This window comes from Ensifer sp. SL37, assembly GCF_026672675.1.
Taxonomy (GTDB): domain Bacteria; phylum Pseudomonadota; class Alphaproteobacteria; order Rhizobiales; family Rhizobiaceae; genus Ensifer; species Ensifer adhaerens.
In genome coordinates, this window is the sequence record NZ_JAPPRN010000006.1 from 2,287,501 (window position 1) to 2,343,974 (window position 56,474).

Genomic DNA, 56,474 nt, shown 5'->3' on the forward strand with positions numbered 1-56,474 from the left:
AAGCATTGTTTAAAGGTATCTTATCCTGAATACATAGGGGTAAGAAGCGAACGCAGGGAACTGAAACATCTAAGTACCTGCAGGAAAGGACATCAACCGAGACTCCGCAAGTAGTGGCGAGCGAACGCGGACCAGGCCAGTGGCAATGAGGAATAAAGTGGAACGACATGGAAAGGTCGGCCGTAGAGGGTGATAGCCCCTTACACGTAGAACACTCATTGTCCTTGAGTAAGGCGGGACACGTGAAATCCTGTCTGAACATGGGGAGACCACTCTCCAAGCCTAAGTACTCGTGCATGACCGATAGCGAACAAGTACCGTGAGGGAAAGGTGAAAAGCACCCCGACAAGGGGAGTGAAATAGAACCTGAAACCGGATGCCTACAAACAGTTGGAGCCCGCAAGGGTGACAGCGTACCTTTTGTATAATGGGTCAACGACTTAGTGTGACGAGCAAGCTTAAGCCGATAGGTGAAGGCGCAGCGAAAGCGAGTCTGAACAGGGCGTTCAGTTCGTCGCATTAGACCCGAAACCGAGTGATCTAGCCATGAGCAGGTTGAAGGTTGGGTAACACCAACTGGAGGACCGAACCCGCATCTGTTGCAATAGATTGGGATGACTTGTGGTTAGGGGTGAAAGGCCAATCAAACTCGGAAATAGCTGGTTCTCCGCGAAAACTATTTAGGTAGTGCGTCGACCGAATACCCTCGGGGGTAGAGCACTGGATGGGCTATGGGGACTCACCGTCTTACTGATCCTAACCAAACTCCGAATACCGAGGAGTACTAGTCGGCAGACACACGGCGGGTGCTAACGTCCGTCGTGAAAAGGGCAACAACCCTGACCTCCAGCTAAGGTCCCCAAGTCATGGCTAAGTGGGAAAGGATGTGAGGATCCCAAAACAACCAGGATGTTGGCTTAGAAGCAGCCATCATTTAAAGAAAGCGTAACAGCTCACTGGTCTAAATAAGGGTCTTTGCGCCGAAAATGTAACGGGGCTAAAGCCATGCACCGAAGCTGAGGATACGTCGCAAGACGTGTGGTAGCGGAGCGTTCCGTAAGCCTGTGAAGGGATACCCGTGAGGGGTCCTGGAGGTATCGGAAGTGCGAATGTTGACATGAGTAACGATAAAGAGGGTGAGAGACCCTCTCGCCGAAAGACCAAGGGTTCCTGCTTAAAGTTAATCTGAGCAGGGTTAGCCGGCCCCTAAGACGAGGCGGACACGCGTAGTCGATGGGAACCACGTTAATATTCGTGGGCCTGGTGGTAGTGACGGATCGCTTAACTTGTTCACACTTATTGGATTGTGTGGGCGGGGACGCGGTTCCAGGAAATAGCTCCACCGTATAGACCGTACCCGAAACCGACACAGGTGGTCAGGTAGAGTATACCAAGGCGCTTGAGAGAACTATGCTGAAGGAACTCGGCAAATTGCACGCGTAACTTCGGAAGAAGCGTGACCCCAAGGGACGCAAGTCTGTTGGGGTGGCACAGACCAGGGGGTAGCGACTGTTTATCAAAAACACAGGGCTCTGCGAAGTCGCAAGACGACGTATAGGGTCTGACGCCTGCCCGGTGCTGGAAGGTTAAGAGGAGGGGTGCAAGCTCTGAATCGAAGCCCCAGTAAACGGCGGCCGTAACTATAACGGTCCTAAGGTAGCGAAATTCCTTGTCGGGTAAGTTCCGACCTGCACGAATGGCGTAACGACTTCCCCGCTGTCTCCAGCATAGACTCAGTGAAATTGAATTCCCCGTGAAGATGCGGGGTTCCTGCGGTCAGACGGAAAGACCCCGTGCACCTTTACTATAGCTTTACACTGGCATTCGTGTCGGCATGTGTAGGATAGGTGGTAGGCTTTGAAGCAGGGACGCCAGTTCTTGTGGAGCCATCCTTGAAATACCACCCTTATCGTCATGGATGTCTAACCGCGGTCCGTTATCCGGATCCGGGACAGTGTATGGTGGGTAGTTTGACTGGGGCGGTCGCCTCCGAAAGAGTAACGGAGGCGCGCGATGGTGGGCTCAGACCGGTCGGAAATCGGTCGTCGAGTGCAATGGCATAAGCCCGCCTGACTGCGAGACTGACAAGTCGAGCAGAGACGAAAGTCGGTCATAGTGATCCGGTGGTCCCGCGTGGAAGGGCCATCGCTCAACGGATAAAAGGTACGCCGGGGATAACAGGCTGATGACCCCCAAGAGTCCATATCGACGGGGTTGTTTGGCACCTCGATGTCGGCTCATCGCATCCTGGGGCTGGAGCAGGTCCCAAGGGTTTGGCTGTTCGCCAATTAAAGCGGTACGTGAGCTGGGTTCAGAACGTCGTGAGACAGTTCGGTCCCTATCTGCCGTGGGTGTAGGAATATTGACAGGATCTGTCCCTAGTACGAGAGGACCGGGATGGACATATCTCTGGTGGACCTGTTGTCCTGCCAAGGGCATAGCAGGGTAGCTATATATGGAATGGATAACCGCTGAAGGCATCTAAGCGGGAAACCAACCTGAAAACGAGTATTCCCTTGAGAACCGTGGAAGACGACCACGTTGATAGGCTGGGTGTGGAAGTGCGGCAACGCATGAAGCTTACCAGTACTAATCGTTCGATTGGCTTGATCGTTCCCATTGCTCATGCTCATCTTCAGATGAGCGACGTGTTCAAAACAAAACGAGTGAAGGCGATAAACCGCAAGCGGTTTACGCCGACCTCACCAGCTTCTCATCCGGTTTGCGTCCGCTAGACGCAAATCTTGCGCTTTGCCGACCTGGTGGTTCTGGCGGGGTGGCTGCACCCGTTCCCATTCCGAACACGGCCGTGAAACGCCCCAGCGCCGATGGTACTTCGTCTTAAGACGCGGGAGAGTAGGTCGCTGCCAGGTCTGCAAAGCGCAAGAAAATCCGGAAAACAAAGATCACCTTCTCTTCATGCCTCGGCCCAGCCGAAACACGGGCCGCCCTCAAGCGGCCCTTTTGTTTTGCTAGACCGAAGTCATCAGTGCGTCCCTTACACGAGACAAATCGCTTCGCAATTTGCTCGGCACAGACCATAAATCCCTTCGGGATTTACGTTACCGCGATAAATCCCATCGGGATTTACGCTTGGCGCGGGGTGGAGCAGCCCGGTAGCTCGTCAGGCTCATAACCTGAAGGCCGCAGGTTCAAATCCTGCCCCCGCAACCAAATCAAAAAAAGCCCGCATGGAGAAATCCAGCGGGCTTTTTGGCGTTTAAACCGCAGGGAAAAGACCCAGACGGGCGCAGGCGGGCAGATGTAAGGGGCGGGCGCCGCAACGCGGTGAGCGAGCGTCCTTCAATCCTCATCGGGTGGAGAGGGGCGGGGGAGGTGGCGGCGTCGTCTGCTTCTATGACCGGCGTTACCCGTTTATTAAGACATACAATCGATAGTTGCTTTCATTCTTGATTCTCGCGATGGCATGAGGCTGTGCGCGCCCATTCGGCAGGCAGGTGCAGGAGCGCCGCCTTTGCCGCGGAGACCCACGCGTGACCACCATATCGCCGACGAGCAACGTTGCCTTGGAAATCCTCAGGCGGACAACGGCCGAGGCCGAGGAGAAAGCCGGTTCTGCCGACAGCGCGAACAGCATCCTCACGGCTGCGAACGGCGTTTCAGCGGAGCCTGGCAGAGCAGCGACGCAGGCGCAGCGTGCAATCAACAACAGCATGCTGGAGCTGAAGGCAAGAGCCGACGCTTTCGTCGGCACAGCGCTGGAATTGCTGAACTCCGACCGTTTCAGATCCAGCGACCCCAATGTGAAGGCAGTGCTGAAGGAAATCCTCAACGAGCAGGGTGAGATTTTCGCCGGCCGGGTCGAGGCTGAACTGCTCAACAATCCCGGTCTCAGACACGAAGAGGCCATCGCCAATGCGCTGACCGCGACGGTGCGCGGCAATCGCAGCCGTTTTGCCGAAACCGAGATCGTGCTCGGTTATAAGCTGAAAGCCGCCGGCGACCAGTTGCATTATGTTGCCGATGCCGAGGGCCATAGCTCCGGTCAGTTCCTGGCGGATGCCCAGAACGAAGCGCGTATCGGTCTCGACATCGCACAAAAGGCGCGCGCCAATGCGAAGGACGATGCGGCGCTCGCGGCGGCTCTGAAGGCGGAGGAGGAAGCCGAGCGGATCTACCGGCGAACGCAGCAGTCGGTGAGTGACTGGAACGGCTATTGGACGAAGAAATTCGGCTGGCCGGAGGCCCGGTGACGGTGCGATAAGGGATCGCCGCCCGGTGACGGGATAAGACGCGATGGGCGGATCGTTGGACAGGTTGCTCCGAGCTCGACCCGAGACACGCTTTAACGATTTGTCTTTGGGCGCTTCACGCCCCACATCAACGATTCCCGTGTTTCGCCTTGGTATCGTTCCGGCGCAGTGATCTGCGAACGAATGCGGTGCATTAGAGGATATGCCAAGCACGTGGCCGCCGTTCCGCTCTGCCGCTTGCGCTCCAATATCTTGAATTGCCGTGCGCCGTGATCGCAAACCGCTGCGCATTTTTCCGCGACATGGTTCAGCTTCCGGCGTCGCTCTTGCCGTCGGAAGGACCTTGGCTTCTCAGCTTTCCGTGATCGCGGTCGGAAAGCCACACCCGCGTCTCATCGAGGATTTCCGTCGACAGGTCGGGATCGTCAGTCATCCGCGCCAGGATAAGCGCGCCGATCATGGCCGCAGAACTGCCGATTGCCGCGCGACGCTTCTCATGCTCATCCGGGCCCGGCGCGACCTTGCCGAACCGGGCGAACTGGCGCTTGAGGACGTCCGTCATCTCCGACCGTGCGGAACCGGGCTGGCGGCTTACCTCCGACGCAAGGGCTGCAAGCGGGCAGCCGTGGCCGAAATCGTCCCGATGCTCCGGCGAAAGATAACGTCGGGCGACGGATGCAAGATCCACCGTTAGCGGCTCGGTTTCTCCCTGCAGACCGGCCAATGTCTGCGCGATCAGATCCTCCTTCGACTTGAAGTAGCCGTAGAAGCCGCCATGGGTGAGGCCTGCCGCCTTCATGACATCAGTAACGGTGACGGATTCGAAGCCGCGCTCCCGGAACAGCTGTCCCGCCGCCTCCAGAATTGTCTTCTTGTTCTCTTCGACCTGCTTCCGGCTCACGCGCATCATCGTCTCCTGAAATTTCGATTGACAATATACATGATAGTCATCATATATCCAAATACATGATGGTTATCATGAATAAACTGAAGGAGCCCAATCGATGAGCAGGAAGCCAGTAGTCCTTGTAACCGGTGCCTCGACCGGCATTGGCGCCGTCTATGCGGAGCGATTTGCCCGTCGCGGTCATGATCTCGTTCTGGTCGCGCGCAATGCGGCGCGGCTCGACGCGCTCGCTGAGCGCCTCAAGAACGAAACCGGCGTGGCGGTGGATGTGGTCCCGGCGGACCTGACCGACGCACAGGACCTCGCCAAGGTCGAGCAGCGGCTGCGCGAAGACCGGAGCATCGGCGTGCTGGTCAACAATGCCGGGACGTCTATCCCCCGAGGCTTTCTTCAGCAGCAGAGCGAGGACATCTCGAAGCTGATCGCGCTCAACGTAACGGCAGTCACCAGGCTCGCGCATGCGGCAGCTCCGGGGTTTGCGGAGAGAGGCGAGGGGGCGATCATCAACATCGCGTCGGTCGTCGGGCTTGCACCGGAGATGGGCGCAACCGTCTACGGCGCGACCAAGGCCTTCGTGCTGTTCCTTTCTCAAGGCTTGAATGTCGAACTCGCCACCAAGGGCGTCTACGTTCAGGCGGTTCTGCCCGCAGCGACACGCACCGAGATCTGGGATCATGCCGGCGTCGATGTCGAGACGCTCTCCGGTGTGATGGAGGTCGGCGATCTCGTCGATGCGGCGCTGATCGGCTACGATCGACGCGAGTTGGTAACCATCCCGCCGCTTCCGGATGCCGGCCAGTGGAACACTCTCGATACGGCACGGCAGGCAATGCTGCCGAATTTTGCACAGTCGTTGCCGGCCGAGCGCTATCGGTCCGCTGCCTGACCGGTCCACGCACGGAGCGGGCGTTTGGCGTCCGCTCCGAACGCCTGCACCTCCTGAGACGGTCGATGCTCGGGCCTTTCCGCTTGGGCACAGCAAGCCACATCGTTTCCACGGTTTGCCTCAAAGGCGTTTGCCAAGCGCCCTCAGGCTGCTTAGAAATTGAGGATCAAAGATTTCGCAAGGCCGATGACTCCGTCCGTGCGCGAAAATCCTCCCTCGAAACGATGTTGATGGTGCGAGCCGATGAAAAGATTCAATCTGGGACCAACCGACCTTTCCGTTTCCTCTGCCGTTCTCGGCCTGATGCGGATTGCCGATCTCAGCGACGACGCCATAAGTCGGCTCTATGGGAAGGCACGGGACGTCGGCATCAACGTCTTCGACCATGCCGATATCTATGGCGGCGAACTGCATGCCTGCGAGCGCCGTTTCGGCGATGCGTTGCGGTTAAAGCCGACTGAGCGCGAACAGATCGTCATCCAGAGCAAGTGCGGAATCCGTCGCGGCTATTTCGATTTCTCCAAGGATCATATTCTGCAGTCGGTCGATCGATCGCTGACGGCGCTGAAGACCGACTATCTCGATCTTCTCTTGCTGCATCGCCCGGATGCGCTGGTGGAACCGGAGGAAGTGGCGGACGCCTTCGAGAAATTGCAGGCGGCTGGCAAGGTCCGGCATTTCGGCGTCTCGAACCACACCCCGCGGCAGGTCGATCTTCTGAAGACCGCCGTCCGCCAACCGCTCGTCGGCAACCAGATCCAGCTCAGCATTGCGCATGCGCCTTCGGTCGCCTTCGGAATCGCAGCCAATATGGCGGGTCTCGAGCAATCGATCGATCGCGACGGGGAAGTGGTCGTCTATTCGCGCATCAACCGCATGACGTTGCAGGCCTGGTCACCGTTCCAGCAGGGTTTCTTCGGCGGCGTCTTCGTCGGCGACGAGAAGAACTTTCCGGAACTCAACCGGGTGCTGGACGAACTCGCGGGCAAGTACGGGGTATCGGCTTCCGCGATCGCCTATGCCTGGATCGCCCGCCATCCGGCCAACATTCAGGTGGTGCTTGGAACGACAAGTCCCGAGCGTTTGGCCGATATCGCGCCCGGCGCCGACATCACGCTGTCGCGCGAGGACTGGTATCGTCTCTTCACGGCAGCAGGACACGTGCTGCCGTGACCTCGTTAGGTCTGCAGACCATTGAAAAGGCCCGCTCGGATCCGAGCGGGCCTTTTATGTTTTGGGGGCGGATGCCGATGGCTTAGCTGCGCGGCTTCAGGTTTTCCGGATCGTAGAGCGGCTTGTAGCCAACGCCGACAACCTCGACCGGATAGGTCTCGGCGAAGTATTCGACGTTGAGTTTGCGGCCGACCTGGCAATGGGACCAGGGCAGATAGGCAAGCGCGATGTTCTTGCCGATCGTCGGGCCGAAGGCGATCGAGGTGGTGGTAGGAACGGCGGCCCAGTTCATCGACCAGCACCTTGCCGGTTTCCGGATCCATCACCGGCAGGGTTCCGACCGGATAGCGCTTCACGCCGTTCTTGTCGGTATTCTCCGTCATGACGAGCGTGCAGAGCATGGCCGGCTGATGTTCGCGCGCCTTGTATTCGAGATGCTTGGCCTTGCCGCGGAAGTCCACGTCCTTGACCTTCGGGCGGGCAAGGTCGGCTTCGATGAGGTTGTACTGGGTAAGCAGGTCGGCGTTCTGCAGGCGCAGGCTCTTTTCCATGCGGCGCGAGTTCGCATAGGTTTCGACGCCGAAGGCCATGATGCCGGTCGAGCGCAGCGCGTCCCAGACGGCGAGGCCGTCCTCGTACTTCATGTGCAGTTCCCAGCCCTGCTCGCCGACATAGGAGATGCGGAAGGCGGTGACCTTTTTGCCGGCGATCTCGATCGGCTTGATCGCGGCGAAGGCGAAGTTCTCGATGTCGAGGCCCGAGGGATCGGCAACCACCTTCTTCAGCGTCTCACGGGCATTGGGGCCCCAGATGCCGATGGTGATGAACTTCTCCGAGACGTCGGTGATGGTGACGTCAAGGCCGCGATCTTCGGCGACGCGGCGCATGTACTGGAAGTCGCGCGGGCCGGCGTCGGCGCCGTTCACCAGGCGGCAGCGGTCGGCCATGCGGAAGACGGTGAAGTCGGCCCGTACCATGCCCTCGTCGTCGAGGAAGTGGGTGTAGATGCCCTTGCCGATATTGCCGTCGCCACCGACCTTGGCGGCGCACAGCCATTCGAGCAGCTCGACATGATCAGGGCCTTCGATGTCGACCATATGGAAGTGCGAGAGATTGACGATGCCGCAGTCCTCGCTCATCGCCAGATGCTCGGCGTTGGAGACGCGCCAGAAATGGCGGCTGTCCCACTCGTTTTCACGTACCGGCACGCGGTCGCCATACTTCTCCAAAAGGTGCTCGTTGGCAGCGTAGCCGTGGGCGCGCTCCCAGCCGCCGAGTTCCATGAAATAGCCGCCGAGTTCCTTTTCGCGCTCGTAGAAGGGCGAGCGCTTGACGTTGCGGCCGGTGGCATAGGGTTCGCGGGTGTGCACGGCGGGGTAATAGATCTTCTGCGCCGCCTCGAAGCAGCGGCCCTCGATGAACTTTTCTTCCAGCTGGTGCGGATAGAAGCGGGAATAGTCGATCGAGGCGTGGTCGATCTCGGTGCGGCCGTCTGTCATCCAGTCGGCGATCAGCTTGCCATAACCGGGGCCGTCCTTCACCCAGATGGCGACGCAGTACCACAAGCCCCGCACCTTTTGGCTCTCGCCGCAGGAGGGGCCGCCGGCGGCCGAGACCTGCAGCAGGCCGTTGAAGGAATGGCTCTCGTTGTAGCCGAGTTCGCCGAGGATCGGCGTCAGTTCCATGGCGCGCTCGAGCGGCTCGATGATCTGTTCCATCTCCAGGTCGCGCTGCGAAGGCGACAGGCGCGCCTCGTGCTTTTCAAGAATGTTGCGTGGATGGCAGAGGCGCGGATTGGTGGTCTCGTAATAGCCCCACTCGATCTGGCCGCCCTCGGTGGTCTTCGGGTCGCCGGTGTCGCGCATGTAGGCCGAGTTGCCCTGGTCACGCAAAAGCGGGAAGCCGATCTCCTTGCCGGTGCCTTCGAATTCGTTGTACGGGCCGAAGAAGGTGAGCGGATGGTCGACCGGCATGACCGGCAGGTCTTCGCCGACCATTTCAGCGATCAGGCGACCCCAGATGCCGGCGCAGACGATGACGTGGTCGGCCATGATCGTGCCGCGATGGGTGACGACGCCCTTGATGCGGCCGTTTTCGACGATCAGCGACTTTGCCGGCGTGTTGCCGAAGACCTGCAGCTTGCCGGACTTTTCCGCGGCGTCGACGAGCTTGCCGGCAACCGTTTGCGAGCGCGGGATGACGAGGCCGGCATCCGGGTCGAACATGCCGCCCATGACCTGATCTTCTTCGATCAGCGGGAACATCGTCTTGATTTCAGCCGGCGAGACATAGTGGGCGCGGGTGCCGAAGGCCTTGGCGGAGGACAGCTTGCGCTTGATCTCTTCCATCCAGACATCGTCGCCGGTGCGCGCCACTTCCAGGCCGCCGATGCGGGCGTAGTGGCCCATTTTCTCGAAGAAATCGATCGAATACTGCGTCGTCCAGACCGAGAGATAGTCGTGGCTGGTGGTGTAGCAGAAGTCCGAGGCGTGTGCGGTCGAGCCGATATCGGTCGGTACGCCCGACTTGTCGATGCCGACGATATCGTCCCAGCCGCGCTCGATCAGGTGGTGCGCGATCGAAGCACCGACGATGCCACCCAGCCCGATGATTACGACTTTCGCCTTTTGCGGAAACTCTGCCATTGATTGCGACCCTAGTTGGATTGGATGCCGGATTTTAGGGCCTGATCCGCCCCGACCAGAGCCTGTCTACGACATTCTCATCAAACTGCACGACCAGAGCCGAGCATTTTGCGGTTCGCGGAACGAGAGCTGTCGAGACGGTCATGCCACTGATTTCGTGAGAAAAAGCGCCTCTCAGCGCCAATCTGATTTCATCTAGCATATCGCAAATGGCGACGCATCCGAATGCGTCATTGCGATCTACCTGCTTTCCAGTGATCGCAGCGTTGGCCACGAAAGATAATCCCATCGGGTAAGATTGACAGCGATGCGTGATATTAATAAGTTCGGTAACAGAACGAATTAAAAGAGGTCCCCGTGAACGACAGCTTGCGCATCTCCCGGAAGTTCTCCCAGCGCTCCGTCATGGAGGCGATCGTCCAGGGCGGTCCGATTTCGCGTGCGTCGATCTCGAAGCAGACCGGCCTTTCCAAGCAGACCATTTCGGAGATCGTCCGCGGCCTCGAAGAAGAGGGTTGGGTGCAGGAGACGGGGCGCACCAGCGGCCATGTCGGGCGCACTGCCGTCACCTACGAACTGGTGTGCGATGCCGCCTTCATCATCGCCGTCGACCTCGGTGGCACGAAGGTGCGCGTGGCGATCACCGATCTCGCCTGCCAGATCTTTGCCGAAGACACGGCGCCGACCGATCCGCGGGGCGGCCGCTTCGTCGTCGAGCAGATCGCTGCCATGGCCTTTGATGCGGCAGACCGACAGAAGATCGCTCGCGAGAAGATCCGGCTTGCGGTGGTCGGCGTTCCCGGCGCGCCCTGCAGCGAGACCGGCCGTGTGTTGCTTGCGCCGAACATTGCCGGTTTCGACACGATGGATGTCGTCGGCGCCTTCGAAGAGGTGCTCGGTTTTGGAGCCATGCTCGAAAACGACGTCAATCTTGCCGTCCTTGGCGAAAACTGGCTGGGCCAGGGGCAGGGGATCGACAACCTCGCCTATGTGGCGCTGGGCACCGGCGTCGGCAGCGGCCTGATGGTCGGCGGCCATCTGGTGCGCGGCGTCAGCAATGCGGCCGGCGAAATGGGTTTCCTGCCGCTCGGCGCCGACCCGTTCGAGGCGGAATCGCTGCGCACCGGCGCCTTCGAGCGCGCGGTTGCCTCGCATGGCATGGCGGAACGTTACGCGGCGCTTTCGGGCAAGACCGTTGCCGTGCCCACCATCTTTGCCAAGGCAGAAGCGGGCGATGCGGCAGCGCTGACGGTGCTGGATGACACTGCGCGGTATCTGGCAGCCGGCGTTGCCGCGATTGCCGCGATCGCCAACCCGCAGAAGGTCATCCTGGGCGGATCCATCGGGCTCCGGCCGGAAATGCTTGAGCGGGTAAAAGCGTTCCTGCCGCAGTGCTTCCCCTATCCGGTCAATGTGGAGACCGGTGAACTCGGCGCGCGCGCCGCGATCATCGGGGCGGCGGCGATCGGGCTCGGTCAGTTGCACAACACCCTGTTCGGGGTCGATGCGCCCGATGGCCGGATTTCGCTGCCGCGGGCAAACGTCAACGCGCTTCGGGAGGCGATGTGATGACGATGAATGACGGCTTGGTCGAGCGCTTGCGAGCGGTGCTTGATCGCGAGACGGCGATTGATCTTTTTCGTGGCGCGATCGGGCGTGAGAGCATTACCGGCAACGAGGCGAATTTCGTCGCCTTTCTGGCCGAAACGATGCAGCGCCTTGGCCTGGAAGGCTTGAAAACGGCGGAGTTCCTGCCGGGTCGGCCGAACGTCTGGGCGGAGCGCAAGGGGCGCGGCAAGGGGCCACGCCTGCTGTTCATTGGCCATACGGATACGGTGCATGTCGACGGCTGGCGCGAGCATTGGGCCGGTACCGAGCGCGAGGATCCCTTCGCTGCACCGATCATCGACGGCGCGGTCTGGGGGCGCGGCTCGGGCGATCTGAAGGCAGGCATCTGCGCGTCGCTGGCGGCGCTGTCGCTGCTCGACAAGTCCGGCGTTGCGTTGGCCGGGGACGTGGCGTTTGCCTTCGTCGGCGACGAGGAAAGCGGTCAGCCGGGGACCGGTGTCTCCGCCGGTATCAAGGATCTGGTCGAACGCATCGAGACCGGTGACATCGTCCGTCCGGACTTCGTCGTCTATGTCGAGCCGACACGGCTTTCGGTTTATCCGGCGCAGATCGGATTTTTCATCGCCGACATCACGATTACAGGCAAGTCCGCCTATTTCGGCGTACCCGAACTCGGCAAGGATGCATTGCGCGCCAGCCACGCGGCGATGTCGGCTCTCTGGAAACACTCCGACGAGATCGCCGCGCGGGCCGAGCACAAGCTGATCGGTCGCAGTTTCCTGCTGATCACCGGCCTTGCCGGCGGCGGCTACATCGCCGTGCCCGAGCGTTGCACACTGTCGCTGATCCGCAAACTGTTGCCAGGGGAATCGCTGGACACGGCGGCGGCCGAGATCGAGGCTGCGGTGCGCTCGGCGATCACCGATCCGGAAATCACGGTCGAGTTTTCCTATCCGGCCGGCCGCGACCATGCGCTTGGCGGCACGGCGGCTGAAATCGACGAAACGGCGGGCGAAGTCGGTGCGCTATCAGCCGCCATGGCCGAAGCCATGGGTGGGCGCGGCGTCATCGAAGGCGCGCCCTTCTGGTCGGAATCGCCATTCTTCGTCAACCGCTTGGGTGTGCCTGCCGTCTATTGCGCGCCCGGCGACATCCGCAATTGCCATACCTACGAGGAACGGGTCGAGGTGGAGGAATACCTCGCCGGGATCGTCGGATTTGCCGCCTTCATGGCGCGCTACTGCGGCGTCATGGACTGAACTGCCAAACAAGAGGGAGAACGACAATGCTTCTGAAGAAATTGATGGCTGCCGCACTCGTCAGCGGTTTCGTGCTTGCCGCAAACGCCGCCTCTGCCCAGACGGTCGGTCCGTCCGGCGAGAGCGCGACGCCGAGCGCCGATGTCGCCCTGACCGATGCCGATATCGGCGCGCTCAAGGGCAAGGGCTACAAGGCGGCGCTGCTGTGGCATACCTCGTCCGACTTCACCAACGCCGTTTCGGCCGGTGCCAAGGATGAGTTTGCCCGCGCCGGCGTCGAGATCGCGGTGACGACGGATGCCGGCTTCGACGCTGCCCGCCAGCGCAGCGATATCGAAACCGCGCTTGCCGCCAAGCCGAACGTCATCCTGGCGCTGCCGCTCGATCCGGTGACCTCGGCCGAAGCATTCCGCCAGGCAGTGACCGATGGCAGCAAGCTCGTGTTCCTCTCCAACCTGCCGAGCGGCTATAAGCAGGGCACGGACTATGCCTCGATCGTTACCGACGATCTCTTCCAGATGGGCAAGCAGGCGGCGGATGCGCTGGCCAAGGCGATCGGCGGCAAGGGCAAGGTTGGCTACATCTTCCACGATGCCAGCTACTATGTGACGAACCAGCGCGACCAGGCCTTCAAGTCGACGATCGAGAAGGACTATCCGGATATCAAGATCGTTGCCGAGCAGGGCATCTCAGACCCGGCACGTGCCGAGGAGCTGGCAAGCGCCATGCTGCTGCAGAACCCTGATCTCGACGGTATCTACGTGACCTGGGCCGAGCCTGCCGACGGCGTGCTCTCTGCCCTGCGCTCGAGCGGCAATACGAAGACCAAGATCGTCACGCTCGATCTTGCCGAACCGGTCGCGCTCGACATGGTCAAGGGCGGCAACGTCACCGCGCTTGTTGCCGACAAGGCCTATGAGCTTGGACGCGCCATGGCTGCGACCGGCCTGAAGTCGCTTCTCGGACAGCAGACGCCGGCCTTTGTCGTTGCCCCGGCTTTGACCGTCACCAAGGAAAACGTCGCGGACGGCTGGAAGCAGTCGCTCAACCGCGATGCGCCGCAGTCGGTGCTCGACGCGGCCAAGTAGTCAGGTTGCCGCCGGGAGAGAGGACGCTTCCGGCGGCGTCATTCCTAAAAGGGAGGCAGATATGCACAGGGCAGTGAAACACTTCGCGTTGCTGGCAACGGTCTTTGCCGCGACATCCGGCTTTGCCGCTGACGGCAAGACCACGGGTCCGCATGGCGAGACGCCGACGCCGGCGGGCAGCCTGACGCTGACGGCGGAGCAGGAACAGCAGATCAAGGACGGCAAGTTTACCGCAGCGCTCGTCTGGCACGAGATGAGCGAATACACCAACGCGGTCAACAGCGGTGCCCAGGACGAGTTCAAGCGCCTCGGCGTAGAGGTGGTCGCACAGACCGATGCCGGCTTTGATGCAGCCCGCCAGAAGGCGGATGTCGAGACGGTGCTTGCCAAGAAGCCCTCGATCATCCTGTCGCTGCCGGTCGACCCGGCAAGCGCCGCCGTGGTTTACGATCCGGCACGCACCGCCGGTGTGAAGCTCGCCTTCGTCGACAATTCGCCGGCCGGTTACGAACACGGCAAGGACTATGTGACGATCGTCTCGGACGACCTTTTCCAGATGGGCAACAAGGCGGCCGTTGCCATGGCGGATGCGCTCGGTGGCAAGGGCAAGCTCGGCTATATCTATCATGACGCCGACTTCTACGTGACCAACCAGCGCGATGGCGCCTTCAAGTCGACGATCGAGCAGGACTATCCCGACATGAAGATCGTTGCCGAGGCCGGCATGGCCGATCCGGCCCGCAGCGAGGAAATCGCGCAAGGGATGATCACCCAGAACCCGGATCTCGACGGGATCTATGTGACCTGGGCGGAGCCGGCACTGAGCGTGCTTTCGACGCTGCGCGGCGCCGGCAACAGCCACACCAAGATCGTGACGCTCGACCTCAACGAACCGGCAGCACTCGACATGGTCAAGGGCGGCAACATCGCAGCTCTGGTCGCCGACGAAGCCTACAATATCGGTGTCACCGCAGCGCGCGCCGCGGCAGGGTCGCTGGTCGGCAAGAAGGCCGAGCCTTTCCTGGTGGTCGACTCGCTTGCCGTGACCAAGGCGTCGGTCGCCGACGGCTGGAAGAAGTCTCTGAACAAGGATGTGCCCGCGACGATCGCGGATGCGATGAAGTGATGAAATGATGCCCGCTGCATGAGTAAAACATGCAGCTTTTCTAGTGCTGCGGCGACCTTTGCGCGTCTGACCAGACCCGCGGCGCCGTAGTGCAGGGGGAGCTTTCCCCCTGCCTTCGGAGGAAGAATAATGTCCAGTGCCCATTCCAGCGCGAGCGGCCAGCCGGCGAGCCTCGTCAGTCGCCTCAACCTGCAGCAATACGTCGTCTATCTCGGCTTCCTGGCGATCTTTCTGTTCTTCGCCATCGTGCTTCGCGACAGCGGGTTTCTGACGGTTCGCAACCTGTCGAACATCATGCTGCAGACAGCACCGGTGACGATCATGGCGATCGGCCTCGTCTTCGTCATGTCGGCCGGTGAGATCGATCTGTCGATCGGCTCGACAGTTGCCGTCTCGGCACTGGCGGCGGCGGTGACGATCAACGAATACGGCCTGGTGGCTGGCGTCGTCGCCGGTATCGGCGCCGGCGTGCTGATCGGGCTCCTGAACGGCGCACTGGTCGCCTATGTCAAACTGCCGTCCTTCCTGGTGACGCTGGCGACGCTCGGGCTTTTCGCCGGCGTCTCCCGCTCGATGACGAACCTGCGCTCGATCCCGGTGACCGACAGCACCTTTACCGGCTTCTTCGGCTCCGGCTCGTTCCTCGGCGTGCCCTCGCTGATCTGGTGGACCCTCGTTGCCGTCGTCTGCGGTCATGTCATCTACCGCGAAACCCGCTTCGGCGCCCATGTGCTGGCGACCGGCGACAACAGCCGGGCAGCGAGCGTCTCCGGCATCAGCGTGCCGCGCATTCGGCTGGCCGTTCTGATGATCAGCGGCGGTCTCGCCGGCCTTGCGGGCCTGCTTTACGCCGGTCGCCTGCAGGCGGCGAAGTATACGCTTGGCGAGACCGACCTGATGACGGTGATCGCCGCCGTCATCGTCGGCGGCACGCTGCTCAACGGCGGCAAGGGCACGATCATCGGCGCGCTCGTCGGCTCGCTGATGATGGGCATGCTCAACAATGGCCTGATCCTGATGGGCCTTTCCGTATCCGACCAGATGATCGTTCGCGGTCTCATCATCCTCGCTGCGGTCGCCGTGTCGCTGCGCGAAAAGTCCCGCTGAAGGAGGATTTCATGTTTCTCGACGTTCTGCGCCGCCGCAACCCGGCATTCATCGAAGCGGCCATGAGCCTGCACCAGCAGGGCAAGCTCCCGGCCAACGCCTATGTGCTCGATCTCGACACGGTCGAGGCCAATGCGGCGATTATGAGCAACGAGGCCCGTCGCCTCGGCCTGAAGACCTTTGCGATGACCAAGCAGGTGGGCCGCTCCAGTTCCTTCTGCGAAGCGGTCAAGCGTGGTGGCATTGACCGTTCGGTTGCCGTCGACATGGCCTGTGCCCGCGCCACCCACAAGGCGGGCCTGAAGGTCGGCCATCTCGGCCACCTGCAGCAGGTCGCGCGCCACGAGGCGGCTGCCGCAGCGAAAACCTTCCGGCCGGACTATTGGACGGTCTTCAACGGCGAAAAGGCTGCAGAAGCGGCGGCTGGCGCACATGCAGCCGGCTATCGGCAGGATCTGCTCGCCCGTATCCGGGCGGAAGGTGATACCTTCTACCGCGGCCATGAAGGCGGGTTCGATGCCAGCGACGTTGCCGCGGTGGCGGACCGTCTCGATGCGCTCGACGGTGGCCGCTTTGCCGGCATCACCACCTTTCCGGCGCTGCTCTTCGACCATGAAAGCCGCAAGGTGAAGCCGACACACAATCTCGCGACACTCTCGAAAGCTGCCGAGGCGCTGGCCAAGGCCGGCCGCAACGGGATCGAGGTGAATGCGCCGGGTACGACCTCCAGCGTCATGCTCCCGGCTCTTGCCGAAGCGGGCGCGACGCAGTGCGAGCCGGGCAACGGTCTGCACGGCACCACCGCACTGCACGTGATGGAAGATCTGCCGGAACTGCCGGCGGTACTCTACCTCACCGAAGTTTCCCATCTCTCGGGCGGCAAGGCCTATTGCTTCGGCGGCGGCTTCTACATCGACCCGATCTTCCCGGATTACGACGTCAAGGCGATCGTATCGAGTGAGCCGACGACGGCTTCATCGGCGCTTCGAAGCGTCGAGGTGCCGCCGCCCTCGGCGATCGACTATTACGCGATGATCGACGCCAGCGGTGCGGCGGCCCCGAAGCCTGGCGATACGGCGGTGTTCGGCTTCCGCGGGCAGGCCTTCGTCACGCGGGCCTATGTCGTCGGCGTGTCGGGCATCTCCAAGGGCGCGCCGAAGGTGGAAACGATCGAAAACGGTTTCGGCGAAACCGCGGCCTGGCCGGTTTGAGGGGTGACGTCATGAACGTGAACACGAATTCTGCACGCGAGCCGGTCCTCAAGCTGAAGGACATCCGCAAGACCTTTGGCGGCGTCACCGCGATCGAGAACTTCTCGCTGGACGTCCGTCCGGGCGAGATCGTGGCGCTCGTCGGCGACAACGGCGCCGGCAAGTCGACGCTGATCAAGATCATTTCCGGCGTTTACACGCCGACCTCGGGAACGATCACCATCGAAAACCAGACGGTGGCGATGTCGAACGCCACGATGGCGCGCGCCCATGGCATCGAGGTCGTCTATCAAGACCTGGCACTTGCCGACCAGCAGACGGTCTATATGAACATGTTTCTCGGCCGCGAGCCGGTAAACCGTTTCGGCCTGCTCGACCGTCGCCGGATGATTTCCGAGACGGAAACGCTAGTGAGGGAACTGGATGTCCGCATCCCCTCGGCCCATGCGACGATCCGCGACCTCTCGGGCGGCCAGCGCCAGGGCGTCGCGATTGCCCGCGCCACCCATTGGGCGAGCAAGCTGATCCTGCTCGATGAGCCGACGGCAGCACTCGGCGTTGCCGAAACCGCCAAGGTCGAGGAGATCGTCGAATCGCTGAAAAGCCGCAACATCGGCGTACTGATCATCAGCCATAGCCTCGATCAGGTGTTCAAGCTCGCAGACCGCATCTGCGTTCTGCGCCGCGGCAAGCAGATCGGCATCCGTGAGACGGCCAAGACCGACAAAAACGAGATCATCGCGATGATCACCGGGCTTCAGCAACACTGAGGCGGATGTGTCCAGCGGTGCCGCCATTGGGGCGGCGCCGGTTGGCAATCATGGTGCGGCGCCGAAGAAGGTGAGGCGGGTGAAGAGCACGTAGTGCGATTCCGAGACCATCAGCGCCACGAAGACCAGCACCAGCAGCGGCGGCAGCAGGATCGCGTAGATCAGCGCCAGCCGTTCCCAGGCCATGTGCATGAAGATCGCGACGATCAGCCCTGCCTTCAGTACCATGAAGATCAGGATCAGCGACCACCGGAGATAACCCTGCAGCCCGACATAGTCGACGAGGTAGGAGAAGGTGCTGAGCACGAAGAGCAGCAGCCAGACGACCAGATAAAGACCGATCGGGTGTTGCTGGTGCGTTTGTGCGTGGCCTTCTACTTTTGCTGCCGGTACCGCGTGGGTGTGAACAGTCGTTTCCGTCATGGCCATGCCTCACCACAGATAGAAGAATGCGAAAATGAAGACCCAGACGAGGTCGACGAAGTGCCAGTAGAGGCCGGTGATCTCGACGATCTCGTATTGTCCTCTTCGGCTCGTGAAAAAGCCACGCCGTTCAGTGTCGAAATCGCCGCGCCAGACTTTTCGCGCGATGATCAGCAGGAAGATGACGCCGATCGTGACGTGGGTGCCGTGGAAGCCGGTGATCATGAAGAAGGTCGAGCCGAATTGGGCAGCACCCCAAGGGTTGCCCCAGGGACGCACGCCCTCGGTGATCAGCTTCGTCCATTCGAACGCTTGCATGCCGACAAAGGTGGCGCCGAAAAGGGCGGTCAGCAGCATCAGCAGAGCGGTCTTCTTGCGATCGCGCCGGTAACCGAAATTGACGGCCATGGCCATGGTGCCGCTCGAGGTGATCAGCACGAAGGTCATGATGGCGATCAGGATCAGCGGCACGTCCGAGCCGCCGATGTGCAGGGCGAAGACCTCGCTCGGATTGGGCCAGGGAACGGCGGTCGACATGCGCGCCGACATGTAGGCGATGAGGAAACAGCCGAAGACGAAGGTGTCGCTCAAGAGGAAGATCCACATCATCGCCTTGCCCCAGGAGACGTTCTTGAACGTCCGCTGGTCGGAGGCCCAGTCGGCGGCAAAGCCGGCAAGTCCCGCGGGGCGATGGAGCGGTTCTCGGACAGGCGAATGTGTCTCGGCGGACATGCCTTGCCTCCTTCAAGTCAAGAGGGACCGGCAGAGCTCGACGAAGTCGTTGGCCCAGCCGGAAAAGAGCGCGTAAAGCACCAGCCATACGGCCAGCATGAAATGCCAGTAGGTGGCGCAGAGCGTGATCGACAGCACGGCCCTTTCGCCCATCGGGCCGGTGCGCGTCTTGACGATGACCCGGGTAAGCGCGAACAGGCCGCCGAGGATGTGCAGGCCATGCATGCCCGAGATCATGTAGAAGAAGCTGTTGGCCGGATTGTCGGCGAGCAGGAAGCCAGCGTCGGTCAACTCCCGCCAGGCAAAGACCTGGCCGGCGAGGAAGGCGAGACCGGCGGCAAGGGCTGCGATCATCGCCGTGCGGCTCGCCTCGTCACGATGCTGTTCGGCAGTGACGCGGGCCGCATGCAGAAGCAGGCTGCCAAGCGCAAGGATGGCGGTGTTCAGCCAGAGGATCTTCGGCATCGGCGTCGACCACCAGTCGGTGGAGGCCATGCGCATGAAGTAGGCGCTGATGAAGAGAGAGAAGAGCGCGGCGACGACAGCAAGGAAGACGCCAAGGCCGATTTTTGCAGGCGGGATCGAAGGCCTACCGCGCGGACGGGGGTCGTGGGCGTGGCCGACCTCCAGCCAGGGTTTCGAGAACAGCCGCTGCCGGCTGAGCCACCAGGCGGCGATCGCGAAGATCACCGCCAGGAAGACGAGGGTGACGTTCATGAGGCCCCCTCCGGCGCGTGGCCTACGGAACCCGGCTCAGTCTGCGGAATGAAATCTTCCGCTGCACCCGGCACGCTGTAGTCATAGGGCCAGCGGTAGACGACCGGCAGGTCCTTGCCCCAATTGCCATGCCGCGGTGGCGTTTCCGGCGTCTGCCATTCGAGCGTCGTTGCCCGCCAGGGGTTGCCGCCGGCCTCGCGGCCGTGGCGGATGCTCCAGATGAGATTGAAGAGGAAGACGATCTGGGCGGCGCCGACGATCAGCGCCATGATGGTGATGAACTCGTTGAGCGTATGGGCGGATGCCGGCACGAAGGCGGTCTCGCCCATCTCATAGTAGCGGCGCGGCATGCCGATCAGCCCGAGATAGTGCATCGGGAAGAAGATCAGATAGGCGCCGACGAAGGTGACCCAGAAGTGGATCTGCCCCATCGCCTGGTTGAGCATGCGGCCGGTGATCTTCGGATACCAGTGATAGATCGCCCCGAAAATCACCATGATTGGCGCAACGCCCATGACCATGTGGAAATGGGCCACGACGAACATCGTGTCGGAGAGCGGCACATCGACGACGACATTGCCGAGGAACAGACCGGTCAGCCCGCCATTGACGAAGGTGACGATGAAGGCGAGCGCGAACAGCATCGGCAGCGTCAGGTGGATGTCGCCGCGCCAGAGCGTCAGCACCCAGTTGTAGACCTTGATCGCCGTCGGCACGGCAATGATCAGGGTGGTGGTGGCGAAGAAGAAGCCGAAATAGGGGTTCATGCCGCTGACATACATGTGGTGCGCCCAGACGATGAAGGAGAGCGCGCCGATGATGACGATCGCCCAGACCATCATGCGGTAGCCGAAGATGTTCTTGCGGGCGTGGGTGCTGATGAGATCGGAGACGATGCCGAAGGCGGGCAGGGCGACGATGTAGACCTCCGGATGGCCGAAGAACCAGAAGAGGTGCTGGAACATGATCGGGCTGCCGCCGCTATGCTGCAGCTGCTCGCCCATCTCGACGATCGCCGGCATGAAGAAGCTGGTGCCGAGCACCCGGTCGAACAGCATCATGACGCAGGCGACGAAGAGGGCGGGGAAGGCGAGAAGCGCCATCACCGTCGCCGTGAAGATGCCCCAGACGGTGAGCGGCATGCGCATCAAGGTCATGCCGCGCGTGCGCCCCTGCAACACGGTGACGACATAGTTGAGGCCACCCATGGTAAAGCCGATGACGAAGAGGATGAGGGAGGAGAGCATCAAGATGATGCCCCAGTCCTTGCCGCCGGGCGTGCCGGAAAGTACTGCCTGTGGCGGATAGAGCGTCCAGCCGGCGCCGGTCGGCCCGCCCGGTGCAAAGAAGCTCGCGACGAGCACGAGGACGGCCAGCAGATACAGCCAGTAGCTCAGCATGTTGGCATAGGGGAAGACCATGTCGCGCGCGCCGAGCATCAGCGGGATCAGGTAGTTGCCGAAGCCGCCGAGGAAGAGCGCAGTCAACAGATAGATCACCATGATCATGCCGTGCATGGTGATGAACTGGTAGTAGCGTTCCGCATCGATGAAGGCGAAGGCGCCGGGAAAGCCGAGCTGCAGACGCATCAGCCAGGAGAGCACGAGGGCGACCATGCCGATGGCGATCGCGGTCGAGGCATATTGCACGGCGATGATCTTCGCATCCTGGCTGAAGACATAACGCGTCCACCAGCTATGGGGATGATAGAGCTCCACGTCCTCCACTTCCGCGGGGCCAATCTGTTCGCCCGTGCCTGACCGGATATCGACCATCTGCGAGAACCTCCCAACACCGGATCATCTCGATCCAACGCCTTGAACCTGCAATTCCGCACGTCCAACAATGGAATTGCGTCTCCTCACGAGCGGGATGCGGGCGGATATCGCGAGCACTTTTCCTCATCCCGCTTTGGCCGTCGGGGCGCCTGTTATTGCGCCGGGGCGGCATTCACTGCCTGCGCCGTTTCTTTCGTTCCTGCCTTTGCCTGCAATTGCGAGAATGTCGTCTGTTGCGAGAGCCAGGCTTGATAATCGGCGGCACTGTCGACGACGACGGTGCCGCGCATCTGTGGGTGACCGGTGCCGCAGAGTTCGGCGCACAGCACCTCGAACGTGCCGGTGCGCGTCGGCGTCAGCCAGAAATAGGTGACCATGCCCGGCACCATGTCCATCTTGGCGCGGAACTCCGGCACGTAGAAATCATGCAGCACGTCAACCGATCGCAGCAGGATCTTGACCGGCTTGCCGACCTCCAAATGCAGCTCGCCGCCTTCGATGACGACGTCGTCGAGGGCGGCCGCATCGTTGCGGTTGAGGCCGAGCGAATTTTCCGGGGTGATGTCGCGGGTCTCCGACGTACCGAGCTTGCCGTCGGCGCCGGGCAGCCGGAAGCTCCACAACCATTGCTGGCCGACGACTTCTACCTCCGCCGCACCGTCCGGCACGGTCACGAACTGGTGCCAGACGAAAAGACCGGGGGTGAGCATGGCGGCGACGCCGAGCGTGGTGCCGCCGGCAAGCCACCCTTCGAGCTTCCTGTTTTCCGGTTCATAGGCGGCCCGGTTTCCCGGGCGATGCCGAAAACGCAGGACGCAATAGGCCATGAAAAGCACGACGGCGACGAAGACGACGCCGGTAATCCAGAAGGTGATGATGAGCGTATTGTCTATGTAATTCCAGTTGGACGCGATCGGCGTCCACCACCATGGGCTCAACAGATGGAACAACACCGAACCGACGGCCACCAAAACCAGAACAACTACCACGGCCATTTCTGTCCCTCCTCGCCGCTGCCGGCTGTGGGCATGAATACGCAATCCGTAGAGCCTTCTGCATGTTTCCGTTAATCGTCGCCGATCAAACGGCAAAACATGCAGGAATTCAAAGTTCTACAGCGACCTTTGCGCGTCTGGTCAGACACGCGGTGCTGTAGCTGCAATTATTACACGAACCTCGAACAGTCGCAATTCGCCGCCTCCGTGCGAGCAGCGGTTGCGTTTAGTCTCCGCAGGTTACTGCGAATACTGCTTGAGATAGGCGATGAGGTTGGAGATATCCGTATCATCTTTCAAACCGGCAAAGGCCATTTTCGTGCCTTTCACCTTGGTCCTTGGATTGTGCAGATAGTCGCGCAGATGCGCCTCATCCCAGACGAGTCCACCCTTGCCGGCGTCGATCATCGCCGGTGAGTAGCTGAAGTCGGCATGAGTGCCTGCCGTTCGTCCGAACAGATGGTTGAGCGATGGCCCAACCTTGTTGGTGTCGCTGTCGGCCACATGACAGACGGCGCATTTCTTGAAGACGGTGGCTCCGGCGGCCGCATCGCCCTCTTGCGAAAGGGCAGCGAACGGACAGAGCATCGTTGTCGAAAAGGCAAGGGCAACAACAAGAATTCGCATGACACTTCCTCAATATCGCCGGGCGCAGGCAAGGAAGGCTATCGTCAATCTGTCGTTTTGGCGGTGCTTTCTTCTCTTAAGTTGGCGCCACGGCGGTTGATACTTGCGACACGACGACGGTACGCCTCGCTTTGTGGAAGTCAACCGGCGCAGCCGGCCGGCTTGCCGGATGCGCCTAAATTTTCGCCATGTCGCTGCCGTCGCTCAGACGCGATTGCCGTCGGCGTTGAAGAAGTGCAGCCGCTCGACCGGCAGGCGTACGGGCAGCGAGCCGGAAACGTTGAGGAACCGGCGGTCGTTGGTAAACGCCTTGAAGCCGGCACGGCCGAAGGAGAGGTGCAGGATGATGCCGAAGCCCGTCGGTTCGACCAGGTCGACATTGGCTTTCAGCGCATCCGGGCCTTCGACGCCGATCTCGACATGCTCCGGCCGGATGCCGAGCGTCGCCCTGGCGCCGTCCGTCAAGGCAGGATGCGGCTGGGCCGGAACGATGATGCCGCCTTCGGTTTCGAAGCGCGGGGCGGTACCGTTGCGATAGGTTCCCTCGAAGAAGTTCATCCCTGGCGACCCAATGAAGCCGGCCACGAAGAGATTGGCCGGGCGGTCATAGAGATCAAGAGGGCTTCCGACCTGCTGGACGAAGCCGCCGTTCATGGCGACGATGCGATCGGCGAGCGTCATAGCCTCGATCTGGTCGTGGGTGACGTAGATCGAGGTGGCGCCCAAGTCCTTGTGCAGCTTCTTGATCTCGGCGCGCATCTGCTCGCGGAGGCGCGCGTCGAGGTTGGAGAGCGGCTTATCGAAGAGAAACGCCTTGGGTTCGCGCACGATGGCCCGGCCCATGGCGACGCGCTGGCGCTGTCCGCCCGAAAGTGCACGGGGGCGGCGTTCGAGCAGCGGGTCGAGACCGAGCTTTGCGGCAGCGCCCGAGACGACGCTTGCGATCTTTTCCTTGGCGACCTTCCTCAGCCTCAGGCTGTAGCTCATGTTCTTGGCGACCGACATGTGCGGATAGAGCGCGTAGGACTGAAACACCATGGCGATGTCGCGGTCCTTCGGGGCCAGTTCGTTGACGCGTTTTCCGGCGATGCGGATTTCGCCCGAGGTCACGCTTTCGAGCCCGGCGATCATGCGCAGTAGCGTGGACTTGCCGCAGCCTGACGGGCCGACGAGCACGACGAATTCGCCGTCGCCGATCTTCAGGTCGACATCGTGCAGGACCGGGTGGATGCCGTAGGATTTCTGGATATTGGCGATATCGATGGAAGCCATGAGAACAATCCTCAGCCTTTGACCGCGCCGGCCGTGAGGCCCTGGACGAGATAGCGTTGAATGAGCAGGAAGAAGAGGCAGGCGGGGATGAGCGCGAGCACGCCGGCGGCCATCATCTGCCCGAAGTCGACGGAGAACTTCGACACGAAGGACAGAAGCCCGACGGGGAACGTCGCCTGATCGTTGCCGGAGATCAGCATCAGCGAGAACAGTAGCTCGCTCCAAGCTGCGGTGAAGACGAAGCCGAGCGTTGCGGCAATGCCGGGCAGCGTCAGCGGCAGGATGATCTGGCGGAAGGCGACGAATTGGGTGGCGCCGTCGATCATCGCGGCCTCCTCCAGATCCTTCGGGATGCCGTCGAAGAACGACTGCATCAGGAAGGTGGCAAACGGTACGTTGAAGGCGGTGTAGACGATGACAAGGCCGGTGAGGCTGTTGGTCAGCCCGAGCGGCGAGAGGATCTTGAAGATGGGCGCCACCAGCATGACCAGCGGGAACATCTGCGTCAGGAGCATCAGCGCCACCAGCCAGTATTTGCCGCGGAAATTGAAGCGCGACAGGGCGTAGCCCGAGAGCGAGGCGAGGATGGTGACGATGACGGCGGTGGAACCCGAGACGATCAGGCTGTTCTTGAAGAACACCGGAAAGGCGCTGTGGCGGAGCACGAAATCGAAGTGCTCAAGGCTGGCGCGCGACGGCCACATTCGAATGCCTTCGGAGTAGAGCAGATCGTTGGGCGTGACGGCGACCTTCAGCAGCCAGTAGAGCGGGAAGAGCGCAAACGCGATGTAGGCAAGGATTGCCAGCCGGTGCGCGATCATGAGGAAAAGAGGTTTGGCGCGCATCGGTTCAATCCTTGCTCAGGAGCCATTGCCGCAGGATGACGATCAGCATCGAATAGGCGAGCAGCAGCGCCAGGAGCACGAGCGCGATCGCCGAGGCGTAACCGAAATCCAGCCGCTTGAAGGCCTGGGTGAAGATGTAGCTGGCGACGATCTGGGTGCGGTCGGCCGGTCCGCCATTGGTCATGACGATGATGAGATCGGCGAAGTTGGAGATCCAGACGGTGCGCAAGAGGATGGTGATGGCGATCGTCGGCGCAAGGAAGGGGAGGGTGATCGACAGGAAACGTTGCACTGGGCCGGCGCCGTCAATGCTGGCGGCCTCGTAGAGGTCGCGGGGGATCGCCTGAAGGGCTGCTAGCAGCGTGATGGCGAAGAAGGGTATGCCCCACCAGACATTGGCGATGATCGGTCCCCACATGGCAAGCTGCGGGTCGGACAGGATGTTGTTCGGTTCGCTCATGATGCCGAGGCCGAAGAGCCAGTGCGGCAGGGGGCCGACGACCGGATTGAACAGCCAGGCCCAGTTAAGGCCGGCGAGGAAACTCGGCACCGCCCACGGGAGGAAGACGAGCGCCTGGGCGAGGCCGCGGCCGTAGAAGGGCTTGTCGAGCAGCAATGCGAGGATCAGACCGAAAACGAACTGGAAGAAGACCGAGGCACCGGTCCACCAGAGCGTATTGCGCAACGCCCGATAGAAGGCCTGGTCCTCGGACAGCGCCCGGAAATGATCAAGACCGATATAGGCGCCGGAGAACGGGTTCAGGAGCTGGATATCGCGGAAGGCGTAGGAGACGCCGAGCACCAGCGGCACCAGCATCACGGTGACGATCAGGATCAGCGCCGGCGCGCTATAGAGATAGGGTGCGGCGCCATCGGCGATGCGCTTCTTCAGCGGCGTCCTGCTTGCCGGCAGGCCGCTTTGGCGGGCGACATAGGCCATCGATCGAAATTTCCCCTGTGCGGCCGCCGGTTTTTCGGGCGTGCCTCGATTCTAGGTCGGAGCGGGAAGGGCGGAGACCGCGCGCACTTCATTCCGCTCAAAGAGTTATGAGGGCCGGCGGCGGCGAACCGCCGCCGGCCAAAAGCTTACTTCTTGCTGGCGAGGAACTTCTGCTGTGCCTTGGTGAGGTAGTCGGCCCACTGGTCGGCGAGTTGCTGCGGCGTGATATCGCCGAGCAAGGCTTCCTGGGTCGTCTTGATGGCGAGCGAATCCTTGAAGAAGGCGAATTCCTCGAGGTAGGTCGGCATCACAGTCAGGACGACGTCCTTGTCGGCAAGTTCGTCGAACCAGCCCTTGAACTGCGCGCTGGCATAGAAGGGATCCTTCTCGGCCGACTTGTGTACCGGAAGCGCCCCGGTGCGCTTGTTCCACTCGATGTTGCCTTCCGGCCCTTCGAGCGTCTCGATCAGCTTCCAGGAGAGGTCCTTGTTCTGGCTTGCCGACAGCATCGACCAGCCGGCAAAGCCGATGGTTGTGAAAGCCTTGCCGCTCGGGCCCTTCGGCATGGTGGTGACGCCGAAGTCTTCCGATTTCATGCGCTCGGCAATTGCGATCAGAGCATCCGGGTCCTGGTCGAGGAAGGCGCAGGTGCCACTGTAGAAACCGGCGACGATTTCGTTGAAGCCCCAGTTGACGCTGTCCTTCGGCGCCAGCCCCTTCTTGTAGAGATCGATCACCCAGGTGAGGCCCTTGACCCAGCCTTCGCTGTTCATGGTCGAGGTGCCGTCCTCATTGAAGAAGGTGTTGCTGCCGGCCATGGTGGCGCCGAACATCACCCAGCCGTTGAGGCCGCCCGGACCGCCGCGCAGGCAGTAGCCGGACTTGCCCGGAAGCTTCGAGACGGCTTCCGACGCCTTGACGAAATCGTCCATGGTCTTCGGCGGCTCGTTGACGCCGGCTTCCGACAAGAGCTTCTTGTTGTAGAACATGGCGCGCAGGTAAAAGCCGTAAGGCAGCATGTAGGCGGTGTCGTTGACGTCGCGGCCGAGTTCGAGCGCGCGTTCCGTCAGGCCGCCGGTGTGTTCCCACTTGGCGAGGTAGGGCTCAAGGCTTTCGAGCATGCCATTGTTGGCATAGAGCGACAGCCAGGTGTCGGGCATTTCCATGACGTCAGGCAGTTCGCCGGCCGAAACCATGGTCGCGAACTTCTGGAAGGCTTCGCCCCAGGGCAGCGAGATGATCTCGACCGTCGTGCCGGGGTTGGCGGCCTCGAACTTGGCGACGATCGACTTCAGCGTCTCGGTGCGCTCGGGGCTGGTAATGACCTCGACGAGCTTCAGTTTGGTGTCGGCGAGCGCGCTTCCAGCCATGAGGCTGGCGAGAAGCGTGGCAGTGATCAGTTTCTTCATTTCTGTTCCCTTTTTTCTTCGTTGGTTTTGGTTCAAAGTGGGCGGACCGGGATCCTCATCCCGCTCCAGTCAGTCAGTCGAAGCGACGGCGAGCGCCGCTTCGAGATCGCTCCAGAGGGCCTCCGTTCCCTCCAGACCGACATGGAGCCGTACCGATCGCGGCGAGATGCCGAAGGCGGCCGCGGAATTGGGCTGGGCTTTCTGCGACAGCACGACTTCGCCCGGCACGATGAGGCTTTCATGCCCGCCCCAGGACACGCCGAGCTTGAAGAGTTCGAGATGGTCCGCGAAGCGCCTGACGTCGACGCCCTCGCGGAAGATGAAGGAGAAGAGGCCGGAGGTGCCGGAAAGGCCCGGCGGCAACGTGTTGCCAAGGCCGGGGTGGCAGACGGTCTCGACCAGCGGGTGAGCCTGCAGGCGGCGCGCGACTTCAAGCGCCGAGCGCTCGTGCGACTTCATCCGGATCGGCAAGGTACGCAGACCGCGGATCAAGAGCCAGGCGTCGAAGGGAGAAAGCTTGCCGCCGAGATAGGGATAAGCTTCGGAACGGATGCGGCCGATCAGTTCCTTCGATCCGGTGACGACGCCGGCGACGACGTCCGAGTGGCCGCCGAGATATTTCGAGGCCGAATGGATGACGAGATCGACGCCGAGCGAGATCGGCTGCTGGAAGATCGGGCTCGCCCAGCTGTTGTCGATCGCGGTGATGATGCCCTGGTCCTTCGCCAGGCGGGCAAGGGAAGCGACGTCGTGGGTGTCCATTACCCAACTCGTTGGGCTTTCCATGTAGAAGAGCTTGGCGCCGGGCAGCGCCTTGGCGACCGCTTCCTCGTCGCGGCCGTCGACATAGGTCACTTCGATCTTCATGCGCTTCAGATGCGTGCCGAACAGGCGGAAGGCATCGGGATAGACATGGTTGACGGCAACGATCCGGTCGCCCGGCTCGACGAAGGAAAGCACGGTCGAGGAGATCGCCGACATGCCGCTCGCAAAACCGATCGCGTCCTCGCCGCCTTCGAGTTTCGCCAGCATCTCCTCGAACATGCGCACAGTCGGGTTGAGGCCGCGGGTATAGATCGGCCGCACGCGCTCGCCCCGGTAGGAGGCGACCATGTCGTCATAGTCCTTGAAGGTGAAGAGCGAGGTCTGCACGATCGGCGGCACGACGGCGTCGAAGGCGTGGCCTTCGTCATGCGCGACGATCAGCGAGGCGTGGTCGAACGGATCGAGGCCGTTGGTCATTTGGACATTTCCTTGATGTCTTCCTCGACGATCGCGAGGATTTTCAGCGTTTCTTCGCGCGCGGTCTCAGGGTCCTGAGCAGCGATCGCGTTGAAGAGGGTGCGGTGGAACGGGAAGGAGCGACGGGCGAAGTCCGTTCGGTCGAAAGGATGGTCCCAGAAGCGCTCGAAGGCCTCGCGCATCTGTTCCAGCAGCTGGCGAAAGAGCGGATTGTGGGTGGCGTCGTAGATCGCCAGATGAAAGGCCAGGTCTTCCGGCCCCGACGTGCCCTTGGCGATATGCACGCGCTCCATTTCGTTGAGCCTGATTTCGATGATCTTCAGGTCTTCATCGGTTCGCCGGCGGGCGGCGACCATGTTGGCTTCGACCTCGATGCCGCGGCGCACTTCGAGCGTCATCAACAGCACGTCGCGCAGGTGCGCCGCGTCGAGCGTGAGCGGCATATGGACGGTCGCGCCGGAGATCGTGCGCAAGAGATAGGTGCCGCTGCCCTTGCGCGCCTCGACGACGCCGAGTGCCTGGAAGTGGCGAATGACCTCACGGATCGTGGAGCGGCCGACGACCAGCGCCGTCATCAGCTCGCGCTCGGCCGGCAGGCGTTCGCCGGGTTTCAGGCCCGATTGTTCGATGTAGTCAGCCAACGCGGCAATCACCTGCTGAGCCCGGTCGGCCGGGGGCAGGGGCATCAGTGCCGCTCTTGCCGGTTCATTCATTCGGCTCCCTCCCCAGAGGCCAAATTGGTCTGACATCTCACCAATATGGTCAAGCCAGTTGGGGTCGTCAAGCAAGAACTGATAGACGCACAACTGTTGACCCCGCCCGCCTCAGGCGTAGACAAGGGAGGCAAGGAGCTCTGGTGATGATGAAATCGGAATATCAGTTCGTGGTCGCAGCCGTGCTCGGCGCGTTCTTCGTCATGGTGGCGGCTGCGGGGGATGCCGAGGCTCAGATGCGGACGCGGAAGGGCGAGTATTACGAGGGGATCCAGCGCAAGCCCTATGGCTATTACTGGATCTGGCCACCGGTCGAGCAGCAGCCCGTCTACAAGAAGCAACCCGGCAAGAAGGGGAGCGAGCTCGCGAAGCCGCGCAAGCGGCCGGTTCAATAGCCGCAGGGCTCGACGAAGAGCGCAAAGAGAAGCGGCGCCCTGGGGCGCCGCAACTTTGATCAGACCTTCGCGACGTGAACGTCGCGGGGGAGCGAGGAGAGAACCTCCGGCCCATCCTCCCGGAGGATAACGATATCCTCGAGCCGGATGCCGAAGCGGCCGGGGAGATAGATGCCGGGCTCGATCGAGAAGACCATGCCTTCTTCGAGCACGGTTTCCGAGGTCGCGGTGATGTAGGGCGGCTCGTGGCCGTCGATGCCCATGCCGTGGCCGGTGCGGTGGACGAAGTACTCGCCATAACCGGCGTCCGAAATCACCTTGCGGGCAGCAGCATCAACCTCCTTGGCGAGCACGCCCGGGCGAGCCGCCTTCAGTGCCGCCTGGACGGCCCTTTCGACGATCGTGTGGATCTGCCCGTAGCCTTCGGGCGCGCGGCCGACGATCGCCATGCGCGTAATGTCGCTCGGGAAGCCCTGCTTGCGGCCGCCGATGTCGATAACGACGGCATCGCCTTCCTCGATCACCCGCTCGCTGGCGGAGTGATGCGGGAAGGCGCCGTTGCCGCCAGCGCCGACGATCCAGAAGGCCGGTGCAGCACCTTCCGAGGCGAAGTGCGCGCGGATGTCGGCGGCCAGCTCCTTCTCGGTCATGCCCGGGCGGATCTTGGAGAATGCCGCCTGCATGGCGCGATCGGCGATGCCGGCGTTCATCTTCAGAAGCGCGTACTCGCTCTTGTCCTTGCGCATGCGGAGTGCGCCGAGCGTCGCCGGGGTGAATTCGCGCGCGGTATCGGCGGGCAGCGCATCGATCAGCAGCAGCGCAAAATCGGCGCGCATGGTTTCGTCGAGCACGACGCGACCGGGCTTTGCGGCGCCGACATCGGCAAGCGCTGCGGTCAGGGCGTCGCTGGGGCCAACGTCATCGGCCCAGTTGTGGAAGGCGATATCGGTGTGCTCGCGCGTGCCTTCGGCGTTGAGCGCCGGCATCAGGAACGCTTCCTTCTCCGGGCCGATGAGCAGCAGGCACGGGCGTTCGTCGGGATGCGGATGGTAGCCGATCAGCCAATCCATATGCGATCCTGGCGCCAACGCGACGAGGCCGACATTGCTTTCGGCCATCGTGCGGCGGAGTGCTGCAAAACGGCTCTTGGTGAGTTCCTTCATGGTGTTTCCAATTCTGGCTTGAGAAATCAGATGCCACAGCCGGTCATGCGGCCGTGGCCGAAGGTGAGGGGGAAAGGAGCACCGGAGATCGGCGCGTCGTCGGCTATGGGGAATGCTTGAGGCCCGCGCCTGTCTTGCGGCGGGACTTGGATCTTTGGCTCTTCAAGCGGACACCTCCCCCTCGAATGCACGAACATGAGGCCGGGAGGCTGGTCGCTTCCCGTCGCTATGCGTCTGTATTTGCACGACTTTGGTGCTGCGGCTGAGCGTTGTCAATACGGAATTTTAGTCACACTAAAATTTGTGACGGCATCGCCTCAGGCAGCCAATCGCAGCAACCGTGCAACCGCCTGCTGGTCGAAGCCGCCGATACCCTCACGGATGTCGGCAGCGACCGCGTCGGCAGCAGCGTTCTCATCGCGGCGCCTCAGCGCCTCGATTGCCTCGCGGTGGCGGTCGACCACGTAGAGTTCGGTCACGTGTTCCATGGCGATGCCGAGGATCGGGCCGAGCTGCAGCCAGACGCTCTCGATCAGCGGCATGGCGACCGCATCGGGATTGGCCGTGTAGATCATCCGGTGAAACGCCTGGTTGGCGATCAGCGCCGCCACCTTGTCACCCCGACGGATCTCCGTCTCGATGCTGTCGTCGATCGCCGTGATCTTCTCGATCTGACGTTCGGAAAGATGAGCGACGGCCCGGCGAGCCGCATGGCTTTCGAGCGCGATGCGCAACGAGATCAGTTCTTCGAAGCGGGCGGGCGTGATGTGCGGCACCACGATGCGGCGGTTTTCGAGGAACTGCAGCGCGCCGATCGAGGTCAGCTGTCTAAGCGCCTCGCGCACCGGGGTCGGGCTGCTTTCAAGCGCCTCGGCCAGACCGCGGATGGTGACGGAGGTGCCGGGTCGGAACGCGCCGACCATGATCGCCTGGCGCAGCCGGTGAAAGGCATAGTCATGCGTGGTCATGCCGTCGGGGCGCGCAAGCGGCGGTAAGACAAGGGGTTTCAAGTGCGCATGTCCTTTTGCCCGAATTGCGATGGCTTTCTCATCAGCGAGAGCGGTGTTTGGCAAACGCCTGCATACACTTTTCCGCGTCCCGCTCTACGTCAAACGCCTGATAGCACTGCCGCTGCTTGACTCCAATTCCCGAATTATGTCAACTTTCTGAAAATGTGATCACAAAAAGAGATTTGCGATATGTCGCTCGACGCGGAAGATCCCAGCGCATTCAAGGCATGGCTCGAGCAGAACGGGCCGATCGAAAGCATCCAGGCCGTCGTCTGCGACCTCAACGGCATCATGCGGGGCAAACGCGTGCCAGTGGAGCAGGCGGGCAAGGTGCTCGGCGGCGGCATCCGCATGCCGCTCTCGATTGTCGGTGTCGACGTCTGGGGCGAGGACATCATCAACAGCGAGCAGGTGTTTGCTAGCGGCGACCGCGACGGCATCTGCGGTGTCACTGGCCGCGGCGCGCTGCCGGTCAACTGGACCTCGCGGCCGAGCGCGCTGGTGCCGCTCTGGCTGCAGCTTGAGGACGGCAAGCCGTTCCTCGCCGATCCGCGCCAGGCCCTGGCGGCGGTCGTGCGTGAGTACAAGGAGCTCGGCCTTCGCCCCGTCGTCGCGACCGAGTTGGAGTTTTACCTGATCGACCCGGAGCCGGACAGCGCAGTGCCGCCGATCTCGCCCTATACCGGCAAGCGTCTCGATTCCGATGCGATCCTCTCAATCGACGAACTCGACGATTTCGGCGAGTTCTTTTCCGACGTCTACAAGGAATGCGCCCGGCAGAACGTGCCGGCGGATGCGGCGATCGCCGAGAACGGCATCGGCCAGTTCGAAATCAACCTGCTCCACACCGACGACCCGCTGAAGGCGGCCGACGACGCGATCTTCTTCAAGCGCATTGTCAAGGGCGTGGCGCGCAAGCATGGGCTCGCCGCGACCTTCATGGCCAAGCCCTATGGCACCCGTTCCGGCAATGGCATGCATATCCATTTCAGCCTGCTCGACGAGGAGGGCAACAACGTCTTCAACGACGGCAGCGACGAGGGCTCGCCGATGCTGAAGAACGCCGTCGCCGGTCTACTGCGCGGCATGGCCGAGACGACGCTGCTGTTTGCGCCGCATTTCAATTCCTACCGGCGACTGCGGCCGGATACGCACGCGCCAACCGCCGTCTGCTGGGGTTACGAGAACCGCACTTCGGCCATCCGTATTCCCGGCGGCAATCCTGCCGCGCGGCGTATCGAGCACCGCGTCGCCGGTGCCGACTCCAATCCTTATCTCGTCATCGCCGCGATCCTCGGTGCTGCCCTGGTCGGCATCCGCAACAAGTGGAAGCCGCCGGCGCCGGTTTCGGGTCGGGCCTATGCAGCGGAGAAACTGCCCAAAATTCCCTCGGAATGGGGGCAAGCGGTCGACAGCTTCGAGGCAGGACCGATTGCCGCCGAAATCTTCGATCCCGTGCTGCGCTCGATGCTGATCGCCTGCAAACGCCAGGAAATCGCGGGCTTTGCCGAGCAGGTCACGGACTACGAATTCAGCGCCTATCTGGAAATCGTCTGATGCTTACCAAACAGAAATCCTATGCCGGTGACGGCAGCTACCCGACCAGCTACTACGCCGCCTCCCGCAACATCATCCGCACGCCGGTCCGGCTGCGGGGCCGGGTCGAGGCCGATGTCTGCGTCGTCGGCGCCGGCTATTCCGGTCTGTCGACGGCGATCCACCTTGCCGAAAAAGGCTACAAGGTCGTCGTCATCGAGGGCGCGCAGGTCGGCTGGGGCGCTTCGGGCCGCAACGGCGGTCAGGTGGTCAACGGCCTCAATGCCAGTCTCGCGACCATCCAGCGCCGCTACGGCGAGGATGCGGCGCGCTTCATCGGCGGGCTGGTGCAGGAGGGCGGCAAGATCATCCGCCGCCTCGTCAGCCAGTACCAGATCGAATGCGACCTGAAGCCGGGCAATATCTACGCCGCCTATACGCCGGCGCATATGAAGGAGCTCGAGGCCAAGCAGGCGCTCTGGCGCAAATACGGCATGGACGATCACCAGTTGCTCGACCGTGACGCGCTCGCCAAGCTCGTCAAGTCGGATGCCTATTGCGGCGGCATGCTGGATACGACCGGCGGCCACATGCATCCGCTCAATTTGGTGCTCGGCGAGGCCCGTGCCTTCGAAAGCATTGGCGGCACGATCTACGAACAGTCGCCGGTGACACGTGTCGACCACGAGGCGGCGCGGCCGACCGTCTATACTGAAGGCGGCGAGGTTTCGGCGCGCATCGTCGTTCTCTGCGGCAATGCCTATCTCGGCGATGCCGTGCCGAAGCTCGTCTCGCGCGTTATGCCGGTTTCGACGCAGATGATCACCACGGCGCCGCTCGGCGAAGAGCTTGCCCATTCGCTGATCCCGAGCGACATGTGCGTCGAGGACGTGCGCTATATCCTCGACTATTTCAGGCTCTCGGCCGACAAGCGCATGATCTTCGGTGGCGGTACCGTCTATGGCGGAACCGATCCGGCCGATGTCGTCGCCAAGCTGAAGCCCAATCTCGAAAAGGTGTTCCCCGCGCTCAAGGGCGTGAAGATCGACTATGCCTGGAGCGGCAATTTCGCGCTCTCCTTCACCCGCGTGCCGCAGATGGGCCGGATCGGCAGCAACACCTATTTCGCCCATGGCTATAGCGGCCACGGCGTTACCGGTTCGCACCTCTTCGGCCGCACGCTCGCCGAGGCGATCGACGGCGACACCACGCGTTATGACGTCTTCGAGAAGCTGCCCTGGTATCCGTTCCCGGGCGGGCGCATGTTCCGGGCGCAGTATTCCACCATCGGTTCCTGGTGGTACCAGTTCAAGGACGCGGCCGGGCTCTAGGAACAATCCGCGCGCAGCGGCGTTTTGGCCGGGCGGACCGCCGTCTCGGCGGCGGTCAGCGGTCGATCTCGCGTCGAATGTGTTTCCGTCCTGATTAGCGATGCGATAGTATCGACCTTCTGCGGCAGGGGTCCGCCATCTCAAAGTGGGCCTTTGCGTCTCTGCCCTGTGACCGCCCGCATCTGGCGCTTGCTGAATCGGTCACCAAGGATCGCCCGCCTGTCGCTGCGGGCAAGCAAACGGGGAGCCTATCGCTCCCGATTGATTTCCTGGGAGACCTCGCGATGTTCGTGCGCTTTGGCTATGAAATCGGCATTCGTTGCCCGCAGCCGACCCCGATGATGACCTATCTTTCCGTCGTGCCGGAACGGCGCTCATGCCTGCGGCGCGAGCATGGTCCAGTCTCTTCGCCGATCGTGAAGATGGAGCAGATCACTGATCCGCATGGCAACACCTGCTTCCGGATGACTGTGCCCGAGGGCGATTTCAAGCTCTGCTATGATGCGGTGATAGAGGATGACGGCAGGCTCGACGCCACGGACCCATTGGCGGATGCGGTGCCGGTCGAGAACCTGCCCGCCGAGTGGCTGCCTTATCTTGCAGCCAGCCGCTACTGCGAAACGGACCGGCTTGGCGCGCTTGCCTGGCGTCTGTTCGGCGATGTGCCAGCCGGCTGGGAGCGCGTCCAGGCGATTTGCGATTATGTCCATGAACGCCTCGTTTTCAGCTACGGCTATGCGCAGGCGATGCGCACGGCACTCGAGGCGCATGAGGATCGCGTCGGTGTCAGCCGCGACTACGCCCATCTGGCGATCACCCTCTGTCGCTGCATGAACATGCCGGCGCGCTACGTGAACGGCTATATGGCCGATATCCCCGCGAGCGAACATCCTGCGCCGATGGATTTCAATGCCTGGTTCGAGGTCTATCTCGGCGATCGCTGGCATACGTTCGACGCCAAGAACAACCAGCGGCGGGCGGGGCGCATCGCGGTTGCCCGCGGCCGTGATGCCGCCGACATTCCGCTGATCCAGACCTTCGGCAAACATGAGCTCACCGCTTTCACCGTCTGGACCTGCGTCGAAACGGATAGCGCGCTCAAAGGCTCGCATCGCGCCTCCGACGTTTCGCTGCTCACCCCATGGTTCAGCGAAACCTGGGCGAAGCATCTTCAGGACCGCGACCGCAACCGCCATTGATGAGCGCGATGGCGGCGAACCGATTTTTTACGATTTATGCGATTTGCGGAATTTAATATCTACAAACTCAATGGAAAATATAGGAGAACAAGACAGTCGATGGGCCGTGGCCCTCGCAGGAACGGAGAGACGCGATGAACGCAGCGAAACCGATGATCCAGTCCCGCTACGCACTCTACGGGACCACACCGCAACGCCGCTCACATGTTCATCTCGTTCCGCACGCAATTGCCATCGTTGCCGCCTTCTCTTTCGTCAGCGCCGTCGTGGTCGGCGCCTTCTGACGGCAGCCTCAGCTTTGCCGTGACAGATGCTCGTGCACGGCAAGCCACTCTCCTGACGATTTCCGCTCGAACACGATCGTTTCCCGTTCGTCCGCGGTTGCGGGCTCTCCATTGAATTCCAGTTCGGTCTCGACCCGGTGGGTGAAGACCGCGACATTGCCCACCGTCTGCACATTTCGCTCGCTCGACCGGCAGGCGCGCACGCGAAAACCGTCCCGTTCCTCCCAAAGCGACCACTCGGCCTCGTACTCCGCCCTGCTTTTCAGCGGTCGGTCGAGCGTGTGGAAGATGAAGGTCGCATCCGGCGCGAACGCGGAGAAATAGGCTGTCCGGTCATGCCTGGCGAAAGCGGCAACCAGCCGGTCGGCGGCCTGAAGCACCGACTGTTCGAGATTTTTCATGGGGTTCCCTCTTTATCCGGAAGCAGACTGCTCCGGTGGTCTTCGTGATGGTCAGCGCACTGCAATGAGCGTCGCCAGCGGGCGGTTCTGCCGTGAGACGCGCGCTTTGAGATCGTCGAGCGACATGGTTTCGCGCTTCGCGAACTCGGTGAACATCATGTTGAGATTGTTGAAGAACATCTCGCCGACCGCCTCGGCATCGACATCAAGTGCGACGACGCCCTTGGCCTGAAGTTTGCGGATCAGCGTCGAAACCTGCTCGCATAGCCGACGATCGAGTTCGGTGTAGCGCTTGCTGAACGGGCTCTCCGGCTGCTGGATGGCGATCGCCATGGCGGTGCGCCACATCTCCTTGCTGAGATAGTGGAGCGAGTGATCGTAGTATTCGCCGATCAGCGCATCGAGTGCGCCCATGACGGAGGCGGGCGGGTTGTCGACGATCGATCCGCCGCCGGCGAGCACCTCCTCGACTTCCATCGATACGGTGGCGAGCAGGATGTCGCCCTTGTTTTCATAGTAGTTGTAGAAGGTTCCGACCGAAATTTCAGCGCGCTCGGCAATGTCCTCGATGCGTGCGCTGTCGTAGCCGACTTCGCGAAAAAGCGCGGCGGCGGCGTCGAGAATTCGCCTGTTGCGATCCGCCTTTTGCCGTGCGCGCAGCCCTGTCATTCCAGTGTTTCCCCGAATTATGAATTGGTTCAAAATTGAGATTGACTTAAAAAATGAATTCATTCAATCTTTTTTTGAAGACGCCGAAACGAGCGTCAAAACAAGAGGGCAACAGCATGATGCAGTCAGTTCGTGACGGTGCGCGCCTGCGCCGTTTTTTCTCCTCCACGGCCGCAATCGCGATCGCCGCTCTGTCGACGGTCGCGGCCCCCGCGCCGGTCTTTGCCCAGGAAGAGCTCAATGCGCTCGTCTGGTGCGACCACACCGATCCGGCGCTTCTTGAGCCGTTCGAGAAGGCCAATGACGTGAAGGTCAACGTCAAGGTTTATGAGGGTACCGGGGCAGGGCTCTCGATCCTCGACCAGTCGCAACCGGGCGACTGGGACGTGCTCGTGATCGACGGCGTCGACGTGCACCGGGCCATCGACCTCGATCTGCTTGCCGAAATGCCGGCCGATGCGTTGCCGACCGCCGACATCTTCCCGGAAGTGCGCATGGAGGCCAACAACACCAAGGACGGCAAGACCTACGCCGTCACCGAGAAGTTCGGCTACAACACGATTTCCTACGACAAGACCAAGGTCGACCCGAAGGACATGCAGGACCTTTCGGTTATCTGGTCGGATAAATACAAGGGCCGCATAGCGCTCTACGACTACTATCTGCCGATGATCGGTCTCGTCGGGCTTGGCCTCGGCAAGAAGACCGCCGATCTGAGTGACGCGGACATGCCGGCGATCAAGGAAAAGCTCGCGGCAATGCGGGCCGTTTCCAAGCAGGTGAGCGACGTCGTCTCCTCGCAGACCGCGCTTGCGACCGGCGAAGTCGACATTCTCGTCGGCGGCGGCGAATGGATCACCGCTGTTCTCTCGGCCGATAAGCCCAGCCTCGACTGGACCATCCCCGAGCAGGGCGCTGTGCGCTGGGCGCAGTCGATCGGCGTGATGAAGGATTCGACCAAGCAGGATCTGGCGCTGAAGTTCGTACAGTACATCGTGAGCCCCGAGGGCCAGGCGCGGCTTGCGACCTCATCCTGCTATTGGGCGATGCCGGCCAATGCCAAGGCGGGTGAACACCTGACCGACCAGCAGAAGGCGGCACTGCGCTTCAATGAGCAGGCCGAATATCTGAAGAAGACGCAGCTCTATCCGATCCCGTCGGCCGAGCTCGACCAGCAGTTCCAGGACGCCTGGACGGAAATGCTGCAGCAGTAATGAAAGCAGCGGGCGCGATGTGTCGCGCTCGCCCTTCTTCTTCGCTCGCCGAAATCCTTTGATCTGGGACGGTAATGGCAGACACCGCTTTGACATCAGCGACAGCGCTTGAAGACGCCGACCGGCGCAAGGCCTGGGGCTTCGTTGCTCCAGCGCTTCTGTGGACCGTCGCCTTCTTCGTCGTGCCCTTCGCCTTCATGGCGGCGATGAGCCTCTGGAAGCGGGAAGGGCGGGACATCGTCCATGCCTGGAACTTCGACAACTACGTCCGCTTCTTCTCCGAAAACGCGCTGTTCCGGGGGCTCGTCAACTCGCTCGAGATCACCGTTATCGTCACGGTGATCTCGGTGCTGCTCGCCTATCCGCTCGCCTGGATCATCGCCGAGCGCGTGCCGAAGCGGCTGCAGCGCATGGCGCTGATCCTGGCGATCCTGCCGTTCTGGACCTCCTATGTGGTGCGCTCCTATTCCTGGCTGCTGGTGTTATCGAAGAACGGTGTAATCAATCAGGTCTTCATGAGCATCGGCCTTATCTCCGAGCCGCTGGAGCTGGCGAGCACGCGCACGGCCACGGTCATTGGCTTCGTGCACTTCTTCGTCATGCTTTTGACGCTGACGATCGATTCCAACCTGATCCAGCTTTCGCCAAACTACCGCCGCGCGGCCGCAGACCTCGGCGCCAATGCCTTCCAGACCTTCTGGCATGTGGTGCTGCCCTTGACGCTGCCCGGTATCATGACCGGCGCCTTCCTTACCTTCGTGCTTTGCATCGGCGACTATGTCACGCCGCAGATCCTCGGCGGCAACAACGAGCTGGTGCTGCCGCAGATCATCATGCTGCAGCTCGGGCGCCGGGCGGATTTCCCGATGGCAGCGGCGCTGTCGATCGTGCTGATGCTCGCCGTCACCGTCGCCTATCTCGCCTGCGCTCGCTGGCTGAAGATCGAGAGGGCCTGACGATGCTGCGCCAGATCTCCGCAAGCGTGCTCTCCTGGACCTATCTCGTCCTCGTCTATGCCTTCATCTTCCTGCCGGTTGCCGTATTGGTGCTGTTCTCGTTCCAGGATGGTCGCCTGCCGGTGCCGCCGTTCAACGGCTTTTCGCTGCAATGGTACGAGGCGGTTTTCGCCGACCGCAAGCTGATGGCAGCGCTTGGTAACTCGATGGTCGTGGCGCTCGTCTCCTCGGTCATCTCCGTGCTGCTCGGCTTTCTCGCAGCCTATGCGCTCGCGCGCTACAAGCTGCCCGGCTCGGCGCTGCAAAGGGGACTGCTGATCGCGCCGATGACGGTCAGCTACCTGATCATCGCGCTTGGCCTTTTGTCGCTCATGAACGCGCTGCATATCCCGCTGTCGCTGATGACGGTCGGCATCGGCCATGTGGTGATCAACCTGCCGCTCTGCTTTGCGATCATCTATGCCTCGATGGGGGATCATCACATCAACATCGAGCGGGCGGCGCGCGATCTCGGCGCCAACGATTTCAAAGTGATGGCGCTGGTGACGGCGCCAATGCTGATGCCGTCGATCCTTGCTGCCTTCTTCCTTTCCGTCACCTTCAGCTGGGACGAGTTCATCATCGCCTTCCTGCTGTCGCGCTTCGAAGTGACGCTGCCCGTCGAGATCTGGAGCATGCTGCGCTCCGGCCTCAACCCCAAAACCAATGCCATCGGCTCGCTGGTGTTCTTAGCCTCTGTCGCCGTGCTCCTCATCCTTGAGCTTTCCCTGTTCGGAAGGACGAAAAAACAATGACCGCTCCTGTCTCGATCGAAAACGTCAGCAAGATCTTCGGTGCCTTCACGGCCCTGGATAACGTTTCCCTCGATATCCGGGCTGGCGAGTTCATCGTGCTGCTCGGGCCGTCCGGCTGCGGCAAGACCACGCTTCTGTCGATCCTTGGCGGCTTTCAGTCGCCAAGCGCGGGACGCGTGACGATCGCGGGGCAGGACATGACCTATGTGGCGCCGGCCAAGCGTCCGACGACGACGATGTTCCAGGACTATGCGCTGTTTCCGCACATGCGCCTTGTCGACAATGTCGGTTTTGGCCTCAGGATGCGCGGCCTTGCCAAGGCCGAGCGGGACGAAAAGGCGCTCGGTTTCCTCGATCTCGTCGGTCTGAAGGCTTCCGCCGGCAAGCGGCCGCACGAGCTCTCGGGCGGCCAGCGCCAGCGCGTGGCGCTCGCCCGCGCGCTTGCCGTCGACCCGGATGTGCTGCTTCTCGACGAACCGCTCGGCGCGCTCGACCTGAAACTGCGCCGCCAGATGCAGGACGAGCTGAAGGCGATCCAAAAGCGCGTCGGCACGACCTTCGTGCACGTCACTCACGACCAGGAAGAGGCGATGGCGATCGCCGACCGGATCGTGGTGATGAACCAGGGCCGTATCGAGGATTTTGGCCCGCCATCGGAGATCTATATGCGCCCGCGCTCGCTGTTTTCGGCGGGCTTCATGGGCGAGGTCAATTTCGTTTCCGGCCGTGTGGCGGCGGCGGACGCCAGCTCCGCCCGTGTCGAAACCCCGCTCGGCAGCCTGGCGCTGCCGACCGGCAACTTTACCGCATCGTCGCCGAAGGCCGGCGACCGGATTACGCTCACCATCCGGCCGGAACACTTCCGCGCTGACGACAAGGCAGAGGGTCCGACAGTGGCGCTTGGTGAGGCGCGGGTTGCCGGCAGCGCTTTCTTCGGCACGCATTACCGCTGCCACCTGCAGCCCTGTGCGGCGGACACGAGGGCGCTGGTCGCGCACCTGCCGCAATCGGCAAGCGTGCGCGAGGGCGAGATTGTGCCGCTTGCCGTGCGCGCCGCCGACGTCGTAGCCTTGCCCGCCACGGGTGGACATGCGTAGCATGATGCAAAGGATTGCACCTCAGGACTGGTACCGGGTGAGGCGGCTCGACGACGGCGTCACCGCTATCGATGAGCCCTATATCCAGGAATTCTACCGCTGCAACATCTGGCATGTGCGCGGCCGCGACCGCGATATGCTCGTCGATAGCGGCATGGGTGTCGTGTCGCTCCGGCAATGGGTGCCCCTCGTCACCGAACGCGCCTTGGACGCCGTCGCCAGCCACACCCACTTCGACCATATCGGCTGCCATCACGAGTTCGAGTGCCGCTACGTGCATTCGGCCGAGGCGGAACTGCTGGCGCATCCGACGCGCAAGAACACGCTCGCAAACCCCTACGTCGCCGACGAGATCTTCGACGCGCTGCCGCCCGAGCCCTACGCCTCCACCACCTATGCGGTGAAGGCGGCGCCGGCGACGCGGCTGCTCGAAGACGGCGACCATATCGATCTCGGCGACCGCGTCTTCCAGGTGATCCACACGCCCGGCCATTCGCCCGGCGGGATTGCGCTCTTCGAGGCGAAGACCGGGATCCTGTTCTCCGGCGACATCCTCTACGATGGCCCGCTGATCGAGGACACTTATCATTCCAACGCCGACGACTATCTGGCGTCGATGGAACGGCTGCTGAAGATACCCGCGCGTATCGTTCACGGCGGACATTTTCCGAGCTTTTCGGGTGAGCGTTACCGAGCGCTAATCCTTGAATGGCTTGCCGAAAAACAAAAGACAAACTGACGGGAAGGAGGAGCGAATGCTCGACAAACGCAAGTTCTACATCAACGGCACCTGGGTGGATCCCATCGTCGCCAACGACCTCGAGGTCCTGAACCCGGCAACGGAAAAGCCGGTTGCGGTGATCTCCATGGGCACGGCCGCAGACATCGACCGGGCCGTTGCCGCGGCCAAGAAGGCCTTTGCGACCTATAGCCGGACGAGCGTCGAGGAGCGACTGGCGCTGCTCGAAAAGCTGCTTGCCGTCTACAAGCGCCGCTATGACGAGATGGTCGACACCATCACCATGGAACTCGGCGCGCCGAAGACTATGACCCGTGAGCAGCAGGCCGATGTCGGCGTCGGCCACCTGCAGGGCTTCATCGATGCGCTGAAGCGCCTGAAGACCCGCGACCGGCTGCCGAACGGCGACGTGATCCTGCGCGAGCCGATCGGCGTCTGCGGCCTGATCACGCCCTGGAACTGGCCGATCAACCAGATCGCGCTGAAGGTGGTGCCGGCGCTCGCGACTGGCTCGACCTGCGTGTTGAAGCCGAGCGAGTTCACGCCGCTCAACGCCATGCTTTACGCTGAAATGGTGCATGAGGCGGGCTTCCCGGCCGGCGTCTTCAACCTCGTCAACGGCGACGGCATCAACGCCGGTGCCGCGCTGTCGAAGCATCCCGACATCGACATGATGTCGTTCACCGGCTCGACCCGCGCCGGCATCGCCGTCAGCAAGGATGCCGCCGAAACGGTCAAGCGCGTGACGCTGGAGCTCGGTGGCAAGTCGCCGAACATCGTCTTTGCCGACGCCGATCTCGAAGACCGCGTCACCGGCAGCGTGCTCGAATGCTTCAACAATTCCGGCCAGTCCTGCGACGCGCCGACCCGCATGCTGGTGGAGCGTAGCGTCTATGACCAGGTGGTTGAGATCGCCAAGCGCGTCGGCCGCGAGGCGAAAGTCGGAGACCCGACGCAAGAGGGCGGCCATATCGGCCCGCTCGTCAGCCACATCCAGTTCGGCCGGGTGCAGGCGCTGATCGAAGCAGGCATTGCCGAAGGCGCGCGGCTGCTCGTCGGCGGTGCCGGCAAGCCGGAGGGCTTCGAGACCGGCTACTTCGTCAAGCCGACGATCTTTGCCGACGTCAACAACGAGATGCGCATCGCCCGCGAGGAAGTCTTCGGTCCGGTGCTGGCGATCATCCCCTTCGACACCGAGGAGGAGGCGATCGCGATTGCCAACGACACCAACTACGGCCTTGCCGCCTATGTGCAGACGGGCAACCCGGAGCGGGCCGAGCGCGTCGCCGGACGCCTGCGCGCCGGCATGGTGCACATCAATGGCGGGCCGCACCGCTACGGCAGCCCGTTCGGCGGCTACAAGCAGTCCGGCAACGGTCGCGAAGGCGGTATGTTCGGCCTTGAGGACTTCCTCGAAGTGAAGACCGTTCACGTTCCCGACGCTGCCTGAATACAGCGCTACGTCCTTGAACGACGGCCGTCGCAATCTGCGGCGGCCGTTTTTTCTTTCAGGCTTCGGCGCTTGCAGGGCTGTCACCGGTCGTCCGCATCTGGTAGCTCGTCGGCTTACCGCCCCAGACGACCGCGCCCTTCCGGATGCCTCCCGTGACCCAAGCTTCCCATTCCCATAATCGCGTTGCCATGGCTGCCCTTCTCATCGGCGGCGCTGCGATCGGCGGCTCGCCGATCTTCGTGCGGCTGTCGGAAGTCGGGCCGATGGCGACCGCCTTCTGGCGCGTGGCGCTGGCCTTGATCCCGCTTCTCGCCTGGACCTGGTTTCGTCCCGAGGGCGCCGGGGGGCGGCGACCGGAAAAGCTCTCGGAATATGCGCTTCTGATCCTGCCGGGCGTGTTTCTCGCGATCGATCTCGGTGCCTGGCACTATGCGCTGACCAAGACATCGGTCGCCAACGCCACGCTGCTTGCCAATCTCGCGCCCGTCTTCGTGACGCTCACGAGCTGGCTTTTGTTTCGCTCACGCGTCAGCGCCGTCTTCGCCCTCGGCCTCGCAACGGCAGTCGCGGGCGTGGTGATCCTCAAGGGCGGCCCGATGGCGCTGGGTGACGGCAATCTGCTCGGCGATGGCGTGGCCGTCGTCGCGGCGATGTTCTACGCCGGCTATATTCTGGCGATCGGGCAGCTGCGCAGCCTGTTCAGCACCGTGCGCATCATGATCTGGAGCACGGCTTCGGCTGCGATCTGCATGCTGCCGATGGCCGTCCTGTTCGAGCCGTCGCTGTTGCCGCCGACCGCCTTCGGCTGGGCGATGCTTTTCGGGCTCGCCTTCGTCAGCCATGCCGGCGGGCAGGTGGCGATCACCTACGCACTCGCCTATCTGCCGCCCGCATTTTCGTCGCTGACCCTGCTGTTGCAGCCGGTCGTGGCGGCGATCCTCGCCTGGCTCCTGCTTGCCGAGCCGGTCGGGCTGATGCAGGCGATCGGCGGGGCGATCGTGCTTGTCGGCATTTTGATCGCGCGGCGCGGATAACGCCGCGCGACTACGTTCCGATCAGAGACCGGGTGGCGTGAAGTTCGCCAGCCGCTCTTCAAGCTTGCGGATCGTTTCGGCGTCGGCATTGGCGAAGGCAAAGCGCAGGTAGTTCTCCTGGCCTTCGCCGAAATAGTCGCCGGGCAGGCAGACGACGCCGGCGAGCTTGGCCAGCTTCTCGGCGATGAACTGCGAATCGATATCCGGGTAGGGGTGGCGGACATAGGCGAAATAGGCGCCGACCGCCTGCAGCTTCCACTTCGGCAGGCGGCTCATGACGTCGCGCAGCGCATCGGCTCGTGCCGCGATTTCGGCGCGGTTCGTCTGACGCCAGTCGGCAAGAGCCGGAATTGCCTTCGCGACCGCGGCCTGGGCTGAGCGCGGCGCGCAGATCTGCAGGTTGTCCATGATCTTCGTCACCTGCTCGATGACGGCAGGGCCGGCGGTGATCGCGCCCAGGCGATGGCCCGGGATGCAGAAAGACTTGGAAAAGCTGTAGAGGCCGATGAAGCTATCCTGCCAGCCTTCGGTGGCCAGCAGGCCATGGGGCGCTGCGGAGGCATCGGGCAGGAAGTCGCGATAGGTTTCGTCGAGGATCAGCCAGACGCCCTTGGCACGGCAGGCCTCGTAGATACGGGCGAGCAGCTCCGGCGGGTAGACGGCGCCGGTCGGATTGTTGGGCGAGACCAGCGCGAGCGCCCGGATGCCGGGGTGAAGTGCCGCGGCAATTGCATCGACCTCCGGCAGGAAGCCGGCGCCGGCATCGCAAGGTACGAGCTCGACATTGATGCCGAGCATCGACAGCGTCGTTTCCTGGTTGAAGTAATAGGGGTTGGTCATCAGGATCGTATCGCCCGCGCCGGCAATGGCCATTGCCGTGCAGATGAAGGCCTGGTTGCAGCCCGAGGTGATGTGGATGTTGTCGGCGGTGACCGCGGCACCATAGAGGCCGGCGACATGCGCCGCATAGGCCTCACGCAGCTCCGCTTCGCCCTCGATCGCGCCATAGCCGGTGTAAGCGGTTGAGGCTGCAGCCTCACCGAGCCAGGCCAGCATGTCCGGATGGGCGGGATAGCCGGGCACTGCCTGCGACAGGTCGATCAGCGGGCCACGGGAGCCGTCGTAGGATTTCGCCCAGGCCAGCACCGAGGGCACGGGCGGCGGCGAGAGCTTTTCGACGAGCGGGTTGAAATGCGGCATGACGGGTGTTCCTGTGGGTTAGGCCTTGGCTTTGCGTTTCTGCGGACGATCGGTGCGGCGAGCACGGCTCGGCGCCGAAACCGGCTGAAAACCGTTCTTCTCCGATTTACGATCTGTCGGCTCGGATTTCGAGGTGCGGCTGCGAATAATCGTGCGCGCCGATGTCTGCAGTTCCGGCATCGGGTCGCTTTCGAGTGTTTCGAACATCCAGTCGATGAAGATGCGCACGATCGGTGCCGCCAGCACCTCGTTGCGGCAGGCGACGAAGAAGGCGTCGTTGGCGGGCACCGTCAGGTCGAAAGGGGCGATCAGTTCGCCGCGCGCGATCAGGCTGCCGGCGGTAATCGTATCGCCGAGCGCGACGCCCTGGTTGTGCAGGGCCGCCTCGGTCGAAAGCCGTGCGTCACTCATGAAATGCTGCTGGCCGCGCTGCAGGTCGCTGGCATCCGCCGCCGCAAGCCAGGTGTTCCATTCGCGGCCATCGTCGCCATGCAGCATGACGTGGTCGCGCAGGTCGCGAACCGAGCGCAGTGGCCGCATGTTGAGCAGGGTCGGGCTGACGACAGGGAAAAGTTCGAGACGGCTCCAGAGCTTGGCCCAGGCGCCGGACCAGTTGCCGTCGCCATAGATCAGGCAGACGTCGACGTCGGGCGAGTGGAGATACGCCTCGTCGTTAGAGGCGATCAGCGTCAGACGCACGTCCGGATATTGCTCGGTGAAAAGATGCAGCCGCGGGATCAGCCAGAAGGAAAGCAGCGCCGGGACGCAGGTGATGCGCAGTTCGCCGCTCGTCGTCGGCCGCGTCATCGCTGCGGTCGCCGCGGCGATTTCAGCGAATGCATGGGTGACGGCCGGCAGCAGCAATGCGCCCTGCGGCGTCAGCTTCAGCCGCTTGCCGCCGCGCTCGAACAGCGCCGCCTTGACCGAAAGTTCGAGCGCGCGGATCTGATGGCTGATCGCACCGTGGGTGACGTTGAGTTCACGCGCCGCGGCCGAAACGGAGCCCCGCCGCGCCGTCGCTTCGAAGGCGCGCAAGGGGTTGAGGGGAGGCAGGCGGCTGGACAAATCGGGGCGTTCCGGCGGTTGCTGTGATGTGAATTTTTCTCACACGAAACGCTATAACAATGTCAATTGATTTTCTAGGGGAATTGCCGCCTAATATTCATCAACAAAGGCGAAAACGCCTGGGGAACATGAACGCGCCGGACGAGCCGGCACCTTCCGCAGACAGATATCTGTGGCGCCTTCGCGCGCATGCCTCAGGCTATGGAAGACGGAGGATTGAATCGATGGCCTGGAACGACAACAAGCTTGCCGAACTGAAGGCAAAGTATGGCGAAAGCCATGGCGGCGAGCTGTTCGACCCGACCTTCCGCAAGGTCGCCGACAAGATCTTCAACAAAAGCGGCACACGTCTCGCGCCCTATTCCGGCATCCCGACCTTCCTGACGGCGCCGCACATGCCTGTCGACGCGGAAAACCCGGATTTCGGCAATCTGCAGGTGGCGATCGTCGGCATTCCCATGGATCTCGGCGTCACCAACCGTCCGGGCTCGCGCTTTGGACCGCGGGCGCTGCGCTCGATCGAGCGTATCGGCCCTTATAACCACGTGCTCGGCTGCACGCCGGTTCAGGAACTCCGCGTCGCGGATATCGGCGACGTGCCGTTCCAGAGCCGCTACCGGCTGGAACTCAGCCATGAGGACATCGAGAAGCGCATCAACCAGATCGTCGATGCCGGCGTGCTGCCGCTGTCGGTCGGCGGCGACCACTCGATCACCCACCCGATCCTGAAAGCGGTCGGCAAAAAGCGCCCGGTCGGTATGATCCACATCGACGCGCATTGCGACACCGGCGGCGCCTACGACCTCACCAAGTTCCACCATGGCGGTCCGTTCCGCAACGCGGTGCTCGACGGCGTGCTCGACCCGACCCGCGTCGTGCAGATCGGCATCCGCGGTTCGGCCGAATATCTCTGGGAGTTCTCCTACGAGTCCGGCATGACCGTCATCCATGCGGAGGAAGTGACCGGTCTCGGCATTCCCGCGATCATCGAGAAAGCGAAGAAGATCGTCGGCGACGGCCCGACCTATCTGTCCTTCGACATCGACAGCCTCGATCCATCCTTCGCGCCGGGTACCGGCACGCCGGAAGTCGGCGGTCTGACGACCCGCGAAGTGCTGGAATTGATCCGTGGCCTCAAGGGCATCAACCTCGTCGGCGGCGACGTCGTCGAAGTGGCGCCGCAATATGACTCGACCACCAACACGGCCCATGCGGCGCGCAGGTGCTCTTCGAAATCCTGAGCCTCATGGTCTTCAGCCCGGCGATCACGGGCAAGTCCGCCTGAGGCCTGACTAAGGGTTCGTCGGCTGCCGGACCGGAAACGGCGGCCGACCACCAGACTGCACAATCACAAAGCTTCCGGGTAGGGGAATTACCATGACGATCCATGCAAAACTGAAGACAGCCTTCGCCGCCGCCCTGATGCTCGGGGCCGCCGCCGGCATCGCCAAGGCCGACGCGCTTGCCGATATCAAGTCCGCCGGCCAGATCAATGTCGGCATCTTCTCCGACTTCCCGCCGTTCTCCTCGGCCAGCGCCGACATGAGCATCAAGGGCTATGACATCGACGTCGCGCAGCAGATCGCCGATGATCTCGGCGTCAAGCTCAACCTCGTCAGCGTCACAGGGCAGAACCGCATTCCCTATCTCAACGACAAGCGCGTCGACATCCTGATGAGCGTCGGCTTCTCCAAGGAGCGCGCCGAGGTGATCGATTTTGCCGCGGCTTACGCGCCTTACTACATCGCCGTCATCGGCCCGGCGGAACTGAAGGTTGCCGGCAAGGAAGACCTTGCCGAGAAGACCATCGCCGTCAATCGCGGCACGCTGGAAGACACCTCGCTTACCGAGGCGGCCCCGGCCAATGCCGACATCCAGCGCTTCGACAACTACAATGCTGTGATCCAGGCCTTCATCTCCGGCCAGACGCAACTGATGGTCGTCGGCAACGACGTCGGCGCCCAGGTGCTGGCCCGCCAGGAAGCGTTGAAACCGGAGCAGAAGTTCCAGCTTCTGACCTCGCCGTCGCATATCGGTCTCAACAAGAGCGAGGAAGGCCTGAAGAAGGCGGTCAACGACTCCGTTGCCAAAATGCTCTCGGACGGCAAGTTGAACGCGAGCTCGGAGGCCTGGCTGAAGACGCCGCTCAACCCCGACAACCTCAAGGACTAACAAGCTCGGTGGCCGCGGGGGGCAATCCCCTCGCGGTCCGCTTGAGGAAAGGTTGCGACGATGGGCTACGGCCTCAGCTTCGGTTGGCTCAAGGACGCCGCGGGCGCAATCGCCCATGGCGCGGCCATGACCGTGTTCCTGATCGCCTGCACCACGGTGCTTGGCATCCTGATCAGCATTCTCTTCGCCGCCGCTCGCCGCAGCCGTTATGGCGTCTTGCGCAAGGCGGTGGCCGTCTACGTCGAAGTCGTCAGGAACACGCCGTTCCTGGTGCAGCTGTTCTTCATCTATTTCGGCCTGCCGAGCCTCGGCATCCGACTCGACCCGATCGTCGCGGCAATAGTCGCAATGACGCTGAATATGGCGGCCTATACGACCGAGATCGTCGGTGCGGGTCTCGATGCTGTGCCGAAGGGGCAGAGCGAGGCGGCGTTTGCGCTCGGGCTTAAGCCCCGCCAGGTCTTCGTCAAGATCATCCTGCCGCAGGCGCTGAAGGTGATTTTCCCGGCGCTCACCAGCCAGGTGATCATCATGATGCTGGAATCGGCGGTCGTCTCGCAGATCGCGGTGCGGGAGTTGGCGCATGAGGCGGACCTGCTGCAGGCGCGCACTTTCCGCTCATTCGAGACCTATTTCGTCGTCACGCTGATCTATCTCGGCCTGTCGATGGCGCTTCGGCGGCTGTTCGTCGCCGGCGGGCGCCGCGTGCTTGGAGCGGGCGTGTCATGATCGAGTTCACCTTCTGGGACATCCTGCGCAACCTGATCTTCGCTACGCGGTGGACGATCCTGCTGTCGATCGTCGCTTTTGCCGGCGGCGCAGCAGTGGGGCTTGCCGTCCTTGCAGCGCGCATTTCCGAGCGCCGTTGGGCGCGGCGCTTCGGCTCCGGCTACATCGCGCTCTTCCAGGGAACACCGCTCCTGATGCAGCTGTTCCTGATGTTCTTCGGCCTGCCGATGCTCGGTTTCCGCATCGAGCCGTGGACGGCGGCAGCCCTCGGATTGACCTTCTATGCCAGTGCCTATCTCGCCGAGATCTGGCGTGGCGGGGTCGAGGCACTGCCGCGCGGGCAGTGGGATGCCGGCGCGAGCCTCGGGCTGCACCGGTTGCAGGAACTGCGGCTCGTCATCCTGCCGCAGGCCTTCGCCATCACCCGGCCGGCCGCCGTCGGCTTCCTCGTGCAGCTCATCAAGAGCACGGCGCTGACCTCGATCATCGGCTTCGAAGAGCTTCTCAGAACCGCGAATGCGATCAATAATGCAACCTTCGAACCTTTCACGGTCTATGGGCTGGTCGCGGTGATCTTCTTCGTGCTGTGTTATCCGCTGACACAATATTCGCGCATGCTGGAGCGCAAAACAGCCGCGCACTGAGACTGAAAATGTGCAAGAAATCAAACAGAACAGGGAACAAGGCGGATCACCGCCGAAACAAAGGAGAACGCGAATGATCACCACTTCCATCAAGCGCCGCACGCTGCTCGGCGCCGGCCTTGCCGGTGCCTCCATGCTGGCGATGCCGTCGATCCTGCGCGCGCAGGACAAGTCGCTGAAGGTCGGCGTCTATGGCGGCTACTTCAAGGATTCGTTCGACAAGAACATCTTCCCGGAATTCACCAAAGCGACCGGCATTGCCGTCGAGTCGATCGCGGAACCGACCGGTGAAGCCTGGCTCGTCCAGCTCGAACAGGCCGCCCGCGCCGGCCAGGCCCCAGCCGACGTTTCGATGATGTCGCAGGTCGCGATGCTGAAGGGCCAGTCGACCGATCTCTGGACGCCGCTCGATACCGCCAAGATCAAGAATGCCTCGAACCTGCTTGATCGCTTCGTCAACAAGTATCCGGACGGACGCATTGCCGGCATCGGCGCTGTTTCCTGGTACATCACGCTGGTGACCAACACCGACGTCTACAAGGAAGCGCCGACCTCCTGGACCGCCTTCTGGGATCCGGCGAACGCCGACAAGCTCGGCCTGCTCGCGCTCGTCTCCAACTCGTTCCTGCTCGAAGTGACGGCCAAGACGTTCTTCGGCGGCACCAATGCGCTCGACACCGAAGAAGGCCTTCTCAAGGCGTTCGACAAGCTTGCTGAAGTGAAGCCCAACGTTCGCCTATGGTACCGCGACGAGGCGCAGTTCGAGCAGTCGCTGAAGTCGGGCGAAATCCCGATGGGCCAGTACTATCACGACGTCACCGGCCTTGCTGCTGCCGACGGTCACCCGGTCCGCTCCACCTTCCCGAAGGAAGGCGGTATTCAGGATTCCGGTTGCTGGGCACTGTCGCGTGCCTCGCAGAAGGCCGAGGAAGCCCATATCTTCATCGACTACATGTGCCAACCCTCGATCCAGGCGACGCTGTCGCGCAAGGTCGGAACGTCGCCGACCGTCAAGCGCGAGGTTACGGATCTGACCGACAAGGAATTCGCAGCCGTCTCGTCGGATATCGAGCCGATCATTCCGCGCTACGATCTCTACCAGACCAAGGCGGATTGGCTGAACCAGAAGTGGACCGAGCTGATCGTCGGCTGATCCGGCCTGCTCCCCGGGCTCCGGGGAGAGCCACAAGCATAACGACGGGGAGGGGCCTTGCAGCCGCTCCCCGCCTGAAACCCTCCCATGAGGCGGAGGGGACCATCCTCGCGGAGAAACAATGTCCGGACTTGCCCTTCAAAACGTCGTCAAGGAATTCGGAGCCTTCAGGGCCGTCAACAATGTCGATCTGACGGTGCCGCACGGCACCTTCGTCTGCATGCTCGGACCATCTGGCTGCGGCAAGACCACGCTGCTGCGCATGATCGCCGGGCTTGATCTGCCGACCGGCGGCGCGATCCGGCTCGACGGCGAGGACATCACCCGGGTTCCGACGCACAAGCGCAACCTCGGCATGGTGTTCCAGTCGCTGGCGCTGTTTCCGCACCTGACCGTCGGCGAAAACATCGCCTACCCCTTGCGCATCCGCGGTGCGGCAAAAGAAGACCAGAAGAAGCGCGTCGACGAGCTTCTGTCGATGATCCATCTCTCGGGCTATGCCGACCGGCCGGTCGCCAAGCTGTCCGGCGGCCAGCGCCAGCGCGTGGCGATCGCCCGCGCGCTGTCGATCTCGCCGAAACTGTTCCTGCTCGACGAACCGCTTTCGGCACTCGACGCGAAGCTGCGCGAGGCGATGCAGGTAGAACTGCGCCAGTTGCAGCAGAAGCTGGGCATCACCACCATCGTCGTTACCCACGACCAGCGCGAAGCGATGACCATGGCCGACACCGTCGTCGTCATGAGCGGCGGCGAGATCCGCCAGGCTGCGTCGCCGATCGAAATCTATCGCCGCCCGGCCGACAGCTTTGTCGCCGACTTCATCGGCCAGACCAACCTGCTCGACGTTCAGGCCGACAGTGCCGGCCGCGCGGAAGTGCTCGGTCATGTCGTCCCCGGCCTCGCCCTGCCTGCGGGCGCCAACAAGGGTACGCTGTCGGTTCGCCCGGAAGACGTGCACCTGACGGCGCCCGGCGCCGGGGCGCTCACCGGCAAGGTCACCTTCGTGCGCGATCTCGGCGGCACGATCGAAACCTTCGTCGATATCGCGGGACACCAGATTGTCGCCGTCTCGACGCCGCGCGCCCGGCCCGACGTTTCCGTCGGCCAGGAGGTCGGCATCGCGCTCACACCCGATGTCTGCGTGGTGCTGAAGAAATGAGACGCGAACCGCCCCAAACTTTTGGTGACTACCTGCCGCTCCTCTTTCCGGCGGCCATGCTGACGATCTTCTTCGTCGTGCCCTTCGGCACGATGATCGCCGTCAGCTTCTTCCAGCGCCAGCAGGGCGGCTTCTATACGCCGGCCTTCGTCTTCGACAATTACGCCCGCTTCCTCTCGGTCTTTTTCGGCGGTGTGCTCGGCTTTTCGCTGATGCTCGCCGTCATCGTGGCGATCTGCTGCGTCGTGCTCGCCTTGCCCTTCACGTACATGCTGACGCGCATGGCGCGGAAGGTACAGGTCGTGTGGCTGGTGGCGCTCCTGTCGATCCTGTCGCTCTCGGAAGTCATCATCGGCTTTGCCTGGTCGACGCTGTTTTCGCGCACCGCAGGGATCACCAACATCCTCGTTGCGCTCGGCATCATGGAGCAGGCCAAGGCCTTGACGCCGAGCTTCGGCGCGGTCTTGACCGGCATGGTCTATCAGGCCTTCCCCTATACGGTGCTGGTGCTTTTCCCGGCGCTCGTGCGCCTCGATCCGACGCTGACGGAAGCCGCCCGCACACTCGGCGCATCACCGCTCAAGGCCTTCTTCACCGTGGTCGTGCCGGCGCTGCGCAACACGATCACCGCCACCTTGATCATGGTCTTCATCTTCGCGCTCGGCTCCTATCTGTTGCCGCAGCTGCTCGGCCGGCCGCAGCACTGGACGCTTTCGGTGCTGATCACCGACCAGGCGATCTACCAGTCGAACATGCCGTTTGCCGCCGCTATGGCCGTGTTCCTCGTGCTGGTCACGCTCGGGCTCGTGGCGCTCACCGTGATTGCCGGACGCAAGGGAGAAGCGGCATGACCTCGATCTTCCGCAAGGCCTACTTCTTCCTGATCGGCCTGTTCCTGTCGCTGCCGCTGATCGTCGTTGCCGGCGTCTCGGTCAACCAGAAGCAGACGCTCGCCTTTCCGCCGCAGGGCTTTTCGCTCTCCTGGTATGGCGAGATCTTCCTCAATCCGGAATGGCGCAACGCGCTCTTTGCCTCGGTGACGCTGGCGGTGCTTTCGGCAGCGCTTGCGGTGGCGATCGCTCTGCCGCTCTCCTGGTTCCTGTGGCGGCGCATTGCACCCTGGGCGAACATTTTCCAGCTTCTCGGTGTCGCGCCGTTCACGCTGCCGCCTGTCATCACCGCGCTCGGCATGCTCACCTTCTGGGCGACGGTCGGTTTCTACGGCCAGCCGTGGACGGCCGTCGTCAGCCACGCAATCTTCTTCGTGACGCTGCCGCTGGTGACGTTGTCGCTCGGTTTCACCTCGATCGACCGCTCGCTGGTCGAGGCCGCCTCGACCATGGGGGCGGATGAGCGCACGATCTTCCGCACCGTCGTGCTGCCGCTGATTCTGCCCTATATCGTGTCGGGCTACGCCTTCGCCTTCGTGCTGTCGCTCAACGAATACATCGTTGCCTACATGACGGTCGGCTTCACGGTGGAAACGCTGCCGATCAAGATCTTCAATGCGCTGCGCTACGGCTATACGCCGACCATGGCGTCGGTGACGGTACTCTTCGTCACGACCGCCGCGGTGATCTTCAGCCTCGTCGCCCGTTTCGGCGACCTGCCGAAGCTGCTTGGCGCCATGTCGTCGGATGGAAAATGATGAAGCTCGCCGCCCTCCAGATGCAATCGGCGGCGGGTGACGTCGCCGCCAATCTTGACCGCATTGCCCGTGCCGCGGCGGAAGCTGCAGGACAAGGGGCGACGCTGCTTTTGACGCCCGAACTCGGCGTCACCGGCTATGGCGCCGGCGAGGCGTTGACAGCGCTCGCCGAGGCGCCGGATGGCGCGATCGTTCAGCGCCTCAAGGCGATTTCCGCTGAGACGGGCATTGCGCTCATCGCCGGCTTTGCCGAGCGCGACGGCGACGACGTCTATAACAGCGCCGTCTATGTCGATGGCGATGCCGCGCCGGTCGTCTACCGCAAGTCCCATCTCTACGGCGACTATGAGCGTTCGATTTTCCGCGCGCCGGAGCCGTCGACGCGGCTCTTCACACATCGTGGCGTCACCTGCGGCATGCTGATCTGCTACGACGTCGAGTTTCCGGAGAATGTGCGGCGGCTGGCGCTCGCCGGCGCCGAGGCCGTGCTGGTGCCGACGGCGCTGCCGGCGGGCTGGTCCGGCGATTTCATCGCCGAGCACATGATCCAGACGCGCGCCTTCGAGAACCAGGTGTTCGTCGCCTACATCAACCATTGTGGTTCGGACCCGCTGTTCTCCTTCGCCGGGCTGTCGCGCATTGCAGCACCCGACGGGCAGTTGCTCGCCAAGGCGGGGTCTGGGCAGGAAGCCGTGCTCCTCGTCGACATCGACCCCAAGGCCTACGCAATCTCCCGCCTTGAAAACACCTATCTCGGCGATCTCAATCGCCGCTGAGGGCGCGCCGATTGCTGTTGCGTCTCAGCGATGGCAGCGCGGACGGGCCGTTTGTTGTTTACCTGAGGAGAACGTTCTGTTCTCTATTGGTCCACTGTCGGAAACGATGCGGCATCCCATATTGGGCTCAACAGCAATGCCAACGCATTGGAGGCAATCATGAGCTTGCAACTGACTGGGATCCATCACCTGACGGCGATCACCGCCAACGCACCGGAAAACCTGCGCTTCTACACCGAGACGCTCGGGCTGCGGCTGGTCAAGAAAACCGTCAACCAGGACGACACCACCGCCTATCACCTCTTCTATGCCGACGGGCGCGCCACGCCCGGCACGGACTTGACCTTCTTCGACTGGCCGGTCGGGCCGGAAGGGCGCGGCACGCACAGCATTTCGCGCACGGGTCTGAGGGTCGGCAGCGCCGAAACCGTTCGCTGGTGGAAGGACCGCTTCGACGAACTCAAGGTCACGAGTGGAGAGGTCACTGAGATCGATGGCCGCACCGCGCTTGATTTCGAGGATGCCGAAGGCCAACGTTTCCGGCTGGTCGACGACGGCGGGCTTGCGCCCTCGCACCCCTGGGAAAAGAGCCCGGTGCCGGCCGAGCGCCAGATCAAGGGCCTCGGACCGATCACCATCAGCGTGCCTGACATCACGAACACCGAACTCGTCCTGACGCATGTGATGAACATGAGCAAGGCCCGCACCTATCCGTCGCCGGACGGTGAGGGGGAAGTCAACGTCTTCACCATGGGCGAGGGCGGTCCTGCGGCCGAACTGCACGTGGCCGTCCAACCGGGATTGCCGATCGCGCGTCAGGGCGCCGGTGCCGTGCACCACGTCGCCTTCCGGGCGCCTGATAATGCGGCGCTGACGGAATGGGCGGAACGGCTTAACGGCTTCCGTCTGCCGTCGAGCGGCGAGGTCGAACGCTATTATTTCCGCTCGCTCTATTTCCGCGAGCCGAACGGCGTCCTCTTCGAGATCGCGACCGATGGTCCCGGT

51 protein-coding genes, 1 tRNA gene, 2 rRNA genes and 2 pseudogenes (2 of these 56 only partly in view) are annotated in these 56,474 nt (G+C 62.4%); 35 read left to right on the forward strand and 21 right to left on the reverse strand.

Annotation, left to right across the window (positions count from 1 at the left end):
• The 4 genes from OVA00_RS23105 to OVA00_RS23120 form a co-directional block, all read left to right on the forward strand.
• Positions 1–2,614 (forward strand): 23S ribosomal RNA (locus tag OVA00_RS23105); it begins 182 nt to the left of the window's first position.
• Between the two features lie 144 nt (positions 2,615–2,758).
• A 5S ribosomal RNA gene (gene rrf, locus OVA00_RS23110) occupies positions 2,759–2,873 on the forward strand.
• A gap of 224 nt (positions 2,874–3,097) precedes the next feature.
• Positions 3,098–3,174 (forward strand) — tRNA-Met (locus OVA00_RS23115).
• A 320-nt stretch (positions 3,175–3,494) separates the two neighbouring features.
• Positions 3,495–4,214: a hypothetical protein gene (locus OVA00_RS23120; RefSeq protein WP_268089666.1), complete on the forward strand. Its 720-nt coding sequence runs from the start codon at positions 3,495–3,497 to the stop codon at positions 4,212–4,214.
• 307 nt (positions 4,215–4,521) lie between these two features.
• On the opposite strand, the gene OVA00_RS23125 is transcribed toward OVA00_RS23120, so the two are convergent.
• On the reverse strand, positions 4,522–5,121 hold the full coding sequence (locus OVA00_RS23125) for a TetR/AcrR family transcriptional regulator (protein WP_268089667.1): 600 nt from the start codon (positions 5,119–5,121) through the stop codon (positions 4,522–4,524).
• Positions 5,122–5,218: 97 nt separating this feature from the next.
• On the opposite strand from OVA00_RS23125, the gene OVA00_RS23130 reads away from it, so the two are divergent.
• Positions 5,219–6,007 (forward strand): SDR family NAD(P)-dependent oxidoreductase, encoded by a 789-nt coding sequence (locus tag OVA00_RS23130; RefSeq protein WP_268089668.1) that lies wholly within the window; start codon positions 5,219–5,221, stop codon positions 6,005–6,007.
• Between the two features lie 243 nt (positions 6,008–6,250).
• On the forward strand, positions 6,251–7,180 hold the full coding sequence (locus tag OVA00_RS23135) for an aldo/keto reductase (RefSeq protein ID WP_268089669.1): 930 nt from the start codon (positions 6,251–6,253) through the stop codon (positions 7,178–7,180).
• Between the two features lie 82 nt (positions 7,181–7,262).
• Here OVA00_RS23135 and OVA00_RS23140 read toward each other — a convergent pair.
• Positions 7,263–9,825: pseudogene (locus OVA00_RS23140) on the reverse strand (GcvT family protein).
• Between the two features lie 357 nt (positions 9,826–10,182).
• Between OVA00_RS23140 and OVA00_RS23145 the strand changes: the two are divergent.
• The 7 genes from OVA00_RS23145 to OVA00_RS23175 all read left to right on the forward strand — a co-directional run bounded on the left by OVA00_RS23145 (position 10,183) and on the right by OVA00_RS23175 (position 17,955).
• On the forward strand, positions 10,183–11,394 hold the full coding sequence (locus OVA00_RS23145; RefSeq protein WP_034798940.1) for an ROK family transcriptional regulator: 1,212 nt from the start codon (positions 10,183–10,185) through the stop codon (positions 11,392–11,394).
• The gene (locus OVA00_RS23150) at positions 11,394–12,653 is read left to right on the forward strand and encodes a M20 family metallopeptidase (RefSeq protein ID WP_268089670.1); all 1,260 of its coding nucleotides are present in this window, start codon (positions 11,394–11,396) and stop codon (positions 12,651–12,653) included. Before OVA00_RS23145 ends, OVA00_RS23150 begins: the two co-directional genes overlap by 1 nt.
• 26 nt (positions 12,654–12,679) lie before the next feature.
• Positions 12,680–13,741, forward strand: a complete 1,062-nt coding sequence (locus OVA00_RS23155) for a substrate-binding domain-containing protein (protein WP_034798936.1) — start codon at positions 12,680–12,682, stop codon at positions 13,739–13,741.
• A gap of 61 nt (positions 13,742–13,802) precedes the next feature.
• The gene (locus tag OVA00_RS23160) at positions 13,803–14,867 is read left to right on the forward strand and encodes a substrate-binding domain-containing protein (RefSeq protein ID WP_268089671.1); all 1,065 of its coding nucleotides are present in this window, start codon (positions 13,803–13,805) and stop codon (positions 14,865–14,867) included.
• A 129-nt stretch (positions 14,868–14,996) separates the two neighbouring features.
• Positions 14,997–15,974 (forward strand): ABC transporter permease, encoded by a 978-nt coding sequence (locus OVA00_RS23165; protein ID WP_034798931.1) that lies wholly within the window; start codon positions 14,997–14,999, stop codon positions 15,972–15,974.
• An 11-nt stretch (positions 15,975–15,985) separates the two neighbouring features.
• Positions 15,986–17,185 carry an alanine racemase gene (locus tag OVA00_RS23170; RefSeq protein ID WP_268089672.1) on the forward strand — a complete coding sequence of 400 codons (1,200 nt, stop codon included), beginning with the start codon at positions 15,986–15,988 and terminating at the stop codon, positions 17,183–17,185.
• Positions 17,186–17,196: 11 nt separating this feature from the next.
• Positions 17,197–17,955, forward strand: coding sequence for an ATP-binding cassette domain-containing protein (locus tag OVA00_RS23175; RefSeq protein ID WP_060605260.1), 759 nt, complete (start codon positions 17,197–17,199; stop codon positions 17,953–17,955).
• A 48-nt stretch (positions 17,956–18,003) separates the two neighbouring features.
• Here the strand turns inward: OVA00_RS23175 and OVA00_RS23180 are convergent, their stop codons facing one another.
• The 12 genes from OVA00_RS23180 to OVA00_RS23235 form a co-directional block, all read right to left on the reverse strand.
• Positions 18,004–18,378: a cytochrome C oxidase subunit IV family protein gene (locus OVA00_RS23180; RefSeq protein WP_268089673.1), complete on the reverse strand. Its 375-nt coding sequence runs from the start codon at positions 18,376–18,378 to the stop codon at positions 18,004–18,006.
• Positions 18,379–18,387: 9 nt separating this feature from the next.
• Positions 18,388–19,110, reverse strand: coding sequence for a heme-copper oxidase subunit III family protein (locus OVA00_RS23185; protein ID WP_034798919.1), 723 nt, complete (start codon positions 19,108–19,110; stop codon positions 18,388–18,390).
• Positions 19,111–19,122: 12 nt separating this feature from the next.
• Complete coding sequence (locus tag OVA00_RS23190; protein WP_112771936.1) at positions 19,123–19,827, reverse strand: cytochrome c oxidase subunit 3; 705 nt, start codon at positions 19,825–19,827, stop codon at positions 19,123–19,125.
• Positions 19,824–21,602, reverse strand: a complete 1,779-nt coding sequence (ctaD, locus tag OVA00_RS23195; protein ID WP_268089674.1) for a cytochrome c oxidase subunit I — start codon at positions 21,600–21,602, stop codon at positions 19,824–19,826. Before ctaD ends, OVA00_RS23190 begins: the two co-directional genes overlap by 4 nt.
• A gap of 155 nt (positions 21,603–21,757) precedes the next feature.
• Positions 21,758–22,600, reverse strand: coding sequence for a cytochrome c oxidase subunit II (locus OVA00_RS23200; RefSeq protein ID WP_034798913.1), 843 nt, complete (start codon positions 22,598–22,600; stop codon positions 21,758–21,760).
• A gap of 240 nt (positions 22,601–22,840) precedes the next feature.
• Positions 22,841–23,227 (reverse strand): c-type cytochrome, encoded by a 387-nt coding sequence (locus OVA00_RS23205; RefSeq protein WP_034798911.1) that lies wholly within the window; start codon positions 23,225–23,227, stop codon positions 22,841–22,843.
• A gap of 204 nt (positions 23,228–23,431) precedes the next feature.
• On the reverse strand, positions 23,432–24,499 hold the full coding sequence (locus OVA00_RS23210; RefSeq protein ID WP_268089675.1) for an ABC transporter ATP-binding protein: 1,068 nt from the start codon (positions 24,497–24,499) through the stop codon (positions 23,432–23,434).
• 11 nt (positions 24,500–24,510) lie between these two features.
• Positions 24,511–25,344 (reverse strand): carbohydrate ABC transporter permease, encoded by an 834-nt coding sequence (locus tag OVA00_RS23215; RefSeq protein ID WP_060520333.1) that lies wholly within the window; start codon positions 25,342–25,344, stop codon positions 24,511–24,513.
• Between the two features lie 4 nt (positions 25,345–25,348).
• Positions 25,349–26,284: a carbohydrate ABC transporter permease gene (locus OVA00_RS23220; RefSeq protein ID WP_051659467.1), complete on the reverse strand. Its 936-nt coding sequence runs from the start codon at positions 26,282–26,284 to the stop codon at positions 25,349–25,351.
• Positions 26,285–26,430: 146 nt separating this feature from the next.
• Positions 26,431–27,693, reverse strand: a complete 1,263-nt coding sequence (locus OVA00_RS23225) for an ABC transporter substrate-binding protein (protein WP_034798905.1) — start codon at positions 27,691–27,693, stop codon at positions 26,431–26,433.
• A 69-nt stretch (positions 27,694–27,762) separates the two neighbouring features.
• Positions 27,763–28,935 (reverse strand): PLP-dependent transferase, encoded by a 1,173-nt coding sequence (locus OVA00_RS23230; protein ID WP_034798903.1) that lies wholly within the window; start codon positions 28,933–28,935, stop codon positions 27,763–27,765.
• The gene (locus OVA00_RS23235) at positions 28,932–29,648 is read right to left on the reverse strand and encodes a FadR/GntR family transcriptional regulator (RefSeq protein WP_268089676.1); all 717 of its coding nucleotides are present in this window, start codon (positions 29,646–29,648) and stop codon (positions 28,932–28,934) included. The genes OVA00_RS23230 and OVA00_RS23235 overlap by 4 nt, the downstream gene beginning before the upstream one ends.
• A 146-nt stretch (positions 29,649–29,794) precedes the next feature.
• On the opposite strand from OVA00_RS23235, the gene OVA00_RS23240 reads away from it, so the two are divergent.
• Positions 29,795–30,043, forward strand: coding sequence for a hypothetical protein (locus OVA00_RS23240; protein ID WP_134886329.1), 249 nt, complete (start codon positions 29,795–29,797; stop codon positions 30,041–30,043).
• A 59-nt stretch (positions 30,044–30,102) separates the two neighbouring features.
• On the opposite strand, the gene OVA00_RS23245 is transcribed toward OVA00_RS23240, so the two are convergent.
• Both OVA00_RS23245 and OVA00_RS23250 read right to left on the reverse strand, forming a co-directional pair.
• A complete protein-coding gene (locus OVA00_RS23245; protein WP_192444552.1) occupies positions 30,103–31,206 on the reverse strand; it encodes a M24 family metallopeptidase in 1,104 nt (367 codons plus the stop codon).
• A gap of 317 nt (positions 31,207–31,523) precedes the next feature.
• Complete coding sequence (locus tag OVA00_RS23250; RefSeq protein WP_060520336.1) at positions 31,524–32,216, reverse strand: GntR family transcriptional regulator; 693 nt, start codon at positions 32,214–32,216, stop codon at positions 31,524–31,526.
• 189 nt (positions 32,217–32,405) lie between these two features.
• Between OVA00_RS23250 and OVA00_RS23255 the strand changes: the two genes are divergently transcribed.
• From OVA00_RS23255 to OVA00_RS23270, 4 genes are all read left to right on the forward strand, one after another.
• Positions 32,406–33,773 (forward strand): glutamine synthetase family protein, encoded by a 1,368-nt coding sequence (locus OVA00_RS23255; RefSeq protein WP_034798892.1) that lies wholly within the window; start codon positions 32,406–32,408, stop codon positions 33,771–33,773.
• Positions 33,770–35,083, forward strand: coding sequence for an NAD(P)/FAD-dependent oxidoreductase (locus OVA00_RS23260; protein WP_268090360.1), 1,314 nt, complete (start codon positions 33,770–33,772; stop codon positions 35,081–35,083). The genes OVA00_RS23255 and OVA00_RS23260 overlap by 4 nt, the downstream gene beginning before the upstream one ends.
• Positions 35,084–35,367: 284 nt before the next feature.
• Positions 35,368–36,282: a transglutaminase-like domain-containing protein gene (locus tag OVA00_RS23265; protein WP_034798891.1), complete on the forward strand. Its 915-nt coding sequence runs from the start codon at positions 35,368–35,370 to the stop codon at positions 36,280–36,282.
• 134 nt (positions 36,283–36,416) lie between these two features.
• Complete coding sequence (locus tag OVA00_RS23270) at positions 36,417–36,566, forward strand: hypothetical protein (protein WP_034798890.1); 150 nt, start codon at positions 36,417–36,419, stop codon at positions 36,564–36,566.
• An 8-nt stretch (positions 36,567–36,574) separates the two neighbouring features.
• Here OVA00_RS23270 and OVA00_RS23275 read toward each other — a convergent pair whose 3' ends face one another.
• Positions 36,575–36,967, reverse strand: coding sequence for a YybH family protein (locus OVA00_RS23275; protein ID WP_034798887.1), 393 nt, complete (start codon positions 36,965–36,967; stop codon positions 36,575–36,577).
• Positions 36,968–37,018: 51 nt separating this feature from the next.
• Positions 37,019–37,636, reverse strand: a complete 618-nt coding sequence (locus OVA00_RS23280) for a TetR/AcrR family transcriptional regulator (RefSeq protein ID WP_034798885.1) — start codon at positions 37,634–37,636, stop codon at positions 37,019–37,021.
• Positions 37,637–37,755: 119 nt separating this feature from the next.
• Here OVA00_RS23280 and OVA00_RS23285 point away from each other — a divergent pair, with 119 nt between their 5' ends.
• The 6 genes from OVA00_RS23285 (at position 37,756) to OVA00_RS23310 (ending at position 43,886) form a co-directional block, all read left to right on the forward strand.
• Positions 37,756–38,850 (forward strand): ABC transporter substrate-binding protein, encoded by a 1,095-nt coding sequence (locus tag OVA00_RS23285; protein ID WP_034798957.1) that lies wholly within the window; start codon positions 37,756–37,758, stop codon positions 38,848–38,850.
• Between the two features lie 74 nt (positions 38,851–38,924).
• The gene (locus OVA00_RS23290) at positions 38,925–39,806 is read left to right on the forward strand and encodes an ABC transporter permease (RefSeq protein ID WP_268089677.1); all 882 of its coding nucleotides are present in this window, start codon (positions 38,925–38,927) and stop codon (positions 39,804–39,806) included.
• A gap of 2 nt (positions 39,807–39,808) precedes the next feature.
• A complete protein-coding gene (locus tag OVA00_RS23295; protein WP_268089678.1) occupies positions 39,809–40,600 on the forward strand; it encodes an ABC transporter permease in 792 nt (263 codons plus the stop codon).
• Entirely contained in the window at positions 40,597–41,697 is a 1,101-nt protein-coding gene (locus OVA00_RS23300) for an ABC transporter ATP-binding protein (protein ID WP_112983527.1), read from the forward strand. Before OVA00_RS23295 ends, OVA00_RS23300 begins: the two co-directional genes overlap by 4 nt.
• A 4-nt stretch (positions 41,698–41,701) precedes the next feature.
• Complete coding sequence (locus OVA00_RS23305; protein ID WP_268090361.1) at positions 41,702–42,436, forward strand: MBL fold metallo-hydrolase; 735 nt, start codon at positions 41,702–41,704, stop codon at positions 42,434–42,436.
• A 16-nt stretch (positions 42,437–42,452) separates the two neighbouring features.
• Positions 42,453–43,886: an aldehyde dehydrogenase family protein gene (locus OVA00_RS23310; RefSeq protein WP_060582996.1), complete on the forward strand. Its 1,434-nt coding sequence runs from the start codon at positions 42,453–42,455 to the stop codon at positions 43,884–43,886.
• 58 nt (positions 43,887–43,944) lie between these two features.
• On the opposite strand, the gene OVA00_RS23315 is transcribed toward OVA00_RS23310, so the two are convergent.
• Positions 43,945–44,079, reverse strand: coding sequence for a hypothetical protein (locus OVA00_RS23315; RefSeq protein ID WP_256385289.1), 135 nt, complete (start codon positions 44,077–44,079; stop codon positions 43,945–43,947).
• On the opposite strand from OVA00_RS23315, the gene OVA00_RS23320 reads away from it, so the two are divergent.
• Positions 44,033–44,923: a DMT family transporter gene (locus OVA00_RS23320; RefSeq protein ID WP_442780548.1), complete on the forward strand. Its 891-nt coding sequence runs from the start codon at positions 44,033–44,035 to the stop codon at positions 44,921–44,923. The genes OVA00_RS23315 and OVA00_RS23320 overlap by 47 nt on opposite strands.
• A gap of 21 nt (positions 44,924–44,944) precedes the next feature.
• On the opposite strand, the gene OVA00_RS23325 is transcribed toward OVA00_RS23320, so the two are convergent.
• Positions 44,945–46,123 (reverse strand): aminotransferase, encoded by a 1,179-nt coding sequence (locus tag OVA00_RS23325; RefSeq protein WP_034798874.1) that lies wholly within the window; start codon positions 46,121–46,123, stop codon positions 44,945–44,947.
• Between the two features lie 18 nt (positions 46,124–46,141).
• On the reverse strand, positions 46,142–47,188 hold the full coding sequence (locus OVA00_RS23330; protein ID WP_034798872.1) for a LysR substrate-binding domain-containing protein: 1,047 nt from the start codon (positions 47,186–47,188) through the stop codon (positions 46,142–46,144).
• Between the two features lie 224 nt (positions 47,189–47,412).
• Here OVA00_RS23330 and speB point away from each other — a divergent pair.
• From speB to OVA00_RS23380, 10 genes and pseudogenes are all read left to right on the forward strand, one after another.
• A pseudogene (gene speB, locus OVA00_RS23335) lies at positions 47,413–48,473 on the forward strand (agmatinase).
• A gap of 92 nt (positions 48,474–48,565) precedes the next feature.
• Positions 48,566–49,360 (forward strand): transporter substrate-binding domain-containing protein, encoded by a 795-nt coding sequence (locus OVA00_RS23340; RefSeq protein WP_268089679.1) that lies wholly within the window; start codon positions 48,566–48,568, stop codon positions 49,358–49,360.
• Positions 49,361–49,420: 60 nt separating this feature from the next.
• A complete protein-coding gene (locus OVA00_RS23345; protein ID WP_034798866.1) occupies positions 49,421–50,089 on the forward strand; it encodes an amino acid ABC transporter permease in 669 nt (222 codons plus the stop codon).
• Positions 50,086–50,733: an amino acid ABC transporter permease gene (locus OVA00_RS23350; protein WP_034798864.1), complete on the forward strand. Its 648-nt coding sequence runs from the start codon at positions 50,086–50,088 to the stop codon at positions 50,731–50,733. Before OVA00_RS23345 ends, OVA00_RS23350 begins: the two co-directional genes overlap by 4 nt.
• Before the next feature lie 73 nt (positions 50,734–50,806).
• The gene (locus OVA00_RS23355; RefSeq protein ID WP_268089680.1) at positions 50,807–51,886 is read left to right on the forward strand and encodes an ABC transporter substrate-binding protein; all 1,080 of its coding nucleotides are present in this window, start codon (positions 50,807–50,809) and stop codon (positions 51,884–51,886) included.
• 121 nt (positions 51,887–52,007) lie between these two features.
• The gene (locus tag OVA00_RS23360) at positions 52,008–53,045 is read left to right on the forward strand and encodes an ABC transporter ATP-binding protein (protein WP_060520343.1); all 1,038 of its coding nucleotides are present in this window, start codon (positions 52,008–52,010) and stop codon (positions 53,043–53,045) included.
• A complete protein-coding gene (locus OVA00_RS23365) occupies positions 53,042–53,896 on the forward strand; it encodes an ABC transporter permease (RefSeq protein WP_060605215.1) in 855 nt (284 codons plus the stop codon). Before OVA00_RS23360 ends, OVA00_RS23365 begins: the two co-directional genes overlap by 4 nt.
• On the forward strand, positions 53,893–54,693 hold the full coding sequence (locus OVA00_RS23370; protein WP_034798857.1) for an ABC transporter permease: 801 nt from the start codon (positions 53,893–53,895) through the stop codon (positions 54,691–54,693). Before OVA00_RS23365 ends, OVA00_RS23370 begins: the two co-directional genes overlap by 4 nt.
• The gene (locus tag OVA00_RS23375; protein ID WP_034798855.1) at positions 54,690–55,469 is read left to right on the forward strand and encodes a carbon-nitrogen hydrolase family protein; all 780 of its coding nucleotides are present in this window, start codon (positions 54,690–54,692) and stop codon (positions 55,467–55,469) included. Before OVA00_RS23370 ends, OVA00_RS23375 begins: the two co-directional genes overlap by 4 nt.
• A gap of 159 nt (positions 55,470–55,628) precedes the next feature.
• Positions 55,629–56,474: the 5' portion of a ring-cleaving dioxygenase gene (locus OVA00_RS23380; RefSeq protein ID WP_268089681.1), read on the forward strand. Its footprint extends 108 nt past the window's final position; the window shows 846 of its 954 coding nt (coding positions 1–846); its start codon is at positions 55,629–55,631; the stop codon falls past the right edge of the window.

Excerpts from the sequence above, each read along its gene's own strand:
- OVA00_RS23235 (WP_268089676.1), bottom strand. The coding sequence starts at position 29,648 with ATGAATGAACCGGCAAGAGCGGCACTGATGCCCCTGCCCCCGGCCGAC.
- OVA00_RS23125 (WP_268089667.1), bottom strand. The coding sequence starts at position 5,121 with ATGCGCGTGAGCCGGAAGCAGGTCGAAGAGAACAAGAAGACAATTCTG.
- OVA00_RS23150 (WP_268089670.1), top strand. The coding sequence starts at position 11,394 with ATGACGATGAATGACGGCTTGGTCGAGCGCTTGCGAGCGGTGCTTGAT.
- OVA00_RS23135 (WP_268089669.1), top strand. The coding sequence starts at position 6,251 with ATGAAAAGATTCAATCTGGGACCAACCGACCTTTCCGTTTCCTCTGCC.
- OVA00_RS23285 (WP_034798957.1), top strand. The coding sequence starts at position 37,756 with ATGCAGTCAGTTCGTGACGGTGCGCGCCTGCGCCGTTTTTTCTCCTCC.
- OVA00_RS23345 (WP_034798866.1), top strand. The coding sequence starts at position 49,421 with ATGGGCTACGGCCTCAGCTTCGGTTGGCTCAAGGACGCCGCGGGCGCA.
- OVA00_RS23365 (WP_060605215.1), top strand. The coding sequence starts at position 53,042 with ATGAGACGCGAACCGCCCCAAACTTTTGGTGACTACCTGCCGCTCCTC.
- OVA00_RS23255 (WP_034798892.1), top strand. The coding sequence starts at position 32,406 with ATGTCGCTCGACGCGGAAGATCCCAGCGCATTCAAGGCATGGCTCGAG.
- OVA00_RS23370 (WP_034798857.1), top strand. The coding sequence starts at position 53,893 with ATGACCTCGATCTTCCGCAAGGCCTACTTCTTCCTGATCGGCCTGTTC.
- OVA00_RS23210 (WP_268089675.1), bottom strand. The coding sequence starts at position 24,499 with ATGGCTTCCATCGATATCGCCAATATCCAGAAATCCTACGGCATCCAC.
- OVA00_RS23325 (WP_034798874.1), bottom strand. The coding sequence starts at position 46,123 with ATGCCGCATTTCAACCCGCTCGTCGAAAAGCTCTCGCCGCCGCCCGTG.
- OVA00_RS23340 (WP_268089679.1), top strand. The coding sequence starts at position 48,566 with ATGACGATCCATGCAAAACTGAAGACAGCCTTCGCCGCCGCCCTGATG.
- OVA00_RS23160 (WP_268089671.1), top strand. The coding sequence starts at position 13,803 with ATGCACAGGGCAGTGAAACACTTCGCGTTGCTGGCAACGGTCTTTGCC.
- OVA00_RS23185 (WP_034798919.1), bottom strand. The coding sequence starts at position 19,110 with ATGTCCGCCGAGACACATTCGCCTGTCCGAGAACCGCTCCATCGCCCC.
- OVA00_RS23130 (WP_268089668.1), top strand. The coding sequence starts at position 5,219 with ATGAGCAGGAAGCCAGTAGTCCTTGTAACCGGTGCCTCGACCGGCATT.
- OVA00_RS23240 (WP_134886329.1), top strand. The coding sequence starts at position 29,795 with ATGATGAAATCGGAATATCAGTTCGTGGTCGCAGCCGTGCTCGGCGCG.
- OVA00_RS23320 (WP_442780548.1), top strand. The coding sequence starts at position 44,033 with ATGCCTCCCGTGACCCAAGCTTCCCATTCCCATAATCGCGTTGCCATG.
- OVA00_RS23200 (WP_034798913.1), bottom strand. The coding sequence starts at position 22,600 with ATGGCCGTGGTAGTTGTTCTGGTTTTGGTGGCCGTCGGTTCGGTGTTG.
- OVA00_RS23230 (WP_034798903.1), bottom strand. The coding sequence starts at position 28,935 with ATGACCAACGGCCTCGATCCGTTCGACCACGCCTCGCTGATCGTCGCG.
- OVA00_RS23305 (WP_268090361.1), top strand. The coding sequence starts at position 41,702 with ATGCAAAGGATTGCACCTCAGGACTGGTACCGGGTGAGGCGGCTCGAC.
- OVA00_RS23175 (WP_060605260.1), top strand. The coding sequence starts at position 17,197 with ATGAACGTGAACACGAATTCTGCACGCGAGCCGGTCCTCAAGCTGAAG.
- ctaD (WP_268089674.1), bottom strand. The coding sequence starts at position 21,602 with ATGGTCGATATCCGGTCAGGCACGGGCGAACAGATTGGCCCCGCGGAA.
- OVA00_RS23165 (WP_034798931.1), top strand. The coding sequence starts at position 14,997 with ATGTCCAGTGCCCATTCCAGCGCGAGCGGCCAGCCGGCGAGCCTCGTC.
- OVA00_RS23375 (WP_034798855.1), top strand. The coding sequence starts at position 54,690 with ATGATGAAGCTCGCCGCCCTCCAGATGCAATCGGCGGCGGGTGACGTC.
- OVA00_RS23360 (WP_060520343.1), top strand. The coding sequence starts at position 52,008 with ATGTCCGGACTTGCCCTTCAAAACGTCGTCAAGGAATTCGGAGCCTTC.
- OVA00_RS23315 (WP_256385289.1), bottom strand. The coding sequence starts at position 44,079 with ATGGCAACGCGATTATGGGAATGGGAAGCTTGGGTCACGGGAGGCATC.
- OVA00_RS23225 (WP_034798905.1), bottom strand. The coding sequence starts at position 27,693 with ATGAAGAAACTGATCACTGCCACGCTTCTCGCCAGCCTCATGGCTGGA.
- OVA00_RS23265 (WP_034798891.1), top strand. The coding sequence starts at position 35,368 with ATGTTCGTGCGCTTTGGCTATGAAATCGGCATTCGTTGCCCGCAGCCG.
- OVA00_RS23205 (WP_034798911.1), bottom strand. The coding sequence starts at position 23,227 with ATGCGAATTCTTGTTGTTGCCCTTGCCTTTTCGACAACGATGCTCTGT.
- OVA00_RS23215 (WP_060520333.1), bottom strand. The coding sequence starts at position 25,344 with ATGCGCGCCAAACCTCTTTTCCTCATGATCGCGCACCGGCTGGCAATC.
- OVA00_RS23275 (WP_034798887.1), bottom strand. The coding sequence starts at position 36,967 with ATGAAAAATCTCGAACAGTCGGTGCTTCAGGCCGCCGACCGGCTGGTT.
- OVA00_RS23180 (WP_268089673.1), bottom strand. The coding sequence starts at position 18,378 with ATGACGGAAACGACTGTTCACACCCACGCGGTACCGGCAGCAAAAGTA.
- OVA00_RS23350 (WP_034798864.1), top strand. The coding sequence starts at position 50,086 with ATGATCGAGTTCACCTTCTGGGACATCCTGCGCAACCTGATCTTCGCT.
- OVA00_RS23300 (WP_112983527.1), top strand. The coding sequence starts at position 40,597 with ATGACCGCTCCTGTCTCGATCGAAAACGTCAGCAAGATCTTCGGTGCC.
- OVA00_RS23270 (WP_034798890.1), top strand. The coding sequence starts at position 36,417 with ATGAACGCAGCGAAACCGATGATCCAGTCCCGCTACGCACTCTACGGG.
- OVA00_RS23290 (WP_268089677.1), top strand. The coding sequence starts at position 38,925 with ATGGCAGACACCGCTTTGACATCAGCGACAGCGCTTGAAGACGCCGAC.
- OVA00_RS23190 (WP_112771936.1), bottom strand. The coding sequence starts at position 19,827 with ATGAACGTCACCCTCGTCTTCCTGGCGGTGATCTTCGCGATCGCCGCC.
- OVA00_RS23280 (WP_034798885.1), bottom strand. The coding sequence starts at position 37,636 with ATGACAGGGCTGCGCGCACGGCAAAAGGCGGATCGCAACAGGCGAATT.
- OVA00_RS23155 (WP_034798936.1), top strand. The coding sequence starts at position 12,680 with ATGCTTCTGAAGAAATTGATGGCTGCCGCACTCGTCAGCGGTTTCGTG.
- OVA00_RS23220 (WP_051659467.1), bottom strand. The coding sequence starts at position 26,284 with ATGGCCTATGTCGCCCGCCAAAGCGGCCTGCCGGCAAGCAGGACGCCG.
- OVA00_RS23245 (WP_192444552.1), bottom strand. The coding sequence starts at position 31,206 with ATGAAGGAACTCACCAAGAGCCGTTTTGCAGCACTCCGCCGCACGATG.
- OVA00_RS23355 (WP_268089680.1), top strand. The coding sequence starts at position 50,807 with ATGATCACCACTTCCATCAAGCGCCGCACGCTGCTCGGCGCCGGCCTT.
- OVA00_RS23310 (WP_060582996.1), top strand. The coding sequence starts at position 42,453 with ATGCTCGACAAACGCAAGTTCTACATCAACGGCACCTGGGTGGATCCC.
- OVA00_RS23170 (WP_268089672.1), top strand. The coding sequence starts at position 15,986 with ATGTTTCTCGACGTTCTGCGCCGCCGCAACCCGGCATTCATCGAAGCG.
- OVA00_RS23295 (WP_268089678.1), top strand. The coding sequence starts at position 39,809 with ATGCTGCGCCAGATCTCCGCAAGCGTGCTCTCCTGGACCTATCTCGTC.